Genomic DNA, 57,671 nt, shown 5'->3' with positions numbered 1-57,671 from the left:
AGTCGACCTATTTTCAAATGCAAATATATATTTAGTTGATCTCAAGTTAGAATTTGGCAAATTGATAAACAACAGCACTAAAATCATTTTAGCCGATGAAATCAGCCCTGATAATTGTAGGCTATGGGATAAAAATACGCATAAAAAGCTAGACAAAGATGTTTTCCGTTTAAATCTAGGAAACTTAAAGGAAGCATACTCAGAAGTTGCAAAAAGACTGTCAGTAAAGTTAGACTAACTAAATACTATTCTATCAAGTGGAGGGTTACATGCCTCATCAAGTTTTCCAATAATCTCAATTTTTTCTCCACGCTTTTGGAAATGGCTTTCCACATCCTTCATATTATCGGGATCTACAATCAGTACTATACCTATGCCGCAATTAAATGTTTTTAACATTTCTCTCTTTTCTATTTTGCCTTCTTCTTTCAGCCATAAAAATATATCTGGCCATTTCCAAGAATTAATATTTATGTCTACAAATAAATTTCCTGAGAGAATTCTTGGAATATTGTCTATTAACCCGCCACCTGTTATATGCGCAATGCCTTTTACCTTTGGCATAATAGGCAACAAAGAATCAACATATATCTTTGTTGGCTTAAGTAATATTTCACCCCAAGATTTATTATTCCATGGAGATATATCATTATAATTTATACCTAAGCTTTTAAAAATATGGCGCACCAAAGAAAATCCATTTGAGTGAATTCCATTTGATTCTAAACCAACTACACAGTCACCTGCTTTCATTATACTACAATTTGGAAGAATTTGCTTTCGATCAACAACACCAACCACAAACCCTGCAAGGTCATAGTGATTGTTACCATACATTCCAGGCATTTCTGCAGTTTCTCCACCAACTAATGCTATTTTAGATTCCTTGCACCCTTCTGCAATGCCCTGGATTACAGACAATAAAACGTTTTTGTTTAAAACGCCTGTTGCAAAGTAATCAAGGAAAAATAAAGGTGTTGCTCCTTGTGCAAGTAAATCATTTACACACATTGCAACTAAGTCTATACCTATAGTATCATGCTTATTCACCTCTTGAGCTATTAATAGTTTTGTGCCCACTCCATCAGTTGAGGAAACAAGTACTGGATGGTCGTATTTCTTACTCAGCGAAGAAAAGTCAAACAATGCAGAAAATGATCCTACTTCACTAATTACTTCTTCTCCTTTAGTCTTTTCAATAATAGGTTTAACTTTTTTTATTAGTTCATTATATAGTTTAAGGTCTATTCCAGATTTAGCATAAGTATTCATAACGCCTTCATAAATCTTATAATTATTAATACTACATTAATGCTTTGACACAAAAAGCGCAACGAAACTTTCTCTTAAATTGACTACTACATGCCTACCAATATAGGGTTAACTTAAATCATTTATACTTTTATCCAATGAATAAAAACATAATGTTAATAACAGAGTGCCTATCAGGACGAATTCTTCATGATTTTGCTAGTTCTATGCAAGGAATAGTGGGTGGATTGGAAGAGCTTGAAGAAAACAACCCTAATATGCAAAACGAAGCATTGTCATTGCTTAAAGAAAGCTCCGATGATTTAATATATAAATATAAAGTTATGAAGCAAGCGTATTCTCATTCATCAGATAATTGCAGCTTTGTTAAGACTAAATCCAATATAGAAAATTATTTATTAAAAAAAAAGTAAAGCTTCAGTGGAGAGTAAGTGAATGTCCTACAGAAAACTTAGTTGAAAAAATAAATAAGATAATTTCCAATATGGTGATAACTATAATCAGTGCAGTGGCACAAATTGAATTAGTGTCTATTTTACTGACTAAAACAGAAGATAAAACACTACTCACTATAAAAGTAGTAAATGAACATAAATCAATAAGTACATTATTAGTGAGCAAATTAACAAAAAAAAATGATATTCGTTTGGATACAAAAGACATTATTATCTATATGACTTCTTTACTGTTAGAACAGTATAACACTAAAATCAATTGCACTTGTGAAAGTAATTCACTGAATATAGGCTTAACTATAACTTGAGGTGGCTTCATATTTCATAAAAAGGAATCGATACTATAAATTTGAATCTTGGATAAGGAAAGGAAAAATTTTGTGGAGTAACTTAGACATAAAATCTGTAGTTAATTTCTTTGCAGGGAGTGTTAAATAAACTGTGTCAAACCGAGAAGTAAAAATAAAATAGAAACAAAAAATGGAGGTTTGACACAGTTTATTTAACACTCCCCTTTTTCCTGCAGTAATGAATTATTATGAAGCTTGCATTTTCTGTCGCTTACTACTGGGATAGCTTAACAGTTGCAGTGCATGTCTATCAATGATAAAATGAAGATCAGTTTATTTTGATACTATGATTAGGTTACTGTTTGTTGCGCTATTATTTTTTTGTGGTGGTTATGCACTTGCAAAACAGGAACCAAGACCAATAGCTGGTGATAACCACATAAAGGTAATGAATTATAATCCACAGGCTATACATAAGTACACGGGCTTTTATGGTTATCAATCCAGCATATTGTTTGAGCCAGGGGAGGTAATAGAGAGTCTTTCAATGGGTGATGCAACCGGTTGGCAACTCCTTCCTCAAGGTAATAGATTATTTATTAAGCCTATAGATGATATTGCCGATACTAATGCAACTATAATTACCAATAAAAGAGTTTATTATTTCGAATTTCATGCTGAAGAAGCAAACGGGCTAGATGATCCAAGGTTAGCATATGAAGTAAGGTTTCTTTATCCACTGTTCAACAGTGATGAAATTTATTCAACGAGTAACGGTGATATTCTAGAGCAAGCTAGTCATACCACTATCCCTGATATAAGTGATATTGAGGTTATAAAGAAAGGCTTGAATTTTAACTATTCCATCTCGCACGTTAAAGGCAGTCAATCAATAATACCAATTAAGGTTTTTGATGACGGAAAATTTACATATCTACAATTTAATAAAATAAACTCTGATTTCCCGGCAGTTTTTATGGTTGATTCTGCAGGATATGAATCCTTGATAAATTTTCGTACAGTTGATGACTACCTGATAATTGAAAGAGTAAGCTCGGTATTTACCTTAAGAAACGGATCAAGCACAGTCTGCCTGTTTAATGAAAACATACCTTTCAAAAAAGGTAAGTGATTAAAGGCTATAGTATTCTTATAGGTGCAAAATTCTTTCTATGGTGCTTCGTAATTCCATGAAGGCCAATAGCGCTGAGGTGTTCTTTTGTTCCATATCCCTTATTTTTATACCAATTATATTGAGGATGTTTATTATGCAATTCTTCCATAAGCCGATCTCTTGTAACTTTTGCAACGATTGAAGCAGCTGCGATTGATATACTTAAGCTATCACCATTCACTATAGATTTTACTTGCCATTTTACTTCAGGTGGTTGATTACCATCAACTAGCACATAATCTAGTTCTAGATTCAAGTTTGCCAACGCACGTTTCATTGAAAGCTTTGTTGCTTGCAAAATATTGTATGAGTTTATTTCTTCTACGCTTGCCATTCCTATACCAAATTTTGCAACAGACGTTATTTTTTCGTATAGAACTTGCCTACACTTAGGGGTTAGCTTTTTTGAGTCGTTTATTCCATCAATAACCGTATCTCTATCAGTAAATATTACAGCTGCAGATATCACTGGACCGGCAAGCGGACCTCTTCCTACTTCATCTACTCCTGCTATAATTCCTGATAATGTATTTTCTAATGAAAAGTCTGGATATTTCATAATTCCTATAATAAGAAAGTTAAAGCAAAAATCGAACAAGCAATAGAAATTATCCAAAATTTTATAACTATTGTATTTTCTGACCACCCTTTCTTTTCAAAGTGATGATGTATTGGTGTCATAAGGAAAATTCTTCTTCCTGCTCCATATCTAAATTTTGTATATTTAAAATATGATACCTGAATAATCACAGATAAAGTCTCTATTACAAAGATTATTCCAATAACGGCAAAAAGCATTTCTTTTTTAATTAGAACACTAGTGAGTCCTAAAGCTGCACCGATTGATAGGCTTCCAACATCACCCATAAATATTTTTGCTGGATGTGTGTTAAACCACAAGAAACTTAAAATAGCTCCTATAAATGCAATGCAGAATAAAGTAATGTTTACATCTGTCTGAGTGATGTATGCAATTAGCCCCAAAAAAGCAAAGGAAGTAATGGCTTGAGTTGCAGCAAGGCCATCTAGGCCATCTGTAAGATTCACAGCATTAGAAGAGCCGACAATTACAAATGCAGCAAACGGAAGATATAGATAGCCAAGGTCGATTGCTACTTCTCTAAATAGAGAAATTTTTGTAAAACCTTCAGCAGATTGTAGCTTAAGTATAAACATACAGACCAGAGTAACGACAAACTGAATAAGTATTTTGGTTTTTGCACTTAAACCTCGGTGGTGATTTGTCTTCAATTTTAAATAGTCATCAATAAATCCAAGTAGAGCAAAAAATAGAGTTATAAATACCAGCAATGAAATTTCTGGTGTTAATTGAGTCCAAAGCAGGATTGGTAATAAAGCAGAAGTTAGTATTATTATTCCACCCATAGGTGGTATATTCTTTTTTGTTATTAAATGACTTTCTGGTCCATATGATCTGATTGGTTGTCCATCTTTACTTATCTTTTTTAGAAGTTTTATAAAATAGGGAAAGAGAATAAACCCAAAAATAAATGAGATAAAAAACGTCTTTGTAGATGAGATCACCTGCCTATTCAAAATTAACTAGATATTATACCAAAAGCTTTACCTAATCTCAATTTATACCTTTTTATCAGCTTATTTTATTTGGAGTAAATTTAGTTATTGATTAGTTATAGCAAAGTTTGCATACTGATATTTAGTTAATGGTAAGAGGTAGCATATGTTAGATTATATTAAAAAGCTTTTTTGGGCTACTACAGTACCTGATAATGAGAGTAGAGTTAAAAATTCTTACACGCATATAGTAGAGAAACCTTCTTTTGGTGATGCAGCTTCAAAGTTGAGTAAGGAAGAAAGGTCAGAAGAGCATCTTGTTCTTCTAAAAGGTAAAGGCAATAGCTCTGGTACAACTGTAACAGAAGGATCGTCTAGTATTCAGAATGCAGTATCAGGCAAGAACAAGCGTGAATATATTAAATTAGACAGTGATGAAGAATGGGATAAATTCTTTAAGTTACAGAATGATCCAGACACTAATACTACAAACAAAGAACCTTTTTCTCCGAAGAAAGGAGAATCTCACTATCATGGTAAAGAGATTGTAGGCAAGATTGCTGACCAAATTAAGGCAGAGATATCGAAGGTATATACCATAGAGTCCATAATGATAAAAGAAGGCAAAAGGGAAGGTAATATTGTTTACCCCACCGTGAGAGTTGTGCTACATGCCAATAAAGAAGGAGTAGATATAGCTAAACTTCTAGGCGGTAGTATATGTAAAGAGTATGGTGTAAGAACAATTACATTTTGTCATCCTAATCAAGAAAAAAAGAGAGGGGCATGTTGCTATATTAATAATGATAGTGATAATGAGGAAAGAGTTTATGAAATAATTAGTGGGTTATATGAAATGACTTTAAAGTGGTATGTTGATGGAAGAGAATGCAAAATTAAAGTTAACATTGATGGTAATAATGGTGTAACTCTCCTTGAAGGCAACGGTGTTACTGCAGAGCAGTTGCGTGCAAATAAAGAAGTCAAAATAGGTAAGAGACGTGAACCAAAATCTTTATATGAAGCGTTAGTACCGCAATTGCAACAAAAGAGCTCTGAATCAGTCAAGGTTTTACAGCAGCCTTCAACAGATGTAACAAATGTGACAACAACACCAACTTCTACTTCTCAGAGATGCTCTTGACTAAATAAATAAGAAAAAGCAAAAATAGTATAACTTGCTTACAAATGTAAGTAACTTGTACTTCTATGATGAATAACACAATATTACCAAGAAATTTCTATGAACGGCCAACTTTAACCGTAGCTGGGGAGCTGCTAGGGAAGATTCTGAAATTTTCTAATTTTAGTGGAATAATAACTGAAGTTGAAGCGTATATAGGAATGGATGACCCAGCTTGTCATGCAGCAAGAGGCTATACTAATCGAACCTCAGTAATGTTTGGTACGCCAGGGTTTTCGTACGTATATTTTATATATGGAATGTACTATTGTCTAAATATTGTAACAGAAGCAGAAGGATTCCCAGCAGCAGTGTTAATACGAGGATTAAAGCTCACTGAACCGCTTGAAGCAAATTTAGGCGGGCCAGGCATACTGTGCAAAAAATTAAACATTACAAAAGAACATAATAAACAAGACCTTACTATAAGTCATGAATTTTGTCTCTATGAATATCACCTCAAACCAGATTATGTGTGCACTCCAAGAATCGGAATTAGTAAAGGCAAGGAGAAATTTTGGCGATTTAAAAGTTGCGTTTTAGCAGAAATGCCTAAAATCACACTCAACAATAAATATAGACCTCCTGCATAAACTAGATAAAAAGGCAAATAGCCTTTTATGTTTACCAACAATAGACTTCTTGGATAACCTAAGGATATTTTTTAATCTTCTATGGGGGAGTTAAACATTCCCTTTTTATAAAACTTTTGCATACTCCTATTTAACTTTAATAGCTCTTTATCTTCCTGAAATCTGGATGTTTTATCAATGCATCTTCTATTCAGCCGTTAGCAAGAACTTTCACTTATTCCATAGCTTTGCACTATATGGAAATATGTACGGTATTTACACAAATATTCGAGTGCTATTAATAAATATATTTGGTTTTCCTCCTCTTGCCTTTTTCTTGGCCTCTTCCTCTATTAAAATTTCTATTATTTTTCCAATGTTTTTCTTTTTACTCCTCTTAGTCTTCGAAGCTTCTCTTCATCAAGTTTACTTACCTGCTCAAAATTTATACCTTCCCTAATATTGCTTCTACTACTTGTTTCTTAAGTTATCCAAGAAGTCTATTGTCTGTTCAGATACGAGGTAGCTGCTGCCATTTGAAATATTTTATTCACCTAAAATTACATTCTACCTATTTTAAAAGTAGTTTAAAAAAACTTTATAGACTGCATACAAAAGACCTAACATCTTTAGCAATGCCTTCATAAATCCTTACTAAATCCTCACTTAGTATTGAAGGATTTCCACAATCAGAAGCACTACATATTTGCGGATCTAGAGGAACTCTGCTCAAGAGTTTGACTCCCAGCTCTTCAGACATTTTTTTTGCACCACCTTTTCCAAATATGTGTATTTTTGAATTATTTTGAACAAAATAGCTCATATTTTCCACAATGCCGATAATTGGCACGCTGAGCTTTGTGAACATATCATAAATTTTTTGTGCATCGACTAAAGCAAGCTCCTGTGGAGTTGAAACTATTATTGCTCCAGTTAAACTAAAATTCTCCATCAGACTTAAATGTACATCGCCAGTGCCAGGCGGTGTATCAATGATTAAATATTCTATATCAGACCACCTTGTTCCCATTAGCAAATTGTAAAGTGCTTTTGTGATCATAGGTCCACGCCATATTACTGCGCGGTCCTTATCAATAAAATAGCCAATTGAAATAGTATAGAGACCATGTTTCTCTATAGGAATTGCTTTACCACTCTGTATTTCTGGTTTTAATTTCTCAGTGCCCAACATTTTAGGAATCGAAGGACCATATATATCTGCATCAACTAGCGCAACTTTATGTTTTAATTCTGCTAACGAAAGAGCTAGATTTAGTGCAACTGTCGACTTACCCACACCTCCTTTACCAGAAGCAACGACAATTATATTTTTCACTCCTTCGATATGAAGTTTAGCTTTTTGTTGCCTAGCTTGTTTTTGACCAGTAGCAACTACAGTAACCTTTCCTACTCCCGGTATCGCCTTAACAGCTTGCTCACAATTTTTTCTTAATTCTTCATTTGGCTCAGTAACTTCAAGAGCAAAAGCAACATCTTTACCCTTAATAACAATTGAGGATACTACACCAACATTCTTAACACTTTTCTTCTCTATAACCTTTTTTAGGCTCTCTCTTACGATTTCCTCATTAACCTGTGTAAATTTTTTCCAGAACATATGATGAAATTTTTTCTATTGGTGTATACTAACATAGAATAATTAAACTGCACTGACTTTAAAGCGAGGTTACAAGAATATGCTAAATGATAACAACTTAACACAAGCACAACGAAATTTGCATTTAAAGTTGAAAAAGGTAATATCAAATGGTGAGGAAATTGGTAATATCTTGAAAAGAGCCTCAGAGAATGATTTACTAAAAGTTCTTACAATAGGATATACTAAACGATTTCCAAGAGGTGGGGAACGCACTTTAACACTACTTAGCCTCGCCATATTCAAATGTAATAACGAATGCGTTAATTCTATTTTAATACATTCTCAAAATAACGGTACACTGCAAGAGATTATTAATACTGAAAATATTATAAACTATCAAGATGGTCTGATGTACACCTTAACATCGCTTGGCTTTGCTATACATTACAATAAGCCAAGATATATTAATGATATTTTAACAAAAGCCCAGGACAGTGGAATACTACAAGATATTCTTGCTGCTAGAAATATTGTACAGTATTTCAATACTAAGGAGTATGCTTTAACACCACTCAGTTTCTCTATATATAAAGGTAATAAAGAATGTATCAGTTCTATTTTAGAAAAAGCTCAAAATAATGATATGCTGCAAGGCGTTTTTATTGCTGAAAATATTTTACAGTTTTCAGATGGTCTGACGCATATTTTAACACCAATTAGCTTTGCCATATATGAAAATAATAAGGAATGTTGTAACTACATTTCAACAATGATTCAAAATAATGTTGTATCGCAAGATATTCTGAATAATTGGACATACATTTTAACATTGCTTGGCCTTGCTATATATAGAAATAACAATGAATATGTTAATTCTATTTTAAGACAAGCTCAAAATAATGGTAAGCTGCAAGAAGTTCTTACTGCTAATAAAAATACTATGTGTTCTCCAGATGGTTGGACGTACAACTTAACATCACTTGGCTTTGCTATACATGAAGGTAATCATGCACATATTAATTCGATTTTAACTCAGGCCCAAAATAGTGGTATATTGCAAAATGTTCTTGCTGCTAAAAATACTGTATATTCTCCAGATGGTTGGACGTACAACTTAACATCACTTGGCTTTGCTATACATGAAGGTAATCATGCACATATTAATTCGATTTTAACTCAGGCTCAAAATAGCGGTATATTGCAAGAGATTCTGACTACTGAAAATACTATAAACTATAAAGACGGTCGGACGTACAGCTTAATACCACTTGGCATTGCTATATATAAAGGTAATATTGAATGTATTAATTTTATTCTAGCACAAATTAATGATATGCCGCAATACATCATCTATGCTGCCTTTCAACCAACTGCAGCGATTAATGAAAGGAATACTAGGATTAGTAGTGCATTAGATAATGTATCTATTTCTTCTAGGTATGTTAGAGAAAATAGCAAAGTCAATTAATTTCTTAAGTCACTCTTTCTTGCAAGTACTACTTTTTTATGTATCTGTTCAGGCAATGGCGTTAACTTAAGAGAATAAATTAGCAAGCTCTCCTAAAGACATTATGACGTTTAGGCTTATCTACTTTATTGCGGCTATACAATCTTCACGTTAACTTTAGTGCGTATTTTAAAAAGGGCTTGAAAGTTTTTTGGTGCTAATAAGCACCTGATAAAGTTTCTGTCTCATTACACCAAATAAAACTGAAAAATTTAAACGATACTTAGCAATTTGATCTGGGTTCCAAGGCTCTTGTGCATCACACATATGAAGTATTGCACATGACCAAGTTTGCACAAAATTCTTGTTTCTAAATTTATCCCAGAAAAATTCTCTAATTCTCCTTCTACTTTGAGTCGTTTATAGCACTCCTCTATGTGACACCTTAATAGATAAGCTTTACTGATATCTTCTTTATTGAAATAAAATAGAAACCAAAGGTCCTATTTTTCACAGTATTTTACTCCTTAACATCTTTCCTTAAGTTGACGCTATTGGGTTTTGTTGCATCGCTATCTACGATGAATAAAAGATAAAATGTAGAATATCAATAGCTTATTATTCTAGCATTTATAGTAAGGACAGTCAGTAAATATCTAAATTTAAGTAAAGTTATCTAAGTGGGAAAAGTCGCCTCTCCCCACTCGACTTCAGAACCGTACGTGAGACTTTCGCCTCATACGGCTCCTCTATAATTTGGTGCTTGTCATGCACACTTTCTATGTAATTCATCGTGACAATGTCCATGTAACAAGGATAAATTCTTTTTCATATTATTACGTCTGTTTCGGTCAATATGATGTGTTTCTAAGATATCATCATTTTTAAACCAAAGTTGACAATGACCACATTTACCTTGTTGTAACTTCAACAATTTTATTACTCTTGGTAGTTTATCTGGTATCTTCCTTAAACGATTACCCCAATAAACCCAATCGCCATCATATGGAGACTTGGTTCCTTTCACTTTGACATGCCTTTTAATAGCATGATCTCCGTGCTTAATAAGAAGAACTTTGTTATTTGTCATAAATCGCCAATTATCGTTTTTATACTTTTTAAAGTATTTATTTTTAATCCAGTATTTTCCTTTGGTTGGGTGCCTGTAGACTGCCCACTTCCAGATGTTTCTAAACATTACACTGTCAATAAACCTAAAGGTCTTGTTTGACACAACCGAAGAATAATATTTGCTCCACCCTCTAGTAATTGGGTTAAGCTGTCTTATTACTGTTTCTTGTGTTGATCCTCTTAATCCTCTAATCTTATGTTTTATAGTGAGTGTATGCTGTTTTCTGGATTCACGACTTGGTTTGACTAATAATTTATAACCCCTCTTATTATTTTTCGTAGAGTAATGCCTTATTGAGAAACCAAGAAAATTAAATCCTGGCTTTTCTCCATTTTGAGTATGAGAAATCTTTGTTTTTGAAGGTTTCAATTCTAGTCCAATGGTTTTGAGCCATTCTTCAACTATCATTTTTGCCTTCAGAATGATTTCCTTACTCTCATGTATGATGATAAAGTCATCTGCGTAGAAAATTACACTTAATGAGCTTTTTGCTTCTCTACTGCTTGCAACACCACATTTCATCTTCCTATATTGAAGAAGTTCACTCCATAACGTTTCTTTGATATATTGTTCTAATCCATTTAATGCAACACAAGCAAGTAACGGTGAGATCGTCCCTCCTTGAATTGTACCACGTTTTGTGGATTCAAATTTTCTGTTTTCCATTACTCCAGCTCTTAACCATCCTTTTATAATTCTTCTAAAGGTTGGTGTAGTGTTAAGTTTTTCCAACAGAGCATTTTGATTAATATTATCAAAACATCCAGAAATATCAGCATCTAAACAGTACGCTGTTTTCCAATTCAGTGAATTAAATATGGCTTCAATAGCATCATGACATGACCTACCAGGTCTAAAACCATACATGTTCGGTTCAAATCCTACCTCCCACTCTGGCTCTAGTGCCATTTTCATAAGTGTTTCTTTTGCCCTATCTGAGATAGTAAGTATACCAAGAGGGCGATATTCTATTGGTTTTCCAGGTTTTGGAATCCAAACACGTTTTGATGGTTTCGCTTTTTCTCTAACATTTAAAGAATATGCTAATTGCAATCTTTCTTTATGATTAAGATTTGCTTTTCCATCAATACCTGCAGTTTTCTTCCCTCTGTTATCTTGAGTTACTTTTCTGACAGCAAGTAGTTTTGCACTTATTGAATTGAGTAATAATCTTTGAAGTTTATGTACCTTCTTCTTATCATTACATATTGCAGCTTGGTAAATTCGCTTTTGTAGCTTAAATACAAATTTCTCAACTTTACGCCAAGGAATTGTATTCCATTCATACCTAACAAATTGTTGGTCTATAACATATTTACTACTATTCACCACTTTACCTTCCAAATTATAGTGTCCACGTCTGCATATCCCAAATATTACTTTGGGCATTAGCTTCTTGGACAATCCCTCCAATGTAAGTGCTTATGGCTGGCTGCCTACTTACATTCAAATGAATATAAGAGCACCTATATGGTTATCCCGTTTCACGATTTTGTTTCGTGTTAGACTTAGGTTCTTACTTTTTACCGGAAGCTGAGAACATCTATAATCAAAGACATCTAACTTTAATTCCTCGTATGCTTCATACCATTTTGGTCTATGCGTAAAACAACCTTAATTTCGCATATTCAATATAACGACAATTCAATCATAAGTTTCTCTCGTAACCATATCTAACTCTGTTTGCAGGAGTTTGCTATAAGGTTTAGCATTACCTGCTTTTATCTCATGCTTGCATCCTAAAGGTTGCCATTCTTTAAAATGTGAGACATACATTATCCCTGATGTCTAGGGAAGATGGAATCTAACCATCACAAAATCGCAACTTCGGGTCGCACAGAAGTTTTACTATCATTCACTAATCTAGCTAGAATTCAAGAATTTCAATGCTTTAGCTATTTTAAGTAGAATTAAATTTATAGCCCTTCCCATAATAGTCCAAAAAGGTCATAAGAAAGAAGAATCGACAGCATGACGAAAAGATTTGAATAAAGGAATGTTTTTCCTGGTTCTGTTTTTTATAGCAAACCAATAATGTTCAGTTTTGTTAAAATCTGGAGAATATGGAGGAAGATATAAAATTTCTGCACCAACTCCTTTAGCAAATCTTATTAGACTTATGAAAAGTAGCATTATCAAGGATAACAGTTTGTCCAGGTTCCAAAATCGGTGTCAGAAACTGCTCAAACCATTTATTAAAGATATCCATATTGCAGTGGCCTTCAAAGGTTAACGGAGCAATTATTTTTCTTCCACTTAAGGCTGCAACCATGCTAATTCGTTGAGTTTTCTTCCCAGATTTTAGGGCATAAAACCGCTGTCCTTTCTGGCAATACCCATAGGTTCAGTGTCCAGACTCATCTATATACACTAATTCTTTAGGTTCTTTTGTTGCTATAACCTTTGAAAATTGAGCTCGCTTTTCTTCATTTCTTTCTTTATATCCGTAGGTCTTTTTTTTCTTGTGAATCCTATATTTTTAAGTGCTCGATGAATTGTTTGTCTACTAATATTGCCCCAGCATCTCTGACTGAGTTTTGCCACCTTGCTCATTTGCAAATTCGGCAAATGCATTCCAGTCGGTAATTTTATGCCACGCTTCCAGGCTTTTTTGACTGAAAATCTCCCGTTTTCTCACGTCTTTTCTTCCACTCATATAAAGTTGTTTTTCCGATCTTAAATCTCTTGGCAACAGTTTCTCCACTCTCTCCTTCATCCAATGCTTCCATTACCTTTTTTCTTAAGTCATAACTATATGCTACTGGCATCCTTACCTTCCACTACTATCAATCCATATCTTACTCTTTTTGGACTATTATGAGAAGGGCTATACTAGTACAAACAATAAATTACTATTCTTAAATTTGATCAGATTGATTGCAAAAAATAAGATTTTCAATAAGCTGCTTGTATAGTTAGCCTTTCATAGATAGTGATGCAACAAAGCCCCGGTGGAGTAACTGCATTATTAGGTACTGCTATATCTATAGCACTTTTTACAGCCGGAGCAATTACAGCTGAGTTAATACCTATAGTTATAGCAGTAGTTGCAATTACAGCAACAGCACTAATAGTTGGCAATGCTATATATAAATTGTCAAAGCCTGATACTCAAGTTGATAAACCAATCTTAGCAAATCGACAGCAAGAAACTGCTAGCGATAGTAGGATTGCCTAGCGATTTTGCCACAGTGTCAGCTGCTTCAATGATATCCATTTGTTCCTATAATTATCTTTTCTTGCCTACCTTATTTTACCACTCTGCTGAACAGATACAAATTCACTTTCTTACTTCACTCACTAAAATTTTAATATGGCGTTTCTTTCCTGCAGACAATTTTATGAATGACTGATCTTTGAAGCTCTCAGAATTTATTATATAGTTAACATCATTTATAGTATTATCATTAACTTTGCATCCATTGCCCTGTATTAAACGCTTTGCCGCACCTTTTGAAGGTTCAAAACCGGTGTCATGAAGCAAGTCTATCAGGAGTATGCCATTTGCAACTTGTTCTCTTGTGATAGTGTAACCAGAAAGCAATGAACTGTCTTCATTTTCAAAAGCAGAGATTGCAGCAGATCGTGCAAGTTTCGCTTCTTTACAACCGTGACATATTTTTGTCACTTCTGTTGCCAAGACCTTTTTTGCTTCGTTTGTTTCTTGATCCTTCAAGGACTCTAGTTTTTTAATTTCATCAATTGATAAATCAGTGAAAAGTCTCAAAAAACGACCAACATCTTGATCATCAACATTGCGAAAATATTGCCAGTAGTCATAGGGCTTTAGCATGCTACCATCAAGCCATACTGCTCCACTTTCAGTTTTGCCCATCTTTTTTCCTTGTGCGTTTAATAAAAGAGGTGTGGTAAGACCAAACAGCTCAGGTAAATTTAACTTTTTGCCAAGTTCAATTCCGTTTACTATATTTCCCCATTGGTCTGACCCTCCAATCTGGAGACGACAGCCATACTTTTTATTCAACTCGACAAAATCATAGGCTTGTAACAACATGTAATTAAACTCGAGAAAGCTTAGATTTTGCTCCCTATCTAGCCTAATTTTCACACTATCAAAGCCTAACATGCGATTTACAGAAAAATGTGTCCCTATATCACGCAAAAAGTCTATATATTTTATGTTATCTAACCAATCTGCGTTGTTTACTATGATTGCACCAGTTTTTCCATAATCGAAAGATATCATCTTCTCGAGGGTTTTCTTTATACCAAGTATATTTTGATTGATATCTTCTATCGGCAAGACGCTTCTTGCTTTGTCTTTACCAGATGGGTCACCAATTTTTGTTGTGCCACCTCCAAGTAGAATTATTGGCTTATAACCGAATTTTTGTAGGTGACGGAGCATCATGATTTGAATGAGACTGCCAATATGCAAACTTGGTGCCGTACAATCAAACCCAATGTATGCAATTATATAATTATCTTGTGATAATAGCTGGTCTAACCTATCAATGTTTGTACATTGATATAGGTATCCTCTTTCTTGAATGAAGTTTAAAAACTCGGATTTATGTTTCATAATATGTTATTTTGTGTGTAAACGGTGTTGTTAACGATGGCGTCATTCCAGTGCTTGACGCTGGAATCCAGTTTATTATGAAATTTCATCAAAAATGTTGTATAGTGTGCTCGTTTATGATTAAGTTTTCTAGATTCCAGTGTCAAGCACTGGAATGACACCACCAACTTCATAAGGGTTGCCTTCAAAATTACAACATTTGAGCAAGTGTATACCAGCTACCTGGATAATCAATTCCATAACTCTTCTATCTTATAATATTCTCTTACTTCTGGCCTGAATAGGTGAACCATTATACCTTGAAAATTCACAATCACCCAGTTACCTTCATCCATACCTTCTACATCTATTTTATCATATTGCTTGAGATTTTTCATCACGTGCTCAGCTAATGCTTTTACATGGCGGCTCGAATCACCGGATGCAATGATCATATATTTTGCAATGACAGTTTTATTCTGCACATCAAAAGTAACTATATCTTGACCTTTGTTTTGATCTATTATATCTACAATCTTACTTTTTATTGATTCTGTATCACCATTCATTATTCTAAATTATATAATTTATCTGTAATGATACACTCAAAATTTCTGAATATGAACTATTTTTGATATGTTTCTAGTGTAACGTTTATAATACATATATTTGTAATATATGATAGTTTTCTGATGGTATGGTCATTTACTTAATCGGATTTCCGGGTAGTGGCAAACTTACGATTGCAAAAGAGCTGTGTAATATTATTGATGGGGTGATAGTAGACAATAACCTGTTTAATAATATTATATTTGATATGATTGATTTCAGAAACGCTGAGGTTACAAGTGAAATATGGGAAGAAATTTTTGTGATTAGAGAGAATATGTTAGCAATATTGGAAAAATACCATATAGAATCAAAGCATTATATATTTACAAACGAATTGATAAAAGGTGATTCCTATGATCAAAAAGTATATAACTCAGTGGTGAATTTAAGTAAAAAAATGAACGTGGAGATTCTCCCTGTGGTGTTATATTGTAATAGTGGAGAACTAGTAAAGCGCGTTCAATTAAAGGAAAGAGAGCAGGAGAGAAAAATTACTGATTCAGATTTTGCTATGAGAAGAATTAAAGGAAAGAAACTATTTGTGCCTCAAGGTTCACTTGAAATTGATAACTCAAACTTAAGCGCAAAAGAAGTTGCAAAAAAAATTGTTGAAAAAATGAATAGTAAAAAAGTAGTTGGAACTTCTATGATAAATAATTTAGCAACAGAGAGTATTTGTGATTAGTGAGGAGAAAGAGTATCGCCCTTGTGTTGGCATAATGTTATTTAACAAACAGGGAAATATTTTTATTGGAAAACGTTTTGATAGTGACTCTTATTGGCAGATGCCACAAGGAGGAGTTGATGAAGGTGAAGAGCTAGAGCAGGCAGCGCTACGTGAGCTATTGGAAGAAGTTGGTACTGATAAAGCAGAAATTGTGGCTAAAAATAAAGAGTGGATACACTATAACTTACCTGAGGAAGTTATACCAACATGCTGGAATGGGAGATATTCTGGCCAAAAGCAAAGGTGGTTCTTAATGAAATTTTGTGGGAAGGATAAGGATATTAATATTAACTATACTGATCATCCAGAGTTCAAAGAGTGGCGTTGGCAAAATGTGGATGATTTGGTAGCCAGTGCCATACCGTTCAAAAAAGAAGTTTATAAAAAAGTGATAGAAGAGTTTTCTTCTATCATAAAAGGATCTATTTATGATAGTTGATTCTCATTGTCATCTAATTTATTTTTCTGATGATGAAATACCAAAGGTAATTTCAAGAGCAGAGCAAAATGGTGTGAGAATTTTGCATAACATATGTATAAGCATTAATGATATCCCTAAATTATTAAAAATCTCTTCATTCTATGATCAAGTCTACTACTCCGTTGGTATACATCCGCTTGATACTACTATAGAAAATGGTGAGTGTATACATGTTGATGAATTAATTGAGTTTACTAAGGGTCAAAAGGTAATTAGTATCGGTGAAACCGGATTAGATTTTTATAAATCTGATAACAAAAGCAATCAAAAAAAAAGTTTTGCATCACATATAGAAGCGGCAAAAGTAACAGGATTACCTTTAGTTATTCACACTAGAAATGCTGATAGTGAGATGATTGATATGTTAAATTCAGAAATGAAGAAGGACGCTTTTAGTGGAGTAATGCATTGCTTTGCTTCTTCTAAAGAGCTTGCTTATAAGGCTATGGACTTGGGATTATACATTTCATTTTCTGGAATTATTACTTTTAAAAATGCGAACTTACTAAGAGAAATTGCACAAAATGTGCCACGTGAGCGTGTTTTAGTTGAAACTGATGCACCTTATCTATCTCCTGAGCCTTACAGAGGAAGAAAAAATGAACCGGCAATGGTGAAATATGTTGTGAATTGTTTAGCAGAATTATGGAATGAATCGCCGGAACAAGTAGCAAAAATAACTACAAATAATTTTTTTAGGCTGTTTACAAAACTTGAGCTCAAAGAAATTATATAGGACAATTAATTTAGCCGACAAAGCTCTTCCACTGCATTTACAGATTTATTGAACATCTCTTGTTCACTATTATCCATCTTAACTTCTAGAATTTTCTCAACTCCATTTTTGCCAATAATAGTAGGAACACCAATGAATAAGTCTTTCACACCATATTCACCATTAAGATAAGCAGCGCATGGTAATATACGCCTTTTATCTTTTAAGTATGATTCTAGCATGCTTATGGCTGAAGATGCAGGAGCATAGTATGCAGATCCAGATTTAAGTAGATCAACTATTTCTTTTCCACCATTACGAGTGCGCTCAACTATTTCATCAACTTTTCCTCGCGTAATCAAACCCATCTCAATGATTTGGGTAAGTGGAATGCCAGCAATTGAAGCATAATTGATTAGTGGTACCATAGTGTCACCATGTCCTCCAAGCACAAAAGCAGATACATCTTCGACAGAAATATTTAACTCACTTGCAAGAAAATAACGAAAACGAGCAGAGTCAAGCACTCCTGCCATACCAACAATCATATTAGTTGGCAGACTTGAAGATTTGTATACTACTGAAACCATAGCATCTAAAGGATTGGTAACCACTATTACAAATGCGTTTGGAGAATGTTTTTTAATATTTTCCCCAACCTCTTTCATTACTGCAGCATTAGTTTGCAGAAGGTCATCTCTGCTCATTCCAGGTTTTCTGGCAATGCCAGCAGTTATTATAATTGCGTCAGAGTTTTTTATATCTTCATACCTATTTGTACCAGTAATATTGACATTAGATCGATCAATAGGAGATGATTCTGTAATGTCAAGCGCTTTACCTTGTGGTATTCCATCGCTTACATCAAGCAAAATAACATCTCCTAGCTCTCTTAGTGCAATCATATGGGCAAGAGTCCCACCGATATTTCCTGCACCAATCAAAGATATTTTTTTTCTTTGTGCTGTCATTTTCTACTCCTTTATATTTACTTTTGTGGCTTTACTACCTTCCCAAGGGGATAAGCTGTCAAACATACGAAAATCTTGTGGTAAGTCTATAGGATTATATACAACCTTTTTTGCCTCTATATCGTATCTTACTTCCTCGTAGCCAGTGAGAGGAAAATCTTTTAACATTGGATGACCTTTGAATCCATAATCCGTTAAAATCCTACGTAAATCTGGGTGATCAGAAAACTCTATTCCATACATATCAAATACTTCACGCTCAAACCACGAAGCTGCGTTAAATATCTTTGCTACACTTAGAGGTATATCACCTTCACATAACTGAAGCTTTATGTGCACTCTGATATTGTGTACAACGCTGAGCAAATTGTATATTAGCTCGAAACGTTTTTCTCTATCTGGGTAATCAACTCCAAAAACGTCAACTAATAATTCAAGCCTACACTTTTCATCATCACGTAGAAAGAGTAAGTGATTTTCAATGTCATTCAAAGCTGAATATATTACAATAGTGCCATCATTTTTCTGAATACATTCACATTTAGTCTTTTTTTGTATGTATTTTGCAGTTTTATCCATGCTATATATTTTTAGTTCGTTTTATTTTATTTTGTAGACATAGCATTCCATATAGCAACGCCTCAGCAGTTGGAGGGCATCCAGGAACATACACATCAACTGGCACAATTCTATCGCAACCACGGACTACTGAGTAAGAATAATGATAATAGCCACCGCCATTTGCACAACTTCCCATAGAGACGACGTATTTGGGATCTGCCATTTGATCATAAACTTTACGCAATGCTGCTGCCATTTTATTAGTTAACGTGCCAGCAACAATCATAACATCTGCTTGCCTTGGGCTTGCACGAAAGATTATGCCATATCTATCAAGATCATAACGACTGGATGCAGTGTGCATCATCTCTACTGCGCAACATGCAAGACCAAATGTCATTGGCCACAATGAACCAGACCTTGCCCAGTTCATTATATAATCTATTAAATCGCCAAATTTAGTGATAAGAAAACCTTCTTTTTTGTAACGATTCCAGTCGCCATTAGATAAATTTATTCCCATTCCAACGCACCTTTACACCACTCATAAATAAAGCCTATAGTAAGTATTGCAAGGAATATCATCATAGACCAAAATCCGCAATAGCTTATTTTAGATAAAGAAACGGCCCAAGGGAAAAGAAAAGCAATTTCTAAATCGAATATTATGAACAATATTGCAACTAAGTAAAATTTTATGTCGAAACTTTTTCTGGCTCTTGATAAAGGATTAAAGCCACACTCATATGTAGAAAGCTTTTCACCATCTGGGTTACTGACTGCAAGAAACATAGGTAATACACCTAAAGTAAAGGATACTACAATTGATACACAGATAAAAATTAATATGGTTAAATATTCACTCATTTAAAAAACATATAACACTATGAATTTACATGCTTTCCTAATCTTTTACCACCTAAAATATGTATGTGAAAGTGCGGTATAACTTGCTCTCCATCTTTACCGTGATTAGTAACTAATCTATATCCTGTTTTTTCTAAGTTATATTTATGTGCTATTTCTCTAACAGTTTTAAAAAAACTTACTATTTCCTCTTCGGAAGCTTTCAGAACAAAATCATCGTATGAAACGTATTGAGCTTTTGGTATAACTAGAATATGAACTGGTGCATCAGGATACTTATCACGAAAAGCTAGCACATTTTCATTTTTATGTATTTCCTCATAAGACAACTCACCTCTTAATATCTTAGCAAAAATATTAGTGTCATCATAAGCTGTACTACCCATACTTTATTAAATTCCTGGTCCTCTTCTATTTTGCTTATGATTTGGTGTAGAAGGTGGGCTTATTGCTGCTTCGCTAGAAGCATCTTCAAGACTTGAAACGTCTTTTAGCTGTATATCTTGTCCACGCAAAACTGACCCATAGTCCATTTGGTGTCTTTTTGAAAACGTTTCTATTCTTTTTGCCCTTCTTGCAGCAATAACTTCTGGTTGTAAATGATACATATCTCCAGGAACAGTTAGGCTATGATACCTTTCCTCTATTTTAACTTCTTTCATAACACTCTCCATAATTTATTTCCCCCTACCTCTTATGCTTTCGCAACTTTCAAAATCTTGTTTAATAGCTTTTTGCCAATTATTTAAAATTTTCTCTGATGACTTTTCTTTACCTATAGACCTTATAACTTCTTGTGACTGTTGCTTTTTACTATCGTATCCACTATACAACTTTTCTGCAATATCATACAGCAACTTTCGGTCTGTGTGAACTTTAAACTCTCCACCAGTAATTTTTGCCAAATTTTTGAGATCATAATCAATTTTATTATAAATTCCTTCAAGAGCGTACTTTTTCATTACTTTTTCATCTATACCTGGATTTTTATCTTTTATTTCTTGGATAATCTTCTCAACATCAACTTCAATTACAATTTTGTTTTCTTCTCTAAAAATAGTTATATTTGGCAGATCTTTCCTTATTTTATCTAATTTCTCTGGACTCAAGTAAGGTATATCCCCCGTTAAAGTTCTTGACGCTAAAAAACTTACCTTACCTTTTTCTTGTTTTGTTATTTGTATGCCAAGGTACTTACTAGCTTCTGTGGTTTTTATAGGTGGGTCATATTTCTCTTCTTCTTTAGGTACATCACTCACAGCCTTTTTTAATGAAACTTTAGCATCATGCTTCATTTCATCAATTGAAGCAAACGGTTTCTTTATAGGATAAATAAGTGCTTTAGGCACAAGAAAAAACACGCCTTTTATCTTAGCCAAAATAGACTTTTTATTTGACTCATCTTTTGCCATACATACCTCCAAGTCACTTTCTACAATCAGATAGTAAAATACACTCAATTATAGACGAAAATATTTAAGCTTGTATATCTATTATAAGATGAAATTATAGAGATAGCAATCATTATTTGTACATTACCAAAGTATGTAGTATTTTTGCTGCTTTTCTTGTTCAAATTACCTTTAAAGATAAATTATGTTAAAATGGAACGCAAATAATATTATCGATGCTACTGGCGGAAGAGGGGAGGGTGTTTGTAATTCGGTATATAGCTCAAATATTTCAACGGATACAAGAAGCATAAAAAAAGGCGATTTATTTATTGCTCTCAAGGGAAAGAAATTTGATGGGCATGATTTTCTACATGAAGCATTTTTAAAAGGAGCTGTTGCTGCGGTAGTAAGCGAAGATAAATATAGAAATTTTCCTCTAATTATTGTGCAAGATACTCTAAAAGCTTTGCATAATATGGCATCATATTACATTAGAAATGTTCTTGTTAATGCTAAAGTTATTACAATTACAGGTAGTGTCGGGAAAACGACTACAAAGGACATGCTGCACACTGTTCTATCGCAATATGGAGCGTCTTATGCAAACAAAGATAACTTGAATAATAATATAGGATTACCTTTTACTATTCTAAAAGTCCCAAAAAACTGCCAGTACTTAATCCTTGAAATGGGAATGAATAGAGCTGGTGAGATAAAAGAGCTATCGAAGATTAGCAATCCGGATATTGCAGTTATTACCAACATCGAACCTGCGCATGTTGAAAATTTTTCATCTCTACTTGATATTGCGCAAGCGAAGTTAGAAGTCCTATGTGGTATGAAAAATAATGGTACTTTGATTTTGAACAAGGATAATAAACATTATGATTATCTTTTATCAAATGCTGACAGAAATGTAGTGAGCTTTGGTAAGAATGAAAGTGCTACTGTTCGTTTGTTAGACCTAATAAGAAACGATAGCGGTATAAATTTAAAAATTAAACCGCACAACGGTCAAATTATAAACTGTAATTTACGTTTGCGGGGTGAGCATTTTACATACTCTGCATTAGTTGTGACAGCAGTTGTGCAAAGTCTAGGACTTGATTTATCGAAATTACCACTAGCACTTGAGAATTTTACTGTAACAGAAGGTAGAGGTAATGTTCATCAAGCTAAATACAATGGAAAATTAGTACATTTGATTAACGACTCCTATAATGCTAACCCTACTTCAATGAAGGCTGCAATAAGAACTTTAGGTACATATTCTAATTTAAGAAAAGTGGCACTACTCGGCGATATGTTAGAACTTGGTAATGAAAGCATAGTATTTCATACAGAATTGCTTGACTCTATAGTAGAACAAAATGTGAATAAAGTTCATACAGTTGGTAAATTTATGTTAGAATTGAATAAACTTTTACCGGAGAATATAAAAGGCATGCATTTCGATGATTCTAACCAATTGAAAAGTAATTTAGCTAATATTGTTCAAGGTAATGATGTAATTTTAGTTAAAGGTTCTCATGGAATGAGAATGGACCTTATAGTGCAGGAATTCACAATAGAATATTAAATAAAACTATTGTATTAATTTAAAGTTAAGTTATTGGAAGTTTTAACTGTGATAAAACGTATAGTTATTTTTGGTGGAACGGGATTTATAGGAAAACACATCGTAAGACGCTTGGCAGCGGCGGGGTATTTAATAAGAATATTTACTCGTGATCAGGAAAAAGCTGCTTGTCTAAAGTTATGTGGCAACTTAGGGCAAATATCAATACTTGAAGGAGATTTTTTTAATGAAAAATCAATTTTAGAAAGTATGGAGGGGTGTGATGTTGTTATAAACTTAGTAGGAATATTATATGAAAAAAGAAAATACGATTTCTATACAGTTCATGTTGGAATAGCTGAAAGAATAGCAAAAGCTGCGCAAATAAAAAATGTATCCATGATGATACATTTTTCTGCCATGGGAATAGAAAATGATAAGTTATCAAAATATGCCCAAAGTAAATTGAAAGGTGAGAAAGCTGTAGCTTCGGCGTTTCAAGGAGCAATGATAATTAAGCCCAGTCTTGTATTTGGTAAAGAAGATAATTTCTTTAATAAATTTGCAAGATTAGCAACAATTCTTCCTTTTTTGCCGTTGATCGGTAGTGGAATAACGAAGTTTCAGCCGATATGTGTAACAAACTTAGCTGAAGTGGTATACCGTATTATCAGCTTTAATAAGCAAGATAAAAAAATTTATAATATAGGTGGATCAAAAGTTTACTCTTTTAAAAGCTTATTAAAGTTTATTCTGAATGTGACTAACAGAAAGTGTCTACTGATCAATGTACCTTTTCCAATGGCAAGATTGATAGCCTTTTTCTTAGAAAGTAAAGTTGTTTCTGTGCTGTTAAAACCTATAACTGGAGATGCAAGCCCTATACTTACTCGAGATCAGGTGAAAGTTATGATGAGTAGTTCAATCGAAAAGTCAGATGATCTCGAAACAATGAAAATTAGACCACTAGCAATTGAAAATGTGGTACCAGAATACTTGAAAATTTATAGAAAGCATTGATAGAAGAATGTGCCCGGTAGGATTCGAACCTACGACCCACAGCTTAGAAGGCTGTTGCTCTATCCAACTGAGCTACGGGCACACATCATATATAAAATGCTTCTTAGTACACGTGAAGTCAAGTATTTCTTGTGAATATAATGTTTGTGATAATATCTCAAAACTTTGTCAGTACAGCATGTAACGATAAAACTGAGAAAAAAGAAGCGTGGGTAATAGGAAGTCTAATAGCACAGTAACACAGAACCCCAGGCTAAACCTGCACCTATTGAAATCAGCAATATCAGATTTCCTGACTTTATTTTTGATTCTTGTACTGCATAGTCTAAGGCTAGTGGAATTGACGCTGCTGAGGTGTTTGCATGCTTATCAACTGTATTAATTACTTTTTCTATAGGAAAATCTAATTTCTTTACTACTGCTTCAATAATGCGAATGTTTGCTTGATGGGGAATTAACCAGTCAATATCAGTAATCTTTAAACTATTGCATTTTAGAGTTTCCTCTACTGAGGCTGTTAATTTCTCTACTGCATGTTTAAACACTTCTCTTCCATTCATAAGTATCTTTCCAGAATCACGAGTAGAGGATATTCCTCCGTTTGTACATAATAAGTCCACATTGCCATCAGAGTGTAAGTTTGTTGATATAATGCTACTGCTACTCATTTCTGATTTCATTATCACTGCACCAGCACCATCACCAAAGAGTACACAAGTTGACCTATCTTCCCAATCAACAATCCTAGACATTATTTCAGCACCAATAACAAGCGCGTATTTAATTCTATCGTTAGACTTTATAAGTGAATCAGCAACTGTAACTGCATATATAAAACCAGAGCATGCTGCCTGTACATCAAAAGCAAATGCGTTTTTACACTTTAATTTACTTTGTATAATCGTTGCACAGCTAGGAAAAGTTTTGTCAGGTGTTGTTGTTGCAACTATGATCAAACCAATTTCATCTATTGAAATTTTCGCTTTTTCTATAGCATTTTTCGCTGCATTAACAGCTAAATCTGACGTTAGTTCTCCTTCATCTGCTATATGTCTTTGAACTATTCCTGTTCTTTGCCTTATCCATTCATCGTTTGTTTCAACTATCGATGCAATTTCGTTATTACTCAAAATTTTTTTTGGTAGGTAAGAACCAGTGCTCAATATGAAACTTTTATTCAATATGACTTACCCCGTTAATTATCTTCTGGTTTAAATTTTCACTGATTGCATTTACTGCAAATTTTATAGCGTGAGCAAAAGAAATAGCATCAGAATTTCCGTGGCTCTTTATAATGATACCATTTAGCCCTAGAAACATAGCTCCACTTCTAATTTTAGGATTAAAACGCTCTAATGCTTTATTTAGCTTGGGTTTCAACAATATGCCGACAAGCATTTTTGTCATCCATGAATTAAATACTTCCTGTTTTATTAGACTGATAAAAGTACCAGCAGTTGCCTCAGCTGTCTTGAGCATTACATTACCAACAAAACCATCAGCAACAATTACGTCTATATTACCATCTAAAAATTCACTTGCCTCTATATATCCTTTGAAGTTAATACTTGGAGCATTTTTGAGTAACTCAAAAGCTCCTCTTACTGAGTCAGTACCTTTCACTTCTTCTGTACCAATGTTTAGCAAAGCGACTTCAGGATTTTCAACTTTTAATGCTATTTTTGCAAATATACTCCCCATTAATGCAAATTGAAATAATGAGTCAGTATTACAGTCAACATTTGCACCAAGATCAAGCAATGCAAAGCTTTTTGTCTTAGTTGGACAGACAGATGCAATAGCAGGACGATAGATATTGGGTAATGTTCCTAAAATAAATCTGGAGATAGCCATCAATGCTCCAGTGTTGCCTGAAGACACCATTCCAAAAGCTTTACCTTTTTTCACTGCTTCAACAGCTGCCTTCATACTTGAATCTTTGCGATGTTTCAGTGCAAAAGAGGGTTTATCATTTGGAAGAACATTATCAGAGCAATGGGTAAATTCGGAGTTATCGATTACTTTTTTGTATTTTGAAAGCAAAGGAGATATTTCTTTCTGATCTCCATAAATATGAAAAAAAACTTCAACACCTGGATCAACAAGATTATCCAAGAAAAAACTAGCACCCTGAATTACGGAAAGAGGTGCAAAATCCCCTCCCATAGCATCAAGTGCGATAACTATGTTGTTGTTGACCGTGGGTAACATATCATGAGTTACTCCGCCTTTTGTTTAATGAAAACACGTTTTCCTTTGTAACTATTGTCAACTGCTATGTTGTGAGGCAACATGAATTCTCCAGTTGTTGCACATACCACAATATTCTTAGGCTTAATAGTATGATGAGAACGATGCATATTACGCCTTGACTTTGACTTTTTTCTCTTCGGAACTGCCAAAACTTACTCCAATTCAATTATATAACACAATTTATTAGTAGCATGTTTTTTACAAGAAGTAAATAGCGAAATAAGTAAGGTTTTCTTATACAATTCAGTCTTATAAACTTAAACTCAAGCATTTTGATCAAAGTATATTGAACTTAAGATATATCTTGACTATACTCTGCGATAGAGTTAATAAAAATTTTAATAAAATCAGTAAAACTAATTTTTAGCTAAGATAAATGCAAAGTGAGTTCCTTTGATGTAAACAGTGTTAGAATAATCGGTAGGTGCTTTATCAACTTTCTGTTGAGGCTTGGTAACGCATTTGTGTTTTTTATTCAATCTCTATACCACTGCTTTGTGCCACCGTATTATTTTAGCAATGTAGCAAAACAAATTATAGAGATAGGCTTTTTCTCTTTACCAATTGTTGGGCTCACTGGAGTTTTTATAGGAGCGGTGATAGTTTTACAAAGTAGCTTAAGTGGTCTATTGATTAATCAAGAACAAGTAGTACCTAAGCTTGTTACGATCACTATCATTAAAGAGTTAGGGCCAGTTTTGATTAGCTTAATAATGGTAGGAAAGGTTGGGTCCTCAATTGCAGCAGAAATTGGCACGATGCGCATCACTGAACAAATAGATGCACTTACAACTTTGGACATCAATCCTTTCAAATATTTAATTGCACCAAGAATTCTAGCGTCAGTTATAGTATTTCCAATACTTACAGTATGTGCAGATCTAATAGGAATATTTGGAGGGTATGTCACCGCAGTCTTTGAATTTAACCACAATTTAAATATATACATAAAATATACAGCTCAATTCTTTAATATAAACGATTTTGTTGTTGGGCTAATGAAAGCGACTGCTTTTGGGGCTATAATTTCTGTTTCAAGTTGTTATTACGGTTACCATTGTAGAGAAGGTGCACGAGGAGTAGGTGTTGCTACAACATCAACTGTTGTTTTTTCGTCCATATTGATCATTTTAGCAAACTACTTGATTACTTTGATACATGTATAGCCCCATAATATCAATATTGAACCTAAGCTTGTCTTTTGATGATAGAACGATATTAAACAACATAAGTTTTAATATATCGAAGGGGGAATCATTAGTCATACTTGGCGGCTCAGGAAGTGGTAAATCTGTATTAACAAAAATAATCATTGGATTGCTAAAACCAGACTCAGGGTCTATTAAAATAAATAGTGAAAGCAAAAATAAATTTGGAGTCTTATTTCAAAATTCTGCTTTATTTGACTACGTTACAGTGTGGGAAAATATATCTTTTAATTATAAAAAGCGCTTTAATATCAGCGAAAAGGAGGCAAAACAGCTAGCAATCGAGAAGTTAAATGATGTTGGACTGGAGGAAAGCATAGCAGATATGTTTCCAATCGAGCTATCAGGCGGAATGAAAAAAAGAGTAGCACTTGCAAGGGCGATTGCGCACAATCCAGAAATTATTGTATTGGATGAGCCAACTTCAGGATTGGACCCAATTATGTCAGATATGGTAAACGAGATAATAATAAAATTATCTAAAGACTTTAACCCTACAATTATCACGATTACACATGATATTCATAGTGCATTTAAAATAGCTGATAAAATAGCAGTATTATACGAAGGGAATATTATCTACCACGGAACTGTCCAAGAAATACAAAATACTAATAACGAATATATAAAAAAATTCATTCATTATATATAGCTATAGGTTTACAAACGATATTGTGAATGCCATATCTACCCTAACTTGAGCTACTGACAATTGTCGTTCTGTTACTAGTGTAGTGCCACGGTGGTATGGTGTGTTAGCTATAAAACAACGCATTAAATATAGCTAAAGTAACTTATATCAATTTTTATTATTATGCCAATTCCAACTGCGGAAATTTATTGAATTTGTTACTTCACTACTCAACAGCAATTACAACTGATGATTTTATTTCATTCTACTACCTGCTGATTTATTTTCTGCTCAGCATATCCATTAAATCAGATTCTTTGAGTTTATTATGATCAACTTTACTGAATTTATTCACCATAGAGCTCATTTGATTATACTGCTTAATTAGAAGATTAACGTCAGTTACACTTGTTCCGGACCCCTTAGAAATTCTAAGTCTTCTTTTGCCATTTAAAATATCTGGATTTTGCCTTTCTTTTTCGGTCATTGAGTTTATGATGGCTATATATTTTTTCACTTTATTGTCGTCTGGCACACTGCTACTTAGCTTTTTTGTGAATGAACTAGGGATGAATTTCATTATGTTGCTAATGCCATCCATTTTACTCAGAGTTTTTAACATTCCCACTAGGTCGTTTAGGTCGAATTTACCCTTTTTTACTTTCTTTTGTAACTTATCAATTTCTTCCTGACCAACAATCTCAGCAGCTTTTTCAACCAATGATACAACATCACCCATGCTAAGTATCCTTTTTGCAATTCTATCGGGATAAAAATCATCGAGGTCACTTAATTTTTCACCACAAGCAATAAATTTAATTGGACAATCGGTGATCATTTTCATAGAAAGAGCAGCACCACCACGTGCATCACCATCAACACGGGTGAGAATAATGCCGGTTACACCTATTACCTCATTGAATGATTTGGCAATGTTGACCGCATCCTGGCCTATCATTGCGTCGGCTACTAAAATAACTTCTGCAGGTGAAGCTATTTCCTTTACGGCTTTCAACTCATTCATCATATTATTGTCAATATGAAGCCTGCCTGCGGTGTCTAGTATTAATACATCATAATTATCGTTCTTTGCTGCTGCCAGTGCCCTTTTTGTAATTGCAATAGGCTCCTCATTTATTACTATAGATAAAGTTTGTACGTCTATCTGTTTACCCAGCACCTCAAGTTGTTTCTGGGCAGCCGGCCTATAAATGTCTAAAGAGGCAAGCATCACTTTTTTCTTTTGCTTTTTTAGCTTTAAAGCAAGCTTTCCTGAGGTAGTTGTTTTACCTGCACCTTGTAAGCCCACCATCATAATCACAGCAGGGGGTTTAACTGCTAGATTTAAGTCACTTTTCTCTGATCCGAGAACTGCAACTAAATTATCCTGCACAATTTTAATTATCATTTGTGCTGGAGAAACACTTTTTATGACTTTTTCCCCAATCACTTTATCTTTAATGTCGTTGATGAATTTTTTTGCAACTTCAAGTGAAACGTCAGCTTCAATTAAAGCTATACGTATTTCACGCATGGCAAGATTAAAATCATCTTCAGAAATGATCGACTTTCCTCTCAGTTTACTAAATACAGAATTTAAACTTTCAGTTAACGATTTAAACATAATAGCATTAGTAGAATACTCATTAAAAAGAGAGAAGAAGCTGAAACAAAACTTACTGAGTTATAACTTAGCACTTCTTTAAGTTTAGTAATATTATTAAAGTATAAATTAGTAAGTGAATTAGTCAAGTTTTGCAGTACGTTGGCAGACATTTCTCTCACTTTAAAGACCAATTGATTGAACAGCAAGACAATATAGGGTACGAAAGCTCTAAAAATCCAATCAATATCCATTTTAAAATTTATTCTTGGGTAAAATAACTTGCGTAAAGGAATAAACAATAAAGTGGTACATAGTAATAAATTAAATTGCGACAAAACATTTTTTGTGTTGTACACAAAATCGAAAATCGAAGGGTTATTGTAAATAGGCAAGTAAGGGTTGCCAGCAATTATACATATGAATGCTAAAATAATCATTGTTATTCTACCTTCTTTCCCTTCTGAAGGTTTGGACTTGCTTTTAGCGATAAATATGTAATAGAAAAACTTGAGCCCCACGCTTAAATAAAGCAGTAAATTTAGAATCTTGTATAAATTTTTATACACTTCTAAATTAGCACCACTTGCTTCAATCTCGGCTGTAATGTATGATTTGCTAATAAATCCAACGGTTCCAGGAAATGCAGCCACTGTGAATATCGCAATTATAGCACACATGCCTTCGACTGACATCAATTTACCCACTCCATTAAAACTAATTGTTTTTGTCCGCGAAATAATCGCATTGCTAACCACAAACAATAATGATTGATAAACAAGAGAGAAAATTATGTGTAGCATCAAAATTGGTATTGCCTTTTCCGAAGGGCTGAGTAAACCTCCTGCAATAATCAGCAAGCCCATTTGTCCTACAACATTATAGCATAGAAATCTACGAATATTTTGCTCAAGAGAAGCAAATATAATGCTGTAAATTACAGTGATGGCGCCTACAAGTGCTAATATTTCAGTACAATCTTGCCATAGGGTGTAAGTGTGTAAAAGCATCACTAAAAAAGAGACTTTAGTGGTAAATAAAGAGAGATATGTAGTGCCATGTAGTGATGCAGCAGGATATGCATCAACAACCCAAAACGAAAAAGGAAAACAAGCGCAGTTTATCAATAAACCCAAAATTATCAGGTTAGTGCTTTGAAGTGCCAATCCTGCTGTCAATATAACTCCAACCAAAAAGTGTACACAAGCGTACCTTATTGCAGATCCACTATCTCTACAGCTAGCTGCGATAATAAAAAATGCACTGATGGTCATTAATTCAAAGAATATTATAACCAACATTATCTGCTTGGATAAAATTGCACAGAGTGAGCAGGTAGTATAAGCAAAAAAAGATAGCATCTCTGAAAAAGTCAAATTTTGTGTTGGTAGAACAGCTAAAAATGCAACTGATAAAAAAGATATTAGTACGATACGAAAAGATAAATCAAAATTTAGAACTGGATGAGAGCAATTCAGTGTAGTACCTAAATTTTCAGGTAATATTAGGACTATCACTATTAATGTAGTCAATAGAAATAGCAATAAAAATTTATAAAGTTGCACAATGATGTAAAACAGTATGGTTTATGCTACCTCAACATACAAATAAAATCAATTTGCATATTAACCACTAGTTAAGCTAATTACCATATAATTATATCAGGGTTTAGAAGGTTATAGAGAAACCGGTCAGATTAGGTTTTTAATCTAATCTGACCGATAGCTTTAATAGTGAGGTAAGCTTTAATATAGCACTCCTAATTCACAGTGCTACACTCGTGCATAATTTATTTTTAATTTGTGCACGAGCGTTAGTAAATTATTTACTTTTTGAAATAAAATTTGGCATCAATTCAATATCCAGAACTTCAGTAAGTCTGCTAGTTGAGAGTGATTTACTTTCTTTGTTTTAAGTATCTGCATAAATCTAATGGAGCTGCCAGTTTTCAATGCACTCATTCGACTTTTATGCTCTTCGCAATATTTGATTCTATTAAAGAATTCTTTGCTAATCTAGTCTTTAACGCTTTTTTTAGATACCGCCGCGGTGTCTCAGCATAGATTCCACTAACACGTAGCGGAATCTTAAATTGTTTTAGCTATAGATCCCTGTATCAAGTACTGTAATGACGGCATTCGAGTAGCGGACACTGGAATCAAGAAAGCTCTTTAGTAGCTGTATAATGAAAATTAGATCATAAAATCCTCTGACAGCACATTCTGTGTTTTACCGTCATCCATAACTTTGTAATCAATATTATATTTATCGAATTCATTGCGCATCCTAGTTAAATGTCCTTTATCATGATCCGAAAGAACACTTACGTAGCTAAAGCTATCATCAAAAAGATCATTATAAATTACTGGAGATTGAACTGTGTAGGATGTTGTACACTCATCTTGACCGTTATTATCTTTACAAAGGGACATTTTTCCTGTTTTGCCAGTATCATCTTTAGTAGAAATAAGAAATTTCATACCTACGTCTTCGTTTTTTGCTATAAACTCCTTACACTTTCTACTTTTTGCAGAACATGGTCCTATAGCTATAGAGTAGCTTTCTTTTGGAAGTTTGAATATTAACTCATGTGTCATAATACTACCTTAATAAAAATCATTATTATAGTATAGATTTATTAATAAATAATATACATTATGGTATAATTAGTACAAAATAGGTTTAACCAATCTCAGTAGGACTGCCAGTTGGACCCATAAGAATTATTTGTTCACCTTTTTTAAAACATTTACATAAATTAGTGGAACCGCCAGTTTCAAGCACAATAGTAGAAATAAATCCTTTTTTTTTGTCTACTTCAGTGCCGGTTACTGCTATACCTTCCATAGTGAGGTGAGTTTTTCTGCTATTGGTTTCAAAATTTTGCAACCTAAAGAATTGTCCAGGTTTAAAATTCTTTGCCGCAAGTGGTGCTTTGATCACTATTTCCACAACTTTGTCTGTTAAATATTGAACTTTTATAACCTTTGCAGTGAATTGCTCTTTGATTCTATTAAAGAATTCTTTGTTAGCTTGACGGAACAGCGTCACTCCAGCGCGTGACGCTGGCTGATTAGCTGTTTGGATCACTCCACTCAAAAGCTGAGAAATAATAGGGTAGCCGTTCTTAGCACTTGCCATAGCTTTCACGACGCTGCCACTATACGAAGGATGAAGATCACCAAAAAAGCTGATTGTTTTATTGCCTTGCTTATACACTAATATTCTATCTTTATTTTGCATTTTAGGAGAAAATATTGGGTCTATTTCTTTTCCTGATGAATTCAAATGAGTAAAATACCCATTACTTAATTTAAAATGCTTTTTATCTTCTGTTGCAATAACTGTATTTGGCTCAGTACCTGCTGCTATAAAAATAGAACGTGCTTTTATACGTTTGATTTCGCCGGATTTTGTGTCTATCAGTTTTATTGACTCAGCATGGTTATATTTATCTGTCACAACTTCAACTGGCTCTAAGTTTTCAATAAAGTAAATCCCTTCTGATAATGCGTTTTGCACCTCTTCGCTATTTAATCGATAACTTGGCGAGTCTTTCAGCTCTTTTCTATATACAACTTTCACTCCCCCAAGACTCTGCATTAACTCTAATATTTTTATTTCTCTACTTTCTTTTTTTGCTAATTCTTGCTCTGCTTGGATCAACTTTGCGTGCGATATGAGCTCATTCGCAATTTCGTGCTCTTCTTCTGTCCAATCTTTTTCAACACAGTCTTTTCCGTACTTATCAACCAATATTTCATAACGAAGAAGAAATTTTTCTACTTGAATTGGATAATACGCTAAAGCTTCAGTGGCAGTGTCAATCGCAGTAAGCCCAGCCCCTATTACAACTATCGGCATACGAACTTGCAGACTTGCTATAGAATCAAATTTAAGAGCGCCAGTCAGTTGTAACGACATAAGAAAGTCAGATGCCATACGCACTCCACGAGCTAGTATATTCTTTATTTTGATCATTCGTGGCTTGCCAGAGCCAAGTGCTAGGGCGATGTGATCAAAACCCGAGTTGAACGCGTCATCAACATTAATCGTGCCACCAAAACGAATACCTCCATAAAGTGCGAAATTCTCACGTCTTTCCAGCAAAAGTCTAATGATTTTTAGATAGTTTTTGTTCCATCTAGAGGTTATGCCATACTCTGCTACTCCACCAAATCCACCAGCTGTGCGTTCACTTAGTTTTTCATGCTCGAAATCTTTAATTAGCTGAAAATTATCGATCAAAGGTTCAATCTTTAGTCCATCAATGGCGATAACGTTATGCCCATCGTTTAATAAATGATGAGCTAAATTAAAACCCGCAGGACCAAGCCCTACAACTAGGACGTTTTTTCCTGTGTTTCCTTTTGGCAATGGACGCTGAAAATTTAAAGGATTCCAACGGCTAAGCAGAGAATATATTTCAAATCCATACGGTAAACTAAGCACATCATCTAGAATCCTTGTTTCAATCATTGGCACATTTACAGGCTCTTGTTTCTGATATATGCATGAGTTCATGCAATCATTGCATATTCTTTTCCCAGTAGCTGCACATAATGGGTTATCTATTACCACAATTGCAAGGCTTGCTATGCTGTACCCTTCGCTTTTCACCAGATTCATTTCTGATATTTTCTGTTCTAGTGGACAGCCGTGCAATTCAACTTTGAGTGGGGACTGTTTAAAGTTATTGTCGTTATTACTTAGCCCCTTTGAACAACTGTCCTTATTTTGCTTATGACAAAATATGCAGTAATGAGCATTATCCAATGCTTTATTCAAACTCACCTTTTCACTTGTCAGATCAAAACCATGTCGTCTTTTTGTTTTGCTTGAATACAATACCTCAACTTCGTCTACTTCTTTTTTGAAGAACGATACGAGATTTTCGTGATCAATTTTTCTGTGAATACTAAAAAGTATACTCTGTTTATTTTTTACTCTCCACGCTGCATATTGCGCTGCAAGTTCTATTTCTTCTTTGTGATCCTCTTTATTTTCCAACCAACGCATCACCTGCTCAGCAAAATTTTTTTCTGTTGTTGGTAGGGCAAGAAAGCGATTTAATTTGCTGGTAACATAATCAATATCTATATCTGCTATATCAGTGTACTTCTTTAATGCATAGCGTTGAACAAATAACCTTTTACACTTATATATTGCAGCAAAGTCGTTGTGCTTTTTCTTTAGCTCCTCTGCTTCTTTTCCAATATTAAAAAGTTTTGCAATAAATTCATCAAGTAAATATGAGAGGTCTATTATTAACTGACTATCTGTCATTTGAGTGGCCAACATTGGTTGTTCTATGGATCCCAGTGTCAAGCACTGGGATGACATCAAAGAAGAAGCTGCTTTTTCTCTTGCTTCAATTAATGAACAAAACAAGCTTTCATCGCACGATTTTATATAATCTAAAAACGTCTCATCTAATTTTATTAATCCACTACAAGTGTATAAGTTTGAAAATGAGATTTTGAAATTCAGTTGCATTGTTATACTATACAGTGTACATACTGTTTCTTAGAGATGAAGATTTTATTTGTCTTGCAGTCTTGCTAAGATTGTTGCTTCTGCAGCTTTTTCTTCCCCAACATATGCAACACACTCAAATTTGCGTGCACCCAAACACGCATTTTTTATATTGGATTGAAGAACCAACGTGTCCCCTGGAATAACTGGTCTTCTGAATTTTGCGTTTTCAATAGACATAAAGTAAACAACTTTATTTTCTATTGTTTCTTTACCGAGGACACATATAGCAGATGCCTGAGCTAAAGACTCAACTATCAAAACTCCTGGCATTATCGGATGGCCAGGAAAATGGCCAATAAAAAATGGCTCATTGAAAGTCACATTTTTGATTGCTTTTATGCTTTTACCATGGTCACATTCTATTACTCTATCTACTAAGAGAAACGGATAAGAATGTGGTAGTATTTTTATAATATCACTGATATTAAATTGCATAAGCCTACTCAATGCTTTGCAAAGCAAATTCAGGTATTTCCTTATTTACATTTTTTAATACCACATCTGATAAATCAACCTCATCCATAGAGTATAGAACTTGGTTTTTTTTTGAAATAAATAGTACTAAATCTACATTGTTTTTTTCTGCCGTTCTTTTAGCCACTTCTTTTATTTTGTTAAAGACACTTTCTACTGCTTCTCTATAGTTTTCTTCTAAATTTGACATTTTCTTAGCGTAATTATCCCTAACGCTTACAGTGTACTTACTAAATTGTTCCGTCTTTTCTTTTTTTGCTTCTTCTGACAAAAGGTCAAATTCTTCTTTCGATGGCTTAAATTTTTCTAACTCATTTTCAAATTCTTGCTGTAATCTAGAATTCTGCTCCTTTATTTGTTGTTGTATATTTTGCAGAGCCAGAGATTCGTTGATAACTTTGTCACTATCAATAATGGCAGCCTTTGTATTAATCGCGCTCTGAGGTTGATACCCTACAAACTTATACCCTACAAATAAGGAAACAATTAAGGCAATGACTGATGTAAATAACTGTATATATTTCATTCAAATCCCCGCTTCAATAGAAATTTTAACGTTTGGTGATGGTATTATATCATAAGTTTCCTTTACTAAAGGAAACCCAAAATCTAATCTAAGTCTACCAAAAGGAGAGGGCATTGAAAAGCCAAAACCTGGTGATACTCTTATAAGCTTACTATCGTAATATTTTCCACTATATATCTTCTTTTCATCTAAACCAAAAAGTGTTGCGTAGTCAACAAATAGTGAGCCTTTGATACCAGCATAGTCGTATAATTTAGATAGTGGAAAATCTACTTGCTGTGTTAAATTAAAATAAGTTTTGCCTCCCAATGAGCTTTTATTTTTGTCTTCTGCTCTTGGTCCAATGCCGGAAAGGTCAAATCCTCTAATTTCATTACCACCTTTAAAAAAGTGCTGGCCAATATTTAGCTCTTTATAGGTATAAGAGAAAATATGACCTGCTGCTATTTTAAAGCGCAATGTTATATCATCATCAATTTTGCTTAGTATAGGGCGTGTATAAAAAGACAAAAACTCAGATTTTAGGAAATTTACATTTCCTCCCAATCCTGAAATATCCTGATTTAAGCGCAATAAATATCCCTCTTTAGGAGTATAGAGGTTATCCAGTTTATTGTATGATAACGTATATCCCACTGATGAAACCTGATACTCACCTTCTTGATCTCTTATTATCTCAGAGATATCCTCATCTTTTCCACTCTTATTGTCCATATGTATATGGTTATATTTATAAGAATAGCGAATAGAGTTGGTTAGATTTTCTAAAATTTTATAAGATAATTTTACTGTTCCTCCCCAGTCACAAGTATCAAAAGTGGTGTTTGGCTTATCTTGTTTTTCATAAAATATACCTACGCCTAATGACGTATCAGAATCGTTAAAATTATTTTCAACAGCGTCTATACTAGTAGAAAGAACATATTGACTTTTTTCAAGAGCAAAAGATACCTCTTTACCACTACCAAATAAATTACGATCTGTGAAATCGGTTTTAACAAATACTCCACCAGGAAGAGACATGCCACCTGTTAAAGATAACGAGGCAGTTCTTTTTTCTTTGACATTTAAATCAAGATTTACTGCATTTTCATCCACTATATAACTATTTATTTTTACTGTTTCAAAAAAATCGCTATATATAAGTTTTCTACGTGATTTTTGAATCTCAGATGTGTTATATGCGTCGCCTTCTGCCATGCTAAGTTTTCTTCTAATTACTTTATCTAAAGTGCGGTCATTGCCATCAATAGTAATTTGGTTTATATAAATCTTTTTACCTGGTAGCACTTTGTAAGTTACATCCACAATATTGTTATGTTGTGTATATTCTGGATTAACTTTTGCAAATATATATCCTTTTTCGTTTAAATGTTTACTTATTTTTTCTGCTGTATTGTTAATTTTAACTCTATTAAATATTTGATTATTTTCCTCTTTGATAAATTCTAATATTTCTTCCCTTAAACTTAAATCCTTAATCTCAGTTTCAATATCAACTTCATTATTTCCAAATAAGTATTGCTGCTTTTCATCAATCAAAAAAGTTAACTCTATTTGGTTGTTATTATCAACCTCAACAATTGGTTGGATATTATTTTGAATATATCCCTTAGATGAATAGAAGCGATCAAGCAGTTCTGTATTAATCAGTAGATATTGAGGTGAATAATGAGTTCCGCTTTTAAAAATGGCTCTAAATAACTTACTAAATATATCATTGCTATGCCTTTTGATAACTTGCTCTAGCTCATTTGCTGAAAAGTTTTTATTACCTATGAATCGTAAACCCTTAATTTTAGACGTTCTTCCTTCTTTTATCTTAAAAATTAGGTTTATCCTATTGCTACCAAGCTTATCTAGCTCATATGCAATTTTAACACCAATTTTACCACTGTTCCTATAAAGAGTAGCTAGATTTATTAAATCGTTTTGTAATTTTGTTTCAGTGAAAATAGTTAGTGATTTTGACTGGATAACGTTATTTAGCAACTCTTTACTGTTAAATAACTTATTGCCTTTCAATATTACTTTGTTAATCAATGGATTCTCATGAATTTTTACTACTAAGTTTTTTTCATCATCGATATAGGCGTTAATACTAGCAAATAACTTTGTTTTATATAAATCTTTTATAATTGAATCTACATTATCATCATTTATATGACTACCTGGTTCTAATTTTGTATAAAACCTTATTGTTTGATCACTTACTCGCTCATTGCCAATATACTTAATATTTTTTATCTGTACTTTTTCTTTATTTTCTAGAGCAACAAGTAGAGTGGGAAAAGAAATAAGTATTATTATTAGTATGTGAAATAACTTTTTCATATGTATCTTAAAAAAGATGCCTAATATCATTTGTGATTGCAACTGCCATCAACAAAAACAGTATGGTAGCACCAAAAGTGACTGCATATTTTTGATATTTCAAACTCAAATCTCTACGTATAACTGCTTCTATAATATAATGAAATAAATGCCCACCATCTAGTAGTGGTATTGGCAGCAAGTTAATTGCAGCTAAATTAGCTGAAATAATTGCCATAAAATATAGAACCATCATAAGTCCCTTTTTAGCTGATTGCCCTGAATATTTTGCAATTTTTATTGGCCCACCTATTTCATTTATACTCCTTTTACCAACAACAATTTGAAAGAGTGCTTTGATTGTTAAACACATAGTGTGGTAGGTTTCATTCACTGATAGGCTAGCAGCTCCAAGAAAAGATGACTGTTTTAACCCTATCATATTAATTGAGGTAATTCCTATAGTTTTTCTTTCTATTATGTTACCAAAGACATCTCTATCCTCAACTGTAAACGGAGTTAGAATAGTTCTGTACTCTTCGTTATTTCTTCTATACTTAATTTCTATTCTTGTTTCAGGGTTGGACATTATCACGCGTGAAATATCTTCAAAGTATTTTATTTTGTACTCATTGATCTGTGTAATAGTGTCACCTGGTAATAGGCCAGCTTGCTTTGCTGCACTTTCTTCAATTACATTACCAATTACTGGTGGAGTACGATAATAACCTGCCACGCTGAAAAATATTGTGAAAGCTATAACGGTAAATATCATGTTTGCAAAAGGCCCTGCAAAAACTATTGCTGCTTTTTGATATCGAGGTTTTGTATGGAATGAGTATAATTTTTCTTCTTCAGTTAATTTTTGTTGATCAACAGGAACGCTTGCTGCATTAGTATCCCCTAACATTTTAACGTAGCCACCCAATGGAAAGGCACTTAATTTCCATCTAGTTCCAGACTTGTCGTTAAAACCAAAAATTTCAGGACCAAAGCCTATAGAAAAAGATTCAACTTTAACCTTGCATGCTTTAGCGACAATATAATGCCCACATTCATGCACGAATACTATGATAGAAATTATTAAAGAAAACGATAAAAAATAATATATTCCAGCGCTAAGTTGATGAGAAATTAATTCCACCTATGTTTTAAATCTTAATCAAACGTTGAGTATATTAAAATGCGCCTTGCTTGACAAGTATTTAGTTTAGTCTTTAAATTAAAAAAAAGTTTAATGACAATGATAGATATTTCCTTATTAAGAAGAAAACTGATGTATAGGAGTTGGCATAGGGGTTGTAAAGAAACTGATATACTTTTAGGGCATTTTGCATTGAAATATCTTGATAAATTTTCCTTAAGTGAACTAATTGAATACGAAAAAATAGTTGATCTTGATGATTGCGAATTATATTGTTACATCACTCGTAAGAAACTTCTCCCCCCTGATTTGAGTAGTGAGGTAGTCGATTTGATTGCTTGCTTTAATCACTTATGCACCCAATAATCTTGTTTACCCTATCTAATACTTCAGCATATTCTACTCTTTTTTCCTCCCTATACTTTTTGCATTCTTGATTTATTTCGTCTAATCGCTTTGTTAATTCTAAAATTTTGTCTTCGAGAGTCAATGCTGCAAGTAAGAAATTTAATGCATCTGAGCCCTTACCTCCAGTTCTTTGAGATATGGAGCTAACTAGCTTGTTGAAGCTATTAGCAAGTTGTAATAAATGGTCCTTCTTTTTACTTTCGCAAGATATTTTATATGTGTTATTATGTATAACTATTTCTACTACTTTCATATGATGCTATATTGTACAACTTTCAAATTTACAATATAGATTTTTATTCATTTATCAAGAGGGATAACTTTTTACTGCTACGAAAATAAGTTTTAAAGTATTGATGTTTTGCAACCTTCTGTGACGTCAAATTACTTGCTTCTTTCAAGTTATAGCTTCTAATTGAAAAAGAACCAAACCCCCTGATTTCAACTCTATTATGATATTTCAACGTGTTTGAAAACACTCGAAAGAAACTATCAACTATGTCTGCTATAATGACCTTATCTAACAAAAGGTGTTTTTTTGCCACTTTTGCTATTATATCAGATTTCGTTGCCATTTATATGAAGCACAAGAAGTTATTTGGCAGATAATATTATATTATATTTTTCAACACCTACTACTTCAACTTGTATTTTTTCTGATATAGAAAACTTTTTATTTTCTGGTAAATGCTCTTGATCTACTAAAAGGGTTACATTGTTCTCAACCTCAACGATTAGACCATTTTCCTCTCTCTTACTTACAGTAACCTGAATTTTATCCCCTACTTTAACTTTCTCTATCAGTTCTTCAAGAGGATCATACTCTATTTGCTTTACTCCAAGATAAATTCTTGTCCGATCTACGTTAGCCCTTATCACTTTTGCTTCTATTTCATCACCTACATTATACTTTTTTATCTCATCTGAATTGTTTTTCGACCAACTTAGATTTTGCATATAAATTGTTCCTTCTACGTCCTCAGATATCTCAGAATTATCAAAAGTCACAGATATTTGTGAACCATTGTTGCTTTTAACTTTACCAGAAACAATAGAACCAAGAGGATATTTATCAATAAATACTTGCCAAGGATTCTCTACGCACCTTTTTGTGCTTAAACTCATCTTATTTTTAATAATGTCAATACCGAGAATTTTTACATCCACTTCTTGTCCTATTGTTACAAAACTACTGATTGGTAAATTACTCTTGCTCCAAGTTATTTCTGATGAGTGTACCAAACCCGCAATCCCAGGTTTAATCTCAACAATGAATCCACAATCTTTTATACCCGTTACACATCCTTTGTGTACGCTGTTAATTGGACATTTTGACTCTAGATCTTGCCAAGGATTGTCTCCTAATTGTTTTACACCCAGGGAGATTTTTCCATTTTCTCTATCTATTTTTATAATTTTAGTTTTTATATGCTGACCATAAGAAAAAATTGCAGATGGATGACTTACATTACTCCAAGAGATATCTGTAATATGTAGCAGCCCATCTATAACTCCCACTGTATCTGATTCATGAATGCCAACAAATGCACCGTAGTGAGTGATGCTTTTTATTTTGCCTTCTACTACATCACCTTCATTTAAAGATTCTAAAAACTTAATTTTTTCACCAGCATGCAATTTCTCTAATACCAGCTTTCTTGATACTACAATATTCCCCTGCTTCTTATCCATTTTAAGCACGATGAATTTTTGTTCAGTTTCAATAAGGTGATTAGCATCTTTTATTTGCTTCAAATCCACATGACTCAGGGGTAAAAACGCACTTATTCCATCACCAAGATCAACAATAAAACCGCATTTAATTGAGCGTTTAATGATTCCTGTTACTTCATCTTTTGTAACTGCGCTTTCTTCCAATTTATTCCATTTTTCGTCTCTGATTGCTTTCTCACGACTAAGAACAACATTACCATGGTAATCTTCAATTCTTTCAACATAAACTCTAATTTTCGAGCCAACAGTGATATCATCATTACAACTGAGCTCCTTAATCAGAATTCTTCCGTCTGACTTTAAACCAACATCAACCACAATATCATTAGAATTTCTTCTTGTGATTATACCTTCTACCACATCTCCTTCTTTGATTTTGTTAGCAAAAGAATCTTCACAAAAGTCATTGTCTTGATTATCAAATTGATCTTGAAATATCTCTTCTATGAACCTATTTGATGATAGCCTCTTGATAGCAACTGTACTTTCCATACCTTTTAATTTTAACTTCATTAGAACTCATATATTATATAATATTAATAATTAGTGACAAGTAAATTCTCATTAATTCATTTCGAGAATTGTTTAAGCTATAAAAGATTAAGTTATGTAAGATATGTTATCTAGGAATAATAATTGGATTAGGTCATTTTCCAGAAGATCTAGGTTGAAGTTGAATGTTTTGGAGAAGTATTCTATTAAAAACAGCAAGGAATCTATAAAAAAGATCGTAGACTTACAAAAAAGAATACGAGTAGAAATAGGTTTCGGTAATGGTGAAAATATGCTCCATCAGGCATTCAATGAATCTGATCTATTATTTATAGGATGTGAGCCTTATTTAAAGGGGGTCTCTTCCTTGCTAAAAAGCATAGAAGCACACAGCATAAAAAATATTTTAATATGGACAGAAGATGCAAGAGAATTAATTGTCAATTTTCCTGACCACAGTGTTGAAAAATTCTTTATTCTCTTTCCAGATCCATGGCCAAAAAGAAGTCACAACAAAAGACGGTTAATTAATACGGAATTTTTAAATTTATTAGCAAAAAAAATACTTGTCACAGGTGAAATATTTATTGCAACTGATCATCAGGATTATGCAGAGTGGATAGAGTTACATATAAAGCAGTGTAATTTTTTAACCTATAAGGAAGATAGTTTTGCAAATTATACCCCAACAAAATACCACAGAAAAGCGCTAGAATATCAGCGTAAAATAAAGTTTTTTAAAGTAAATGTTATATCTAAACTGACTTAGATTTACCTCTGCTTGTTAGTACAGATGTGTACATGACACTCTATAGTGCAAGTAGCCTACCATATACTGGGAATAACAGTTTACTGAATTCTTTAATCTCACAAATAGAAAGATCAATAAACTTGATAAACATCAACATTATCAGCCAGCATTGCTTTTGCAACTTCAATTCTACCTTTTTTATGATCGGTTTGGATAATTTTATAACCTATAGCATTTTGTCTAGCAACCAATCTGGTGCTTCTCTACCTTTTTCCCACTTAGCAAATCTCATCTTTTCTTTTAGGTAATATTCTCTATATGCTTCTATTGGGTTACTACATTTATATCGATCAGGTAACGCTTGTGTAAAAGCTTGTATATCAGCTGATCGAAATATTAGCAAATCCTTGTTATTATCGCACCAATCTATAACTTCTTCGGATTTATGCGTTCTTTTGTATCGCAAGCTATATTCTATACACAATTCTTTTCCATGTTTTATTAACCAATCAAAGTTTCCTTTTGATTGTCTAGCCCATAAAGAACAAGGATGGTTTTTGTGAGTAAGTTTATATGGAACTTCTATATTCTGGTTTGTAATGCTGACTAAAGGATTTGGCTCTTTTAATGCTATTGAAAAAACACTGCTAAGCAATTGAGCAGTTTCTAGCGGCATTTTTACTATGTGCTTATCGCATAACATTTGTGCTGCAGTTACAGGATTTTCGTCTAATATAAAGATATTCATCTAAGCACCCAGAGATAGAATTTTTGCGTAGTATTTATTTCAATAAACCCTAAAATATCATTCAGAAAATGGATAAGTTAAATAAGCTCAGTTAAAAAAATTATACACAATTCTGAGGAACCTTTTCAAGCTACAATGAACGTATAGCTACCACTCTAGCAATATTATTTCTCACCCACTGAAGATATTGCACGGTACTGTCTACTTGATCGTCGTGACGGATTTCTGGAAACATTAAAATCTCATACTCAAAGTCGCTAAGCCATACTGCTTGGTTAGGGAGAAAAACCCGCTCAGATTCTATAATTGGGACAATTCGGTGAAATCGAGTTAATTTGTCATCATGTGGTACTATTTGAATAATAGGTAGATACCGTCTTGTCAGTCAACAAGAAAATTATAGAAATTGAATCTTAAGCTGTATTACGAAATCAAAAAATACTTTCTATCAACATATACACTAACCAACTACATTAAATAAATTTGTGTAAAATGCTATTTTACATAAGATAGAAAGTACGCATTTTTTGATTTTAAAGTACTAAATTCTCCTCCAACCGCTTTGCCCTGTAATTCTTGATATGGTCAGGATTAAAAGCACTTTTGGATTTTAGAACACCGAAAATGATATGGAGTAGCTTACGCATTGCAGCACCAACGATAGCCATATTATGCTTACCCTTTTCCTTTAATCTCTGGCAAAAACTAATAATGATAGGATTGTGATTCTTAGCTACTATAGCAGGAAAGAAAAGTGCTTTACGTAATGTTTGTGAACCGGATTTACTTAATCTGGGTTTGGCATATACAGAGGAACCTGACGTCATATTTCGTGGTATAACTCCTGTATATGCTGCCAATTGCCTGGCATCTCTAAAAACCTCTATGTCAGGAACTTCAGCTAAAATAGCTATTGCTGATTCTTCTCCTATTCCTGGAATAGTCAATAGAAGTTGAAAATTTTCCAACAATTCTTTATGTTGATTTAATAGTTCACGTACGGAGTTTTTTATTGTTTCTATTTTTTGAGCTATATTCATTGCAAGGTCTTCCCAAGCACTTGCAACTTCTTTAAGCAGTCTCTCTTTTTTTTCTAAGTGGTTATTTACTAATGTTAACTCATCTTTTAACGCAACTGAGCAACGATAAAGATGTTTTAATTTTTTCATTTCAGGAGAAGGTGGTGTCCAACTAGAAGGTTCCTGTCTTTGGCAATAATCAGCAATAACTTCTGCATCGGTCTGATCATTCTTTTGTCGTATCAGCTTACTCCTTGCATAAGATTTTATGCAATAAGGATTTACAACACTAACAGAATGTCCAGCGTTGTGCAGAAACTCAGCCAAAGCTTCGCTATAACAACCAGTAGCCTCCATGCAGGCTTTTACTTCTTCTACATTATGTTTTTGTAGAAAGCTAAGTAAACCTTGAAACCCAGAATCCTCGTTTTTAAAACTCCTTTTTCTAGTTTCACATCTTCCTTTTTTGCTTATGAACGAGAGAAAAACATCAAAGCGATCTTTCGATACATCTATACCTAAAAAGTTGTTGATCATATATAACCCCATGCGTTACCATTAAAAATGAAAAGTAAGGCTAGTCTTGTGAATACAGAATTAGAGTATCCGTTCAGCGGAGTGGCAGAATAAGGTAGACAAGGTGATCTAAAAAGATAATCATAGAGCAAAAGTGAGGTAATGTGGTAAACCTTTTAGAGCTTTGCAAAAATTTACAGCAAAAAATAGAAAAGTTAGAAGCAAAAATAGAAAAGCTGGAAAGGGAGAATGAAAGTTTAAAAGCAGAGAACAAGGCTTTAAAGATAGAGAACGCTGAATTAAAGGAAAGGCTTGGTTTAAACTCGAAAAATTCATCTCTACCAAGCTCTAGAGAGTTGTACAAAATAAAAAAGGACAAGCCAAAGAGCGACAGAAACGTTGGTGGTCAGGTTGGTCATAAAGGAAGTTTTCGCGCCAAAATGGATGCAGATGAGGTGATAAAAGTAAAGTTGTCATCTACTTGTGAATGCGGAGGAGGGATTGCAATATGCAATGGACCGTACATTCATCAAAAAGTTGATCTTCCGGAAATTAGGCCTTATGTAGTGGAATATCAGATGGAGCATGGTCGTTGCCGGAGATGCGGAAAAAGAAGAAGCAGTAAGTTACCAGAAGGTGTTACGTCAGATACATTTGGTCCAAGGGTTAAGTCAATAATTGCAGCGTTCAGCGGATTCTACAAAAATTCAAAACGCGAAATAGCGAGTGTCGTAAATGATATCTTCAATTTGAACATAAGCGTCGTTAGCATATCAAATAGTGAACATAGAGTTGCTTCAAAATGCAAAAAAATGTATGAGCAGATCGAACAAGAGATAAGTAGGAGTAAAGTTCTACATATTGATGAAACGAGCCATTATAACAAAGGTAAACTCGCTTGGTGTTGGATGTTTGCAAGCAATACGGCAAGTTTTGTGAAGTTGACAGAGTCAAGAGGAATGAAAGTTTTAAAAAATAACGCATGCTGCAATCATAATAGCTTAGTGGTAACCGACAGGTACGCAGTATACAATTACTTTGCTGATGAAAAAAGGCAAATCTGCTGGGCACACTTAGCAAGGGATTTTGAAAGATTAGCGCATAGTTGGAATATTGAAGTCAAAGTTCTTGGCTGTTACTTAAGAAATGTAGCTACTGAATTATTTGCACTAAAAAAGGCTTTGCTAAAAAATGAGATAGATGTTTTTAGATTTGCCAGACGTGCCAGAAAGTTGCGAAAACGTACAAGGTATTACTTGAAGGAAATATCCTACTTACCTGAAGCAATTGGAGCCTCTCGAGTTGCGAAAAATATTTTGAAATCTGAAAGAATGATGTGGAATTTTTTAGATGACCCAAAAAACATTCCGCTGACAAACAACCATGCTGAACAGCAGATACGGCATTATGTCGTTTACCGCAAAAATTCGTATTTTACACAATCAAAGCGGGGAAATGCATTCCTTGAACGGATAATTTCGTTATACTTAACATGGAAACAAAGGGGTCTCAATCCTTTCCAAAACCTCTTATCTATTGTTTCTTAAACCACTCTCCTGAACGGATACGAATTAGAACCATTTAGGTTTTTCTACGATACCGTCCAGCCTGTACTCTTGAGAAGAGAACTCTTATCTACCTTACAGATTTTATATCTAAGACCACTGACAGAGTTCTTCTCTTCTCCATCTAATGCTTAAGCTTAAAACATTAGATGCTTTTTACAAGATACAAATCACTGTTTTTCCTGAGCTCCTGAACCAATTGCTGACCGCTTGCTTTTGCTTCGATTAAAATTGCGTGTGGCTTCCACCTTGCAGCCAGCGACAGAACTTTCTCTTTAAGTTTTGGATATTCAAGTTTTGCGCGATATACATCGAGTAAATAGAATGTATTATCTACTTTTGTCCAGGTAGTGCAGACACTAAAGTCACTTGTATTGTTTGTTGAAATTGCAGTATCCCAACTTTGTGTTACATGCAAGAGGCTATCAGGAAAATTTTTATAGCGCTTCAACCACTCTCGTTTAATTATAGCACTTGAAAGTGGTAGAGGGTTTTGTTGGTATTGAGCAGCAAAACCATAACTCCCAAGTTCAGCTTTTATCATCTCAATTTCTTCTTTTCCTTCAGTTAGGGAATACAACAATTGACCTTCTTTTCTTGAGTATATTTCCTGTTCATGCTCTGGAATATGATTATTAACTGAATAAATAATCTCCTTATCTTCAGCTATTATTGGTAAACAGACATGATGCCATATGTTTCTTGGTTTACAGAGGAGGTGACCAGTTAAATCTTCTAAATGGAGTCTGTGCATCACAAGAACGATAACTCCTTTTTTTCTGTCGTTGAGCCTGGTTACTAAAGCCTGATCAAACCAGTTTGCAGCACGCTTTCTAAATGTTTCGCTCAAAGCTTGTGCGGGACTTAGTGGTAGGGTCGAGAACTGGCGCGCCTCTTTAGGGCTTGGTGGCTGATCCATTATTTTCATGTTGGGCCTCAATCCAAAATTCCCATGTTTACGTTTCCAGCTCCCGCCTCGTCAAACGCAGCATGCAGTTTTCCCGCACTACGCTTTCCTAGCAGATTCTTACCAAAGTTTATAACATCTTGTACTGGGGCTGCTTTCGGAACGTAATATCTTAATCTATAGTCTTTATATAGACCTAGTGTTTCGTATATCCATTCGCTACTCCACCTCTCCCAGCCAAATCCTTTTGCTTTTCTAGCTTTCATTAATTTGCGTCTTACTTTCTTCTCTACCCATAGTTTCACGTAGTTAAAGTTTCGACCTGAGTTTCCTATCCTAAAGTAGTTTGTCCACCCTCTCAGTATTGGATTAATGATATTTATCACTTTCCATATTGGTTGCGATTTGTGGTCGCGAAATACCTCCTTCAATTTTTGAAGTAAGTTTGTCCGCGCTTTCATCTGTGGTGTTGTTTGTACCCTCCACTTTCCTTGTTTTGTGATCTTCTCTCGAAAATCAAATCCTAGAAAGCTGAATGTCTCTCTTTCCTTTAGGTTAATTACTTTTGTCTTTTCTTTATTTACTTCTACCTTTAGTTTTGCTAATTCTTCTTGTACTCTTCTATACACTAATTTTTCTAGCCATTCCCATCTCTGGTGCCCATCTATCAGTATCACTAAATCGTCTGCCCATCTGGCGTATTCTATATGTCGATATTTTCCCTCTTTTGTCACCTCTTTTGCCTTCTCTAGCATTTTATCTACCTCATTTAGGTATATATTGCTTATTAGTGGTGAAAGTGGTGATCCTTGCGCTATTCCTCGTTTCCCTCCTACTTTGAGGATTAGCTTGATCAAGTGCATGATTTCTTTATCATTTACTCTTTTGGAAATCTTTTCCATAAGAATATGGTGTCGCACATTGTCGAAGTAGGATTTCAGATCTATGTCAATAACTTTTGTATTGCCTTTGATTGCTGCTTTCGATACTTTATCAATTGCTTCATGCGCTTTTCTCCTAGGTCTATATCCATATGATCCGTCCTGAAAGTCAGATTCAAATATTGGTTCAAGTATTAGCTTCAGTGCTGTTTGCACTATTCTGTCCCGGATGCAGGGTATGTTCAACGTTCTGAGTTTTCCCCCAACTTTTGGTATTTCCTTCCTCCGGTTCCTATTTGGGCTATAGGTTTTGGTTATTAGTTCGTGTCTTATTTGTTGAAGATACTTTTCTAAGCCTTCTGCCTCTATCGATTCAAATGTCACCCCGTCTATTCCTGGTGCCCCTTTGCTCTTCTTTGTCAGCTTATATGCTTCTTCTAGTGTCTCCATCTTGCAGACGTGAACATAGATTCCCCAGAATCGCCATTCCGGTTCTGTTTTCGCTTTGGTATATATCTTTCTTCTCAGGTCTTGTAATTTTATTGGCATTTTTATCATTTTTACCTTTACCTTCCTTTTTGTTAAAAGATTTCTACTAGTAGGGTGCCTTTGCTCCATGAGAGTTACCTCACTTCTTTACTACTACGCACCCATCCGCCACCCTCTCATCTTCGGTTCTTTTCCTGTTTTCCAGTTATAGAACCTACCACTCCAAGGTATTTCTCCTTGGGATGAGGAGGGCTTCTCCAGTTGCTTTGTATGTCCTCATTACCATGCTATCACTACCACCCCGCTGAAGTAGAACAATTGTATCAGTCGTTTTTCAACTGCCTATTCTGCTTTCGCCCATTGACCGCTGGCTCAGCCTTCAGTTCTTATCGTTTTCGAGGCCACCTATATGTTTGCTTTCGCTACGGCCTGGTAATTCGCCATTATCCTATGATAACGTTGTCGGTAGGCTTCAACATTTTGCTTTCCCTCCACATTGCTACCCTAGCTACAGGACTTCGACTTTTATCCTGGTGGGTCTACCTCCCACTGAACATACTTGCCTTCTCTGGACACACGATCATCCACGATAATGAAATCTCCACCTTCACCGGTTAATGTTCCTCCAACTGATGTTGCAATTCGACATCCTCTCTGCACTGTTTGAAATTTATATTTAGTGTTTTGATCTTTGCATAATTCTACTTTCGGAAATAGCTCTCTATACCAATCAGATTGCATTATGCACCTGGTATCGAGTGAGTGCTTTTCGCTAAGCAACCGAGAATAACTTGCAACTATTATTCTTGCAGTTGGCTGATTTCCAAGTATCCATGCGGGCCATGCAACACTTACACAAATGGACTTCATTGAACGCGGCGGCATATTGAATATTATTCTTCTTGCTTCACCAGCGCTTGCTGCTTCAAGCCTGTCTGCTATGACTTTTATATATTGATAATCATTATACTCACACCCCGGCACTACCGTTTGAAAGCATAATTCAATGAATTTGAGAAGGTTTATATTGTTCATAAATTAAGGTTTGTTGATTTTTTTAAGATTTTGTTGTGTAATTAAACCAGCATAGTGAGAGTTAAAATATGAAAGAAATAAGAGAGCAAACTGAGAGAGAATTTATAAAAACTCAAAACGGGATAAAAATAGAGACAATTACGCTTCTTGGTAAAAATCAAAACAATAATCGAGGTGAAAAACATCTGATATACTTTATTGGTGGAAATAGAGCGTTAAGCCCTGGTAAAGATTATTCCCAAAATTGGAATTGGGCCACAGAGCAAGGGATAACTGTACATCTTTTTAATTATCCTGGACTTGGTTTAAGTAAAAACAGTTCATTGATACGTAGCAATAGAGTTAAATCTGGTGTAGCAGTTGTAACTAACTTATTGGAAAAAGGTATAAAGCCAGATGATATCATATTGTTTGGAGACTGCCTTGGTGGACATGTAGCTGCAGAGGTTCATAAAAATTTTAAGGGTAAGGATATACATTTAAGATGTATCGTTAGCAATGTCGCTAGTTCACTTAAACAAGCGTCTCTTTATTACTTTGGTTTTATGGCAAAATTAAAAATTTTTCTTGCTCCGATAATCAAATTGGTACTAAAGATTTTTGGCTGCCAATGGAAGACATATAAAATCGTAAATTCAATTACTCCTTATACAATGTACTTTAATCGAGAGGGAGATAAAACGATAAAACAGCCAGCGCAACTTGCAACAAAAATAGAAAAATAGATCAAAGCGGTAGAAGAAAAGATTACCAAAAAAAAGAAGTATTTGAAGGATTTGAGGAATATGAAGAATTTTTCAAGCAACATATAATATTAAGAAAAAATGATGAGTGTATTGATTCGAAAAAAGCTGATAAAGATATACATAAATTGCCAATTACGTGTTTAAAGTCTTCCAACAAAACTGATTACACTTTTCCTGAGTTGATTAGTTTATATATTTATATTACAGATGAATATTTTTCTAAATATGGCTCATTAAATAATGAAGAGAAGATTAAAGCATTTAAAGAAAGTAAATTTTATAAAGATTTTTCAAGCTGCAAAAATTCAAAGGACTTTTTGCATAATTACATGAAGAAGCAAGAGCGTCCTTCGATGTCATTTCAGCATGTGATAATAGAATCTGGGGAAAAAAAGACCTTTCTTAACAAGTCAAAGAAGGCTAGTTGCTCTTAACTTGACGCGTATGCTTTCTTCAATATTTTAGCCATCTGTATCTGTTCAGATGCATGCAAATATTGAAACCAGTGTTTCTTTTCTTATCATCCGAGTACTGGGATCCAGAAGAATTAATTGTGAAAAAATAGCTATACGATATTTTCAATGAAGTTACAAAAAAGCTGTATTCCACACTGGAATGACACCGTCATAAACTGCTAGAGGTCTTCATAATGTCATTCCAGTACTGGGATCCAACTAAATTGGTGAACACTTTACAGCATTTTTGATAGAAAGAACTAGATGCCAGTGTCAAGCACTGACCCATTTTTTCCTTAAGTTTTTGCAGCTTGTGTTCTATTACAAAACCACTGCGGTACTAACGAGCGGCAAAATGATAGCAAATCCAAGTTTTAAATTTTATTTTCAATAACGAAATTTGGCACATCTTGCTACACTTCCAGTTTTTATTGTAAAAAAGGGGCTTCTGTCTGTGTCTGACATGAAGCTAATATTATTCTCCCTCTTCCTTGTCCTGGATTTAGCTTGTGAAACGCGTGGTTGAAATCTTCCTTACTCACTACCTTGGACTTTCTTTCAAGAGCAGCGTATATTTTTGCTTCATTAACTAATTGTTCTAACTCAGCCCCAGAATAGCCTTCTGTTTTTTCTGCAATATCTTGAATATTTAGCCTTCCATCAGTTTTTGTATTTTTGGTATAAAGCTCCAATATCTTTTGTCTCGTTTCCACATTTGGATTAGGTATATGAACCCTTTGACCTAAGCGTCCAGGCCTAATAAGTGCTGGATCTATCTCATTGACCAGGTTAGTTGCACCAATTACTATTATATCTTTTCTGCTCTTAAATCCATCTATTTCAGTTAGTAACTGTGTTAAGCTCTCTCGACAGTGGTAAGCTGAGTTATTAGCGGTACTTCTTTTTTGGGCAACTGCATCTATTTCATCTATGAATACTATACAAGGAGAATATTTTCTCGCTACTTTAAAAAGCTCGCGTACAGCATGTGCACCATGACCAATATATACTCCAATAAGTTCTGGACCTGAGATACTTATAAAATTCATATTTGATTCACCTGCAATTGCGCGGGCGATAAGTGTTTTACCATTTCCAGGAGGGCCGTGCAGTATATAACCTTTTAGTGAGTTAATACTTTCACTTCCAAACATCTCACGCATTTCTTCTGTCATTTGGTTACAGCAAATAATCTGCAATCGTTGTTTTAAGGAATCGTCAATTATAACATCAGCAAATGTTGTTTTATTATCTGAGTTAGCTAACTCTATCTCTATAGGTAGTTCTACCTCCTTCATTTTACTAAGTACCTGATCATACATAAACCAAAGGATAAAAATGAAAACGACAAGTAATACACAAGGCATAGTCTCGCTAACATAATGTGCAGCCAGTTCGTACCCTTTGCTGAGCAATATTGTATGCATATAGGCAAATAAAAAAGCAATAGAGATCATAATTGCTATGCATAGTGAACAGATAGCAATTCTTTTTAGTAATTCTGAAATTTCAATTTTTTTCATCTTGCTGTCTTATATCAATTTTAAAGTGAGAACAATTTTATTTAGATTAAATACTAAAAAAATATACCCTTACACTTCTTTGAAGTTTACTAAATTCACTTTTAAAAAGCAATTATAATATACTTTGTGCGTGGTTAAGATAGTTCTGGAATAGTATAAAGAACTATGTCATCATTGAAGAGAAATTCATCTGTTGTTTTGTACTCTTTACTAATTTTATAAGAATCATAAACATCGTAATCTGCTTTTGTATGGTAATCACAATACTGAAACTTACCCTCTTTATTAAAAAAGCCAAATTGATCAATTAATGTAGCCATTTTCTCACGTTTTGTTAATTCAAATACATCAGCTGGGCAGTGGCCTGAAGAATCTTGATTAGTAGTTCCTTTCACAATAAAAAACGATGGTTTATCGTTAAGTAACTTGCAGAAATCTGGCTTATATTCCTTTTTCATACAGTTTAAACTTATATATTGATATTTATTTGGAACATTTGAGTATTGAGAATCGTACTTTTTATGTTCAAAAAACTCATTACCTAAGAAATTACAAAATGTTAATTTATAATCATCATTATTACTAGACTTAACGACTTTAAGATAATGAAAGTTTCTAGGAATTTTTATCTCTTCTTCTGTAACGTGATTATGTATGATCAATTGGTCATCAAGCATGCAGTAACCTATTTTTGGTAAAGTAGCTACAAGCTTACCGTTTAACATGATATCTGCTTGATAGATATTATCCGATAATTCTTTTCCCTTCTGCAAAGTAAAATCCTGCCCTGCCTTAGCTGGTGCACTGCATTGCTCAGTTTTAGTTAAGTTTTTTATTATTGTTGATATCTCACTAATTTCTAATATATCATGTTCATTTTTTGTGTATTGATACTTATAGCAACTACCATCTTTACATACTGGAAGACATTTTCCTTCTTCATCTGATATATAGATATAATCACCTTTTATTGTAAAATAAAGTCCACCTTTTTCTTCTTGAATTTTTTGTAGTACTGGGTCATTTTCATCGTTAAAATTGATAAAATTGAGCATTCCAATAAAATTATTTCCATCATCATCACTCATTATGAGTTCAATAACAAAATTATTACTGTCTTTTATGTACTTACGTGAAATTAACGCTTCTTCTCCTAATTTAAGCTGTTTTATAATATTCTCTTGATTCTCGCCTATGATAGCTTTTTGTTCTATAATAAAGTCCGTGCCATTTAATTTCAGAGGTGAGTTGTTTGTAAATAAAACTATCTCATCACCCTGCTCCTTTAACTTTAAATCATTAATATTCCCTACTTCAACTGTACCAATATGTGAAGAAACAGTATTAACATTACCATTTTCCTTTACTATGTAATATGCAGTGGGAAGTTTAATCAATTTTTTATAAAGCGGATTTTTATCGTCTATTTTAAATATATGTTTTTCCATGATATTACCTTAAATAACCAACAACTTGCTGATTAATGGCACTGAGGCTACTAGGAGGAGTAACATAACTCATAAAACTCCTTGGCTGCTCATTATCTGCCACTATTTTTTCAGTATTAACGAAAGCTCTTTGCTGCTCATTTAATCTTTTTTCCATATGATCTTTAAAAATAGCCAAACATTTACCGGTTTGTTTGTAATTAGGGAATGATTTTTTCGCAGTTACACACAAGAACTTCAACAACTCGTTATGATTTTCATCATTAAGTAATGACTTATTGATAATGGTTGACTGCAGTTCCATTGGATCAAAATTTAGACTTCTCTTTGAAATGCCACATTTCACAGCTGTTGCTCCTAATACTTCTTCAAATTGTATTACAATATCTGCTGCATTTATTATTTTTGCTACTTCCTGTATTTCATTTTTTACTTTATATTCATCCTGTCCTACCGCAGGGTAAAAGAAATTTATTACTTGAGATATAAATGAAGTTGGTCTGCTTGCTCCGCTTGTCACTGATGATTTTTTAATTTCCCTCCTTCTTCTACGTGCACCACAAATTTGATCTGCTGGACTTGTTCTACAAAATATATCTTTTGTTTGACGATAGAGCGCCTCTGTGTCTCTTTGCGATCGCAAAGCTTGAGTGTTAAAACTTTTAGCATTTTTTGTAAAAATAGCTGTTTTATTGTGCAGTTCTTCGACTTTGTTTGCAAAACCTTCTGAAGCATTTTTAGCTGCCTCTGCTGCTTTTTTAGCATCCAGAGTTTCATTTTTTGCTTTTCTTATCTCACGTAAAAACTGATCAGCTAATGTAGCACCTATTCCATCTATACCTGGCTCACCTTTTATGCCTTTAGGACCAATATCTCCTTTTAATCCGTCTATACCGGGCTCACCCTTGTTACCTGTAAGGCCTTGTGTACCATTGAAGCCCCTCAGACCTGGCTCTCCCTTAGGACCTTCTGGACCTTGCAATCCATTTGCACCTGGTTCTCCTTTCTCACCCATATCACCTTTTATTCCCATGGCTCCGTCTAATCCTTTAGGACCAATATCTCCCTTTGTTCCATTTATACCTGGCTCACCTTTTATGCCTTTAGGACCAATATCTCCTTTTAATCCGTCTATACCGGGCTCACCCTTGTTCCCTGTAAGACCTTGTGTACCATTGAAGCCCCTCAGACCTGGCTCTCCCTTAGGACCTTCTGGACCTTGCAATCCATTTGCACCTGGTTCTCCTTTCTCACCCATATCACCTTTTATTCCCATGGCTCCATCTAATCCTTTAGGACCAATATCTCCTTTTTCTCCCTTTGGACCTTGGACTTCTCCTGGATTTTTCCTTAGTTCTTCTGCAATGCTTTGTGTTAGCTCGGTATTATTTGCAAGGTTTTCTACTAATGTATGATTAGCATCACTTAGTAACACATCTGCTAGCTCTTCCATTCTGTTATCAGCTAATGCAATGGCTATTCCTGTTTGAATATCTTGATTACTAATAATTTTTCCTGCAACTTGCTTCTCTAATACTAAATCTCCGCCTTGGTCACGATATTCAAGCACCTGATTAGCAATAGTGCCGTTATTAATTAATTTTTGTGCAACTTCTTCAGGACTTGCATCTCTACCTTTATCACCTTTAGACCCAGTATCTCCTTTGTCACCTTTAGAACCTATCTTTCCTTTCTCACCCATATCACCTTTTATTCCCATGGCTCCGTCTAATCCTTTAGGACCAATATCTCCCTTTGTTCCATTTATACCTGGCTCACCTTTTATGCCTGGCTCTCCCTTAGGACCTTGTGCACCTGGCAATCCATCTGTTCCGGTATCTCCTTTATCACCTTTAGAACCAGTATCTCCTCTCTCACCTTTTAGACCTTGAGAACCAGGCTCACCTTTCCAACCCCTTGGCCCACTCGTTCCACTTTCACCTCGCACACCTCTATCACCCTTTATACCTTTTGTTCCATCTATACCTGGCTTACCCTGAGAACCAGATTCTCCCTTGTTGCCTTTTGGACCCAAATGGCCTGGTTCACCTTTAGGACCACGTGCTCCAGTGCTACCTACAGAACCTTCTGGACCAGGAAAACCTCGGTCACCCTTATCACCTCTGGAACCTTGTTTACCGTGGAACCCCGGTTCACCGGGTGCACCGGTATAACCTAGTTCGCCCTTTTGTCCTGGAGGACCTTGTATACCTTGAGGAGCAGGCTCTCCATCGAAGCCTCTATCACCTTTTTGTCCCCTTTCACCTGGCTCACCTTTAGGACCTTGTACACCAGTACGTTCTAATCTGTCTATTCTGCGTTTTAAAAGTTCAATTTCTGTTTCTAAATTTATATGTTCTTGAATATTCACATCAACCTCCAAAAAGTTATCGAAATTTTCTAAGTTATAATAATAAGGATATGGACCTGGTCTATTGTCGTGCTCATACCCAAAAGAATTAGGGTTAAAATTATAAAAATTTTTGCATATGCTATTTTCATACGATATGCAACCAACATAACTATTGCCTAACTTTTTTACTGCGAAATAGGTATCTTGTGCTTTCAAGCTCTCCATTTCATGAAAAGGGAATAACTGGAATGTATTGCTTATACGAGTAAATGCTGAAAGGATATTATTCAATATGCCAACTTTTTCACCAGTTAAATTATATACCTGATTATATACCTGAGCGCTCTTATATAATTTGTATATATTTCTTGATTCTTTAAACAAATAGTCTCCTATTTTTATTTTGAGTCTTCTATCAGGTGAACTTTTAAGATCTTCCAAAATAAGACTAACATTTTCGCTACTAATTATGTCTTTTGGATCTATTAAAACCTTCCTGTTTTCTAGCAGTTCATAATAAGTACTACAGCTTTCATGATTATATGTGTTAACATGTAAACCATTTGTGTAACCATAAGGCATATGATAAATAGTATCTATCATAGTATCTTTGCCATCATAGTAATAATAATAAGGTTGATCAGAGGTAGTAACTAAAGCGAATTTGTAATCATTTCCTACCCTTTCTAGCTTTAGTTGTAGCCCTTGAGATAAGTCGTTTAATATACTTCCCACGTCATGCTTCAAATCCCAAATTTGAAAACGCAGATCAATATTGTTGTCGATGATAATGTAAGATACACTAGGCAGGCTAAATGTTGT

Annotated in this window: 52 protein-coding genes, 1 tRNA gene and 8 pseudogenes (2 of these 61 only partly in view); 19 read left to right on the top strand and 42 right to left on the bottom strand. The window is 34.1% G+C overall.

From position 1 onward, the window contains the following. Nucleotides 1-238, top strand: partial view of a phosphoribosylaminoimidazolesuccinocarboxamide synthase gene (gene purC / locus ONG75_RS05850; protein ID WP_010403657.1) — the 3' end only. It extends 485 nt beyond the left edge of the window; only the last 238 of its 723 coding nucleotides appear in the window; its start codon lies beyond the left edge, outside the window; the stop codon is at nucleotides 236-238. Here purC and purM read toward each other — a convergent pair. Then, the gene (purM, locus tag ONG75_RS05845) at nucleotides 235-1,272 is read right to left on the bottom strand and encodes a phosphoribosylformylglycinamidine cyclo-ligase (RefSeq protein ID WP_264375997.1); all 1,038 of its coding nucleotides are present in this window, start codon (nucleotides 1,270-1,272) and stop codon (nucleotides 235-237) included. The genes purC and purM overlap by 4 nt on opposite strands. A 137-nt stretch (nucleotides 1,273-1,409) precedes the next feature. On the opposite strand from purM, the gene ONG75_RS05840 reads away from it, so the two are divergent. The 3 genes from ONG75_RS05840 to virB9 all read left to right on the top strand — a co-directional run bounded on the left by ONG75_RS05840 (nucleotide 1,410) and on the right by virB9 (nucleotide 3,149). Further along, nucleotides 1,410-1,685: a hypothetical protein gene (locus ONG75_RS05840; protein WP_012481935.1), complete on the top strand. Its 276-nt coding sequence runs from the start codon at nucleotides 1,410-1,412 to the stop codon at nucleotides 1,683-1,685. Next, on the top strand, nucleotides 1,670-2,035 hold the full coding sequence (locus ONG75_RS05835) for a histidine phosphotransferase family protein (RefSeq protein ID WP_264376179.1): 366 nt from the start codon (nucleotides 1,670-1,672) through the stop codon (nucleotides 2,033-2,035). The genes ONG75_RS05840 and ONG75_RS05835 overlap by 16 nt, the downstream gene beginning before the upstream one ends. A 328-nt stretch (nucleotides 2,036-2,363) precedes the next feature. Beyond that, nucleotides 2,364-3,149, top strand: coding sequence for a P-type conjugative transfer protein VirB9 (gene virB9 / locus ONG75_RS05830; RefSeq protein WP_264375996.1), 786 nt, complete (start codon nucleotides 2,364-2,366; stop codon nucleotides 3,147-3,149). Nucleotides 3,150-3,156: 7 nt separating this feature from the next. Here the strand turns inward: virB9 and ONG75_RS05825 are convergent, their stop codons facing one another. Continuing rightward, complete coding sequence (locus ONG75_RS05825; RefSeq protein ID WP_007302272.1) at nucleotides 3,157-3,750, bottom strand: ribonuclease HII; 594 nt, start codon at nucleotides 3,748-3,750, stop codon at nucleotides 3,157-3,159. A 5-nt stretch (nucleotides 3,751-3,755) separates the two neighbouring features. Beyond that, on the bottom strand, nucleotides 3,756-4,736 hold the full coding sequence (mraY, locus tag ONG75_RS05820) for a phospho-N-acetylmuramoyl-pentapeptide-transferase (protein ID WP_264375220.1): 981 nt from the start codon (nucleotides 4,734-4,736) through the stop codon (nucleotides 3,756-3,758). A 157-nt stretch (nucleotides 4,737-4,893) separates the two neighbouring features. On the opposite strand from mraY, the gene ONG75_RS05815 reads away from it, so the two are divergent. Continuing rightward, nucleotides 4,894-5,871, top strand: coding sequence for a hypothetical protein (locus tag ONG75_RS05815; RefSeq protein ID WP_264375995.1), 978 nt, complete (start codon nucleotides 4,894-4,896; stop codon nucleotides 5,869-5,871). A gap of 68 nt (nucleotides 5,872-5,939) precedes the next feature. Further along, complete coding sequence (locus tag ONG75_RS05810) at nucleotides 5,940-6,503, top strand: DNA-3-methyladenine glycosylase (protein ID WP_010403621.1); 564 nt, start codon at nucleotides 5,940-5,942, stop codon at nucleotides 6,501-6,503. 200 nt (nucleotides 6,504-6,703) lie between these two features. Here the strand turns inward: ONG75_RS05810 and ONG75_RS05805 are convergent. Next, nucleotides 6,704-6,931, bottom strand: a pseudogene (locus tag ONG75_RS05805) (helix-turn-helix domain-containing protein); the annotation flags it as partial. 149 nt (nucleotides 6,932-7,080) lie between these two features. Then, nucleotides 7,081-8,100 carry an Mrp/NBP35 family ATP-binding protein gene (locus tag ONG75_RS05800; protein WP_264375994.1) on the bottom strand — a complete coding sequence of 340 codons (1,020 nt, stop codon included), beginning with the start codon at nucleotides 8,098-8,100 and terminating at the stop codon, nucleotides 7,081-7,083. 79 nt (nucleotides 8,101-8,179) lie between these two features. On the opposite strand from ONG75_RS05800, the gene ONG75_RS05795 reads away from it, so the two are divergent. Further along, nucleotides 8,180-9,550, top strand: a complete 1,371-nt coding sequence (locus ONG75_RS05795; protein WP_264375993.1) for a WD_0033/WD_0034 family tandem repeat-containing protein — start codon at nucleotides 8,180-8,182, stop codon at nucleotides 9,548-9,550. Nucleotides 9,551-9,629: 79 nt separating this feature from the next. Here the strand turns inward: ONG75_RS05795 and ONG75_RS05790 are convergent. The 4 genes and pseudogenes from ONG75_RS05790 to ONG75_RS05775 form a co-directional block, all read right to left on the bottom strand. Continuing rightward, nucleotides 9,630-10,011 (bottom strand): annotated as a pseudogene (locus ONG75_RS05790) (IS4-like element ISWosp8 family transposase); the annotation flags it as partial. Between the two features lie 284 nt (nucleotides 10,012-10,295). Next, nucleotides 10,296-12,050, bottom strand: a complete 1,755-nt coding sequence (locus tag ONG75_RS05785) for a reverse transcriptase domain-containing protein (protein WP_214303292.1) — start codon at nucleotides 12,048-12,050, stop codon at nucleotides 10,296-10,298. Nucleotides 12,051-12,305: 255 nt separating this feature from the next. Next, on the bottom strand, nucleotides 12,306-12,437 hold the full coding sequence (locus ONG75_RS05780; RefSeq protein WP_255521118.1) for a hypothetical protein: 132 nt from the start codon (nucleotides 12,435-12,437) through the stop codon (nucleotides 12,306-12,308). Nucleotides 12,438-12,608: 171 nt separating this feature from the next. Then, nucleotides 12,609-13,429: pseudogene (locus ONG75_RS05775) on the bottom strand (IS630 family transposase). Between the two features lie 182 nt (nucleotides 13,430-13,611). On the opposite strand from ONG75_RS05775, the pseudogene ONG75_RS05770 reads away from it, so the two are divergent. After that, nucleotides 13,612-13,839, top strand: a pseudogene (locus ONG75_RS05770) (ankyrin repeat domain-containing protein); the annotation flags it as partial. A gap of 102 nt (nucleotides 13,840-13,941) precedes the next feature. Here the strand turns inward: ONG75_RS05770 and tyrS are convergent. Further along, nucleotides 13,942-15,204, bottom strand: a complete 1,263-nt coding sequence (gene tyrS / locus ONG75_RS05765; protein WP_264336526.1) for a tyrosine--tRNA ligase — start codon at nucleotides 15,202-15,204, stop codon at nucleotides 13,942-13,944. 230 nt (nucleotides 15,205-15,434) lie between these two features. Further along, the gene (gene rsfS / locus ONG75_RS05760; RefSeq protein WP_264375992.1) at nucleotides 15,435-15,752 is read right to left on the bottom strand and encodes a ribosome silencing factor; all 318 of its coding nucleotides are present in this window, start codon (nucleotides 15,750-15,752) and stop codon (nucleotides 15,435-15,437) included. A gap of 128 nt (nucleotides 15,753-15,880) precedes the next feature. Here rsfS and ONG75_RS05755 point away from each other — a divergent pair, with 128 nt between their 5' ends. From ONG75_RS05755 to ONG75_RS05745, 3 genes are read left to right on the top strand one after another with little or no spacing between them, the layout of a single operon-like run. Next, nucleotides 15,881-16,480: an AAA family ATPase gene (locus tag ONG75_RS05755; RefSeq protein ID WP_264375991.1), complete on the top strand. Its 600-nt coding sequence runs from the start codon at nucleotides 15,881-15,883 to the stop codon at nucleotides 16,478-16,480. Beyond that, the gene (locus tag ONG75_RS05750; protein WP_264375990.1) at nucleotides 16,473-16,961 is read left to right on the top strand and encodes an RNA pyrophosphohydrolase; all 489 of its coding nucleotides are present in this window, start codon (nucleotides 16,473-16,475) and stop codon (nucleotides 16,959-16,961) included. Before ONG75_RS05755 ends, ONG75_RS05750 begins: the two co-directional genes overlap by 8 nt. Then, nucleotides 16,951-17,739 (top strand): TatD family hydrolase, encoded by a 789-nt coding sequence (locus ONG75_RS05745; protein WP_264375989.1) that lies wholly within the window; start codon nucleotides 16,951-16,953, stop codon nucleotides 17,737-17,739. Before ONG75_RS05750 ends, ONG75_RS05745 begins: the two co-directional genes overlap by 11 nt. Nucleotides 17,740-17,744: 5 nt before the next feature. Here the strand turns inward: ONG75_RS05745 and mdh are convergent, their stop codons facing one another. Genes mdh through ONG75_RS05710 form a run of 7 tightly spaced genes read right to left on the bottom strand, consistent with a single transcriptional unit; the run spans nucleotide 17,745 to nucleotide 21,529 of the window. Then, nucleotides 17,745-18,689 carry a malate dehydrogenase gene (gene mdh / locus ONG75_RS05740; RefSeq protein WP_264375988.1) on the bottom strand — a complete coding sequence of 315 codons (945 nt, stop codon included), beginning with the start codon at nucleotides 18,687-18,689 and terminating at the stop codon, nucleotides 17,745-17,747. A 3-nt stretch (nucleotides 18,690-18,692) separates the two neighbouring features. Further along, entirely contained in the window at nucleotides 18,693-19,268 is a 576-nt protein-coding gene (locus ONG75_RS05735) for an NADH-quinone oxidoreductase subunit C (protein ID WP_017532371.1), read from the bottom strand. Between the two features lies 1 nt (nucleotide 19,269). After that, nucleotides 19,270-19,773, bottom strand: coding sequence for a NuoB/complex I 20 kDa subunit family protein (locus tag ONG75_RS05730; protein ID WP_007302257.1), 504 nt, complete (start codon nucleotides 19,771-19,773; stop codon nucleotides 19,270-19,272). Then, nucleotides 19,764-20,117, bottom strand: a complete 354-nt coding sequence (locus ONG75_RS05725; RefSeq protein ID WP_064085468.1) for an NADH-quinone oxidoreductase subunit A — start codon at nucleotides 20,115-20,117, stop codon at nucleotides 19,764-19,766. Before ONG75_RS05725 ends, ONG75_RS05730 begins: the two co-directional genes overlap by 10 nt. A 17-nt stretch (nucleotides 20,118-20,134) precedes the next feature. Beyond that, the gene (locus ONG75_RS05720; RefSeq protein WP_006014413.1) at nucleotides 20,135-20,503 is read right to left on the bottom strand and encodes an HIT domain-containing protein; all 369 of its coding nucleotides are present in this window, start codon (nucleotides 20,501-20,503) and stop codon (nucleotides 20,135-20,137) included. Nucleotides 20,504-20,509: 6 nt separating this feature from the next. Next, nucleotides 20,510-20,791, bottom strand: a complete 282-nt coding sequence (locus ONG75_RS05715; protein ID WP_010403548.1) for a hypothetical protein — start codon at nucleotides 20,789-20,791, stop codon at nucleotides 20,510-20,512. Between the two features lie 3 nt (nucleotides 20,792-20,794). Further along, on the bottom strand, nucleotides 20,795-21,529 hold the full coding sequence (locus ONG75_RS05710) for a hypothetical protein (RefSeq protein WP_264375987.1): 735 nt from the start codon (nucleotides 21,527-21,529) through the stop codon (nucleotides 20,795-20,797). Between the two features lie 184 nt (nucleotides 21,530-21,713). Here ONG75_RS05710 and ONG75_RS05705 point away from each other — a divergent pair, with 184 nt between their 5' ends. Both ONG75_RS05705 and ONG75_RS05700 read left to right on the top strand, forming a co-directional pair. Then, nucleotides 21,714-23,090 (top strand): UDP-N-acetylmuramoyl-tripeptide--D-alanyl-D-alanine ligase, encoded by a 1,377-nt coding sequence (locus ONG75_RS05705; RefSeq protein WP_264336529.1) that lies wholly within the window; start codon nucleotides 21,714-21,716, stop codon nucleotides 23,088-23,090. A gap of 33 nt (nucleotides 23,091-23,123) precedes the next feature. Continuing rightward, a complete protein-coding gene (locus ONG75_RS05700; RefSeq protein WP_064085471.1) occupies nucleotides 23,124-24,089 on the top strand; it encodes a complex I NDUFA9 subunit family protein in 966 nt (321 codons plus the stop codon). Nucleotides 24,090-24,097: 8 nt separating this feature from the next. On the opposite strand, the gene ONG75_RS05695 is transcribed toward ONG75_RS05700, so the two are convergent. From ONG75_RS05695 to rpmF, 4 genes are all read right to left on the bottom strand, one after another. Then, a tRNA-Arg gene (locus ONG75_RS05695) sits at nucleotides 24,098-24,171 on the bottom strand. 142 nt (nucleotides 24,172-24,313) lie between these two features. Beyond that, nucleotides 24,314-25,270, bottom strand: a complete 957-nt coding sequence (locus ONG75_RS05690; RefSeq protein WP_264375986.1) for a beta-ketoacyl-ACP synthase III — start codon at nucleotides 25,268-25,270, stop codon at nucleotides 24,314-24,316. Further along, entirely contained in the window at nucleotides 25,263-26,300 is a 1,038-nt protein-coding gene (gene plsX, locus ONG75_RS05685; RefSeq protein ID WP_010405337.1) for a phosphate acyltransferase PlsX, read from the bottom strand. Before plsX ends, ONG75_RS05690 begins: the two co-directional genes overlap by 8 nt. Before the next feature lie 8 nt (nucleotides 26,301-26,308). Then, complete coding sequence (gene rpmF / locus ONG75_RS05680; protein ID WP_029237672.1) at nucleotides 26,309-26,491, bottom strand: 50S ribosomal protein L32; 183 nt, start codon at nucleotides 26,489-26,491, stop codon at nucleotides 26,309-26,311. Nucleotides 26,492-26,725: 234 nt separating this feature from the next. On the opposite strand from rpmF, the gene ONG75_RS05675 reads away from it, so the two are divergent. Continuing rightward, nucleotides 26,726-27,508 (top strand): MlaE family ABC transporter permease, encoded by a 783-nt coding sequence (locus tag ONG75_RS05675; protein ID WP_029237671.1) that lies wholly within the window; start codon nucleotides 26,726-26,728, stop codon nucleotides 27,506-27,508. Beyond that, entirely contained in the window at nucleotides 27,501-28,202 is a 702-nt protein-coding gene (locus ONG75_RS05670; RefSeq protein WP_010405332.1) for an ABC transporter ATP-binding protein, read from the top strand. The genes ONG75_RS05675 and ONG75_RS05670 overlap by 8 nt, the downstream gene beginning before the upstream one ends. Nucleotides 28,203-28,461: 259 nt before the next feature. Here ONG75_RS05670 and ffh read toward each other — a convergent pair whose 3' ends face one another. From ffh to rseP, 8 genes are all read right to left on the bottom strand, one after another. After that, nucleotides 28,462-29,805: a signal recognition particle protein gene (gene ffh, locus ONG75_RS05665; protein WP_264374535.1), complete on the bottom strand. Its 1,344-nt coding sequence runs from the start codon at nucleotides 29,803-29,805 to the stop codon at nucleotides 28,462-28,464. Next, nucleotides 29,790-31,349, bottom strand: a complete 1,560-nt coding sequence (locus ONG75_RS05660) for a proton-conducting transporter transmembrane domain-containing protein (protein WP_264375985.1) — start codon at nucleotides 31,347-31,349, stop codon at nucleotides 29,790-29,792. Before ONG75_RS05660 ends, ffh begins: the two co-directional genes overlap by 16 nt. Nucleotides 31,350-31,976: 627 nt before the next feature. Further along, nucleotides 31,977-32,381: a hypothetical protein gene (locus ONG75_RS05655; protein WP_264375984.1), complete on the bottom strand. Its 405-nt coding sequence runs from the start codon at nucleotides 32,379-32,381 to the stop codon at nucleotides 31,977-31,979. A gap of 85 nt (nucleotides 32,382-32,466) precedes the next feature. Then, the gene (locus ONG75_RS05650; protein WP_264375983.1) at nucleotides 32,467-35,280 is read right to left on the bottom strand and encodes an FAD-dependent oxidoreductase; all 2,814 of its coding nucleotides are present in this window, start codon (nucleotides 35,278-35,280) and stop codon (nucleotides 32,467-32,469) included. 45 nt (nucleotides 35,281-35,325) lie between these two features. After that, nucleotides 35,326-35,757 (bottom strand): 3-hydroxyacyl-ACP dehydratase FabZ, encoded by a 432-nt coding sequence (gene fabZ, locus ONG75_RS05645; protein WP_264375982.1) that lies wholly within the window; start codon nucleotides 35,755-35,757, stop codon nucleotides 35,326-35,328. A gap of 4 nt (nucleotides 35,758-35,761) precedes the next feature. Beyond that, complete coding sequence (locus tag ONG75_RS05640; RefSeq protein WP_010404220.1) at nucleotides 35,762-36,322, bottom strand: OmpH family outer membrane protein; 561 nt, start codon at nucleotides 36,320-36,322, stop codon at nucleotides 35,762-35,764. After that, nucleotides 36,323-38,656, bottom strand: a complete 2,334-nt coding sequence (bamA, locus tag ONG75_RS05635; protein ID WP_264375981.1) for an outer membrane protein assembly factor BamA — start codon at nucleotides 38,654-38,656, stop codon at nucleotides 36,323-36,325. 7 nt (nucleotides 38,657-38,663) lie between these two features. Further along, nucleotides 38,664-39,779 carry an RIP metalloprotease RseP gene (gene rseP, locus ONG75_RS05630; protein ID WP_010404225.1) on the bottom strand — a complete coding sequence of 372 codons (1,116 nt, stop codon included), beginning with the start codon at nucleotides 39,777-39,779 and terminating at the stop codon, nucleotides 38,664-38,666. Nucleotides 39,780-39,878: 99 nt separating this feature from the next. Here rseP and ONG75_RS05625 point away from each other — a divergent pair, with 99 nt between their 5' ends. Further along, nucleotides 39,879-40,145, top strand: coding sequence for a succinate dehydrogenase assembly factor 2 (locus ONG75_RS05625; RefSeq protein WP_010404229.1), 267 nt, complete (start codon nucleotides 39,879-39,881; stop codon nucleotides 40,143-40,145). Here ONG75_RS05625 and ONG75_RS05620 read toward each other — a convergent pair. From ONG75_RS05620 to ONG75_RS05610, 3 genes are read right to left on the bottom strand one after another with little or no spacing between them, the layout of a single operon-like run. After that, a complete protein-coding gene (locus ONG75_RS05620) occupies nucleotides 40,123-40,440 on the bottom strand; it encodes a cell division protein ZapA (RefSeq protein WP_264375980.1) in 318 nt (105 codons plus the stop codon). The genes ONG75_RS05625 and ONG75_RS05620 overlap by 23 nt on opposite strands. 43 nt (nucleotides 40,441-40,483) lie before the next feature. After that, entirely contained in the window at nucleotides 40,484-40,762 is a 279-nt protein-coding gene (locus ONG75_RS05615) for an HU family DNA-binding protein (protein ID WP_010404234.1), read from the bottom strand. Between the two features lie 19 nt (nucleotides 40,763-40,781). After that, complete coding sequence (locus ONG75_RS05610; RefSeq protein ID WP_264375979.1) at nucleotides 40,782-42,434, bottom strand: 30S ribosomal protein S1; 1,653 nt, start codon at nucleotides 42,432-42,434, stop codon at nucleotides 40,782-40,784. A 103-nt stretch (nucleotides 42,435-42,537) separates the two neighbouring features. Between ONG75_RS05610 and trmB the strand changes: the two genes are divergently transcribed. Further along, nucleotides 42,538-43,182 carry a tRNA (guanosine(46)-N7)-methyltransferase TrmB gene (trmB, locus tag ONG75_RS05605; RefSeq protein ID WP_063631013.1) on the top strand — a complete coding sequence of 215 codons (645 nt, stop codon included), beginning with the start codon at nucleotides 42,538-42,540 and terminating at the stop codon, nucleotides 43,180-43,182. A gap of 208 nt (nucleotides 43,183-43,390) precedes the next feature. On the opposite strand, the gene ONG75_RS05600 is transcribed toward trmB, so the two are convergent. From ONG75_RS05600 to ONG75_RS05590, 3 genes and pseudogenes are all read right to left on the bottom strand, one after another. Further along, the gene (locus ONG75_RS05600; protein WP_006013204.1) at nucleotides 43,391-43,912 is read right to left on the bottom strand and encodes a pyrimidine dimer DNA glycosylase/endonuclease V; all 522 of its coding nucleotides are present in this window, start codon (nucleotides 43,910-43,912) and stop codon (nucleotides 43,391-43,393) included. A gap of 130 nt (nucleotides 43,913-44,042) precedes the next feature. After that, nucleotides 44,043-44,282 (bottom strand): annotated as a pseudogene (terL, locus tag ONG75_RS05595) (phage terminase large subunit); the annotation flags it as partial. Between the two features lie 163 nt (nucleotides 44,283-44,445). After that, on the bottom strand, nucleotides 44,446-45,468 hold the full coding sequence (locus ONG75_RS05590) for an IS110 family RNA-guided transposase (RefSeq protein WP_264375440.1): 1,023 nt from the start codon (nucleotides 45,466-45,468) through the stop codon (nucleotides 44,446-44,448). A 143-nt stretch (nucleotides 45,469-45,611) separates the two neighbouring features. On the opposite strand from ONG75_RS05590, the gene tnpC reads away from it, so the two are divergent. Continuing rightward, nucleotides 45,612-46,994 (top strand): IS66 family transposase, encoded by a 1,383-nt coding sequence (gene tnpC / locus ONG75_RS05585; protein ID WP_264375454.1) that lies wholly within the window; start codon nucleotides 45,612-45,614, stop codon nucleotides 46,992-46,994. Between the two features lie 166 nt (nucleotides 46,995-47,160). Here the strand turns inward: tnpC and ONG75_RS05580 are convergent. From ONG75_RS05580 to ONG75_RS05570, 3 genes and pseudogenes are all read right to left on the bottom strand, one after another. Beyond that, nucleotides 47,161-47,883, bottom strand: a pseudogene (locus ONG75_RS05580) (phage terminase large subunit family protein); the annotation flags it as partial. Nucleotides 47,884-47,948: 65 nt separating this feature from the next. Beyond that, nucleotides 47,949-49,418 (bottom strand): group II intron reverse transcriptase/maturase, encoded by a 1,470-nt coding sequence (gene ltrA, locus ONG75_RS05575; protein ID WP_264375419.1) that lies wholly within the window; start codon nucleotides 49,416-49,418, stop codon nucleotides 47,949-47,951. A gap of 441 nt (nucleotides 49,419-49,859) precedes the next feature. Then, nucleotides 49,860-50,324: pseudogene (locus ONG75_RS05570) on the bottom strand (phage terminase large subunit); the annotation flags it as partial. A gap of 68 nt (nucleotides 50,325-50,392) precedes the next feature. Between ONG75_RS05570 and ONG75_RS07895 the strand changes: the two are divergent. After that, nucleotides 50,393-51,535: pseudogene (locus ONG75_RS07895) on the top strand (alpha/beta hydrolase family protein). 418 nt (nucleotides 51,536-51,953) lie between these two features. Here the strand turns inward: ONG75_RS07895 and ONG75_RS05555 are convergent. From ONG75_RS05555 to ONG75_RS05545, 3 genes are all read right to left on the bottom strand, one after another. After that, nucleotides 51,954-52,952 (bottom strand): ATP-binding protein, encoded by a 999-nt coding sequence (locus tag ONG75_RS05555; protein WP_264375975.1) that lies wholly within the window; start codon nucleotides 52,950-52,952, stop codon nucleotides 51,954-51,956. Between the two features lie 230 nt (nucleotides 52,953-53,182). Further along, nucleotides 53,183-54,496, bottom strand: coding sequence for a hypothetical protein (locus ONG75_RS05550; protein ID WP_264375974.1), 1,314 nt, complete (start codon nucleotides 54,494-54,496; stop codon nucleotides 53,183-53,185). A 4-nt stretch (nucleotides 54,497-54,500) separates the two neighbouring features. Next, nucleotides 54,501-57,671 carry the 3' portion of a collagen-like protein gene (locus ONG75_RS05545; RefSeq protein WP_264375973.1) on the bottom strand. The gene runs 96 nt beyond the window's last position, so only the last 3,171 of its 3,267 coding nucleotides appear in the window; its start codon lies off the right edge, out of view — the gene reads right to left on this strand; the stop codon is at nucleotides 54,501-54,503.

The sequence above is a fragment of the Wolbachia endosymbiont (group B) of Sphaerophoria taeniata genome, assembly GCF_947179355.1.
Classification (GTDB): domain Bacteria; phylum Pseudomonadota; class Alphaproteobacteria; order Rickettsiales; family Anaplasmataceae; genus Wolbachia.
This window is presented reverse-complemented; position numbering and strand designations above follow the sequence as displayed.

Coding starts and splice junctions, on each gene's coding strand:
- ONG75_RS05725 (WP_064085468.1), bottom strand. CDS start 20,117: ATGAGTGAATATTTAACCATATTAATTTTTATCTGTGTATCAATTGTA.
- ONG75_RS05710 (WP_264375987.1), bottom strand. CDS start 21,529: ATGGCAAAAGATGAGTCAAATAAAAAGTCTATTTTGGCTAAGATAAAA.
- mdh (WP_264375988.1), bottom strand. CDS start 18,689: ATGACAGCACAAAGAAAAAAAATATCTTTGATTGGTGCAGGAAATATC.
- ONG75_RS05720 (WP_006014413.1), bottom strand. CDS start 20,503: ATGGGTAGTACAGCTTATGATGACACTAATATTTTTGCTAAGATATTA.
- ONG75_RS05650 (WP_264375983.1), bottom strand. CDS start 35,280: ATGCAACTGAATTTCAAAATCTCATTTTCAAACTTATACACTTGTAGT.
- ONG75_RS05755 (WP_264375991.1), top strand. CDS start 15,881: ATGGTCATTTACTTAATCGGATTTCCGGGTAGTGGCAAACTTACGATT.
- ONG75_RS05615 (WP_010404234.1), bottom strand. CDS start 40,762: ATGGCAACGAAATCTGATATAATAGCAAAAGTGGCAAAAAAACACCTT.
- ONG75_RS05825 (WP_007302272.1), bottom strand. CDS start 3,750: ATGAAATATCCAGACTTTTCATTAGAAAATACATTATCAGGAATTATA.
- ONG75_RS05780 (WP_255521118.1), bottom strand. CDS start 12,437: ATGTATGTCTCACATTTTAAAGAATGGCAACCTTTAGGATGCAAGCAT.
- ONG75_RS05785 (WP_214303292.1), bottom strand. CDS start 12,050: ATGCCCAAAGTAATATTTGGGATATGCAGACGTGGACACTATAATTTG.
- purM (WP_264375997.1), bottom strand. CDS start 1,272: ATGAATACTTATGCTAAATCTGGAATAGACCTTAAACTATATAATGAA.
- ONG75_RS05600 (WP_006013204.1), bottom strand. CDS start 43,912: ATGAATATCTTTATATTAGACGAAAATCCTGTAACTGCAGCACAAATG.
- ltrA (WP_264375419.1), bottom strand. CDS start 49,418: ATGGAGCAAAGGCACCCTACTAGTAGAAATCTTTTAACAAAAAGGAAG.
- ONG75_RS05610 (WP_264375979.1), bottom strand. CDS start 42,434: ATGAAGTTAAAATTAAAAGGTATGGAAAGTACAGTTGCTATCAAGAGG.
- ONG75_RS05815 (WP_264375995.1), top strand. CDS start 4,894: ATGTTAGATTATATTAAAAAGCTTTTTTGGGCTACTACAGTACCTGAT.
- ONG75_RS05670 (WP_010405332.1), top strand. CDS start 27,501: ATGTATAGCCCCATAATATCAATATTGAACCTAAGCTTGTCTTTTGAT.
- virB9 (WP_264375996.1), top strand. CDS start 2,364: ATGATTAGGTTACTGTTTGTTGCGCTATTATTTTTTTGTGGTGGTTAT.
- ONG75_RS05655 (WP_264375984.1), bottom strand. CDS start 32,381: ATGACACATGAGTTAATATTCAAACTTCCAAAAGAAAGCTACTCTATA.
- ONG75_RS05840 (WP_012481935.1), top strand. CDS start 1,410: ATGAATAAAAACATAATGTTAATAACAGAGTGCCTATCAGGACGAATT.
- trmB (WP_063631013.1), top strand. CDS start 42,538: ATGTTATCTAGGAATAATAATTGGATTAGGTCATTTTCCAGAAGATCT.
- ONG75_RS05590 (WP_264375440.1), bottom strand. CDS start 45,468: ATGATCAACAACTTTTTAGGTATAGATGTATCGAAAGATCGCTTTGAT.
- ONG75_RS05800 (WP_264375994.1), bottom strand. CDS start 8,100: ATGTTCTGGAAAAAATTTACACAGGTTAATGAGGAAATCGTAAGAGAG.
- bamA (WP_264375981.1), bottom strand. CDS start 38,656: ATGAAAAAGTTATTTCACATACTAATAATAATACTTATTTCTTTTCCC.
- ONG75_RS05555 (WP_264375975.1), bottom strand. CDS start 52,952: ATGCATACAATATTGCTCAGCAAAGGGTACGAACTGGCTGCACATTAT.
- fabZ (WP_264375982.1), bottom strand. CDS start 35,757: ATGCAATTTAATATCAGTGATATTATAAAAATACTACCACATTCTTAT.
- ONG75_RS05730 (WP_007302257.1), bottom strand. CDS start 19,773: ATGGGAATAAATTTATCTAATGGCGACTGGAATCGTTACAAAAAAGAA.
- ONG75_RS05625 (WP_010404229.1), top strand. CDS start 39,879: ATGATAGATATTTCCTTATTAAGAAGAAAACTGATGTATAGGAGTTGG.
- ONG75_RS05620 (WP_264375980.1), bottom strand. CDS start 40,440: ATGAAAGTAGTAGAAATAGTTATACATAATAACACATATAAAATATCT.
- plsX (WP_010405337.1), bottom strand. CDS start 26,300: ATGTTACCCACGGTCAACAACAACATAGTTATCGCACTTGATGCTATG.
- ONG75_RS05735 (WP_017532371.1), bottom strand. CDS start 19,268: ATGGATAAAACTGCAAAATACATACAAAAAAAGACTAAATGTGAATGT.
- rsfS (WP_264375992.1), bottom strand. CDS start 15,752: ATGAATGGTGATACAGAATCAATAAAAAGTAAGATTGTAGATATAATA.
- ONG75_RS05795 (WP_264375993.1), top strand. CDS start 8,180: ATGCTAAATGATAACAACTTAACACAAGCACAACGAAATTTGCATTTA.
- ONG75_RS05640 (WP_010404220.1), bottom strand. CDS start 36,322: ATGAAATATATACAGTTATTTACATCAGTCATTGCCTTAATTGTTTCC.
- ONG75_RS05715 (WP_010403548.1), bottom strand. CDS start 20,791: ATGGAGAGTGTTATGAAAGAAGTTAAAATAGAGGAAAGGTATCATAGC.
- ONG75_RS05810 (WP_010403621.1), top strand. CDS start 5,940: ATGAATAACACAATATTACCAAGAAATTTCTATGAACGGCCAACTTTA.
- ONG75_RS05745 (WP_264375989.1), top strand. CDS start 16,951: ATGATAGTTGATTCTCATTGTCATCTAATTTATTTTTCTGATGATGAA.
- ONG75_RS05550 (WP_264375974.1), bottom strand. CDS start 54,496: ATGGAAAAACATATATTTAAAATAGACGATAAAAATCCGCTTTATAAA.
- tyrS (WP_264336526.1), bottom strand. CDS start 15,204: ATGAAACATAAATCCGAGTTTTTAAACTTCATTCAAGAAAGAGGATAC.
- ffh (WP_264374535.1), bottom strand. CDS start 29,805: ATGTTTAAATCGTTAACTGAAAGTTTAAATTCTGTATTTAGTAAACTG.
- ONG75_RS05705 (WP_264336529.1), top strand. CDS start 21,714: ATGTTAAAATGGAACGCAAATAATATTATCGATGCTACTGGCGGAAGA.